54 protein-coding genes (2 of these 54 only partly in view) are annotated in these 55,545 nt (G+C 63.5%); 33 read left to right on the top strand and 21 right to left on the bottom strand.

The window, feature by feature from the left end; all coding sequences use genetic code 11:
* The 4 genes in view from ACCD07_RS02085 to ACCD07_RS02070 are tightly spaced (at most 32 nt apart) and all read left to right on the top strand, a layout consistent with a single transcriptional unit that may run on beyond the window.
* Positions 1–624, top strand: the 3' portion of a protein-coding gene (locus ACCD07_RS02085) for a response regulator (RefSeq protein ID WP_176654283.1). It extends 36 nt beyond the left edge of the window; only the last 624 of its 660 coding nucleotides appear in the window; its start codon lies off the left edge, out of view; it ends in the stop codon at positions 622–624.
* Positions 625–632: 8 nt separating this feature from the next.
* Positions 633–2,021: an ATP-binding protein gene (locus ACCD07_RS02080; protein ID WP_413446362.1), complete on the top strand. Its 1,389-nt coding sequence runs from the start codon at positions 633–635 to the stop codon at positions 2,019–2,021.
* A 32-nt stretch (positions 2,022–2,053) separates the two neighbouring features.
* Positions 2,054–3,196 (top strand): pantetheine-phosphate adenylyltransferase, encoded by a 1,143-nt coding sequence (gene coaD / locus ACCD07_RS02075; protein WP_176654285.1) that lies wholly within the window; start codon positions 2,054–2,056, stop codon positions 3,194–3,196.
* Positions 3,193–3,561, top strand: coding sequence for a hypothetical protein (locus ACCD07_RS02070; protein ID WP_413446361.1), 369 nt, complete (start codon positions 3,193–3,195; stop codon positions 3,559–3,561). The genes coaD and ACCD07_RS02070 overlap by 4 nt, the downstream gene beginning before the upstream one ends.
* Before the next feature lie 16 nt (positions 3,562–3,577).
* Here ACCD07_RS02070 and ACCD07_RS02065 read toward each other — a convergent pair whose 3' ends face one another.
* The 3 genes from ACCD07_RS02065 to ACCD07_RS02055 all read right to left on the bottom strand — a co-directional run bounded on the left by ACCD07_RS02065 (position 3,578) and on the right by ACCD07_RS02055 (position 4,758).
* Positions 3,578–4,087 carry a hemerythrin domain-containing protein gene (locus tag ACCD07_RS02065; protein ID WP_176654286.1) on the bottom strand — a complete coding sequence of 170 codons (510 nt, stop codon included), beginning with the start codon at positions 4,085–4,087 and terminating at the stop codon, positions 3,578–3,580.
* 90 nt (positions 4,088–4,177) lie between these two features.
* Positions 4,178–4,468: a type II toxin-antitoxin system RelE/ParE family toxin gene (locus tag ACCD07_RS02060; protein WP_353404009.1), complete on the bottom strand. Its 291-nt coding sequence runs from the start codon at positions 4,466–4,468 to the stop codon at positions 4,178–4,180.
* A gap of 5 nt (positions 4,469–4,473) precedes the next feature.
* A complete protein-coding gene (locus tag ACCD07_RS02055; protein WP_176654288.1) occupies positions 4,474–4,758 on the bottom strand; it encodes a CopG family transcriptional regulator in 285 nt (94 codons plus the stop codon).
* Between the two features lie 151 nt (positions 4,759–4,909).
* Between ACCD07_RS02055 and ACCD07_RS02050 the strand changes: the two genes are divergently transcribed.
* Positions 4,910–5,722 (top strand): NIPSNAP family protein, encoded by an 813-nt coding sequence (locus tag ACCD07_RS02050; RefSeq protein ID WP_413446360.1) that lies wholly within the window; start codon positions 4,910–4,912, stop codon positions 5,720–5,722.
* Positions 5,723–5,740: 18 nt separating this feature from the next.
* Here the strand turns inward: ACCD07_RS02050 and ACCD07_RS02045 are convergent, their stop codons facing one another.
* From ACCD07_RS02045 to ACCD07_RS02035, 3 genes are all read right to left on the bottom strand, one after another.
* Positions 5,741–6,196: a carboxymuconolactone decarboxylase family protein gene (locus ACCD07_RS02045; protein WP_176654290.1), complete on the bottom strand. Its 456-nt coding sequence runs from the start codon at positions 6,194–6,196 to the stop codon at positions 5,741–5,743.
* A gap of 96 nt (positions 6,197–6,292) precedes the next feature.
* Complete coding sequence (locus ACCD07_RS02040) at positions 6,293–7,036, bottom strand: tetratricopeptide repeat protein (protein ID WP_413446359.1); 744 nt, start codon at positions 7,034–7,036, stop codon at positions 6,293–6,295.
* 52 nt (positions 7,037–7,088) lie between these two features.
* Positions 7,089–9,185, bottom strand: coding sequence for a bifunctional 2',3'-cyclic-nucleotide 2'-phosphodiesterase/3'-nucleotidase (locus tag ACCD07_RS02035; RefSeq protein ID WP_413446358.1), 2,097 nt, complete (start codon positions 9,183–9,185; stop codon positions 7,089–7,091).
* 242 nt (positions 9,186–9,427) lie between these two features.
* Between ACCD07_RS02035 and ACCD07_RS02030 the strand changes: the two genes are divergently transcribed.
* The gene (locus ACCD07_RS02030) at positions 9,428–10,300 is read left to right on the top strand and encodes a hypothetical protein (protein WP_218087940.1); all 873 of its coding nucleotides are present in this window, start codon (positions 9,428–9,430) and stop codon (positions 10,298–10,300) included.
* Between the two features lie 19 nt (positions 10,301–10,319).
* On the top strand, positions 10,320–11,738 hold the full coding sequence (locus ACCD07_RS02025) for a DUF4785 domain-containing protein (protein ID WP_413446357.1): 1,419 nt from the start codon (positions 10,320–10,322) through the stop codon (positions 11,736–11,738).
* Positions 11,739–11,745: 7 nt separating this feature from the next.
* On the opposite strand, the gene ACCD07_RS02020 is transcribed toward ACCD07_RS02025, so the two are convergent.
* From ACCD07_RS02020 to ACCD07_RS02010, 3 genes are all read right to left on the bottom strand, one after another.
* Positions 11,746–13,527, bottom strand: a complete 1,782-nt coding sequence (locus tag ACCD07_RS02020) for a DUF3443 family protein (protein ID WP_413446356.1) — start codon at positions 13,525–13,527, stop codon at positions 11,746–11,748.
* A 10-nt stretch (positions 13,528–13,537) separates the two neighbouring features.
* Complete coding sequence (locus ACCD07_RS02015; protein WP_413446355.1) at positions 13,538–13,978, bottom strand: DUF2844 domain-containing protein; 441 nt, start codon at positions 13,976–13,978, stop codon at positions 13,538–13,540.
* Between the two features lie 147 nt (positions 13,979–14,125).
* On the bottom strand, positions 14,126–14,416 hold the full coding sequence (locus ACCD07_RS02010) for a hypothetical protein (RefSeq protein ID WP_413446354.1): 291 nt from the start codon (positions 14,414–14,416) through the stop codon (positions 14,126–14,128).
* 738 nt (positions 14,417–15,154) lie between these two features.
* Between ACCD07_RS02010 and ACCD07_RS02005 the strand changes: the two genes are divergently transcribed.
* Positions 15,155–16,195 carry an alpha/beta fold hydrolase gene (locus ACCD07_RS02005; RefSeq protein WP_413446353.1) on the top strand — a complete coding sequence of 347 codons (1,041 nt, stop codon included), beginning with the start codon at positions 15,155–15,157 and terminating at the stop codon, positions 16,193–16,195.
* A gap of 234 nt (positions 16,196–16,429) precedes the next feature.
* Here the strand turns inward: ACCD07_RS02005 and ACCD07_RS02000 are convergent, their stop codons facing one another.
* From ACCD07_RS02000 to ACCD07_RS01985, 4 genes are all read right to left on the bottom strand, one after another.
* Entirely contained in the window at positions 16,430–16,852 is a 423-nt protein-coding gene (locus ACCD07_RS02000) for an STY0301 family protein (protein WP_413446352.1), read from the bottom strand.
* Between the two features lie 4 nt (positions 16,853–16,856).
* A complete protein-coding gene (locus tag ACCD07_RS01995) occupies positions 16,857–17,243 on the bottom strand; it encodes a BPSL0067 family protein (protein ID WP_413446351.1) in 387 nt (128 codons plus the stop codon).
* A gap of 139 nt (positions 17,244–17,382) precedes the next feature.
* Positions 17,383–19,788 (bottom strand): TonB-dependent receptor plug domain-containing protein, encoded by a 2,406-nt coding sequence (locus ACCD07_RS01990; protein WP_413446350.1) that lies wholly within the window; start codon positions 19,786–19,788, stop codon positions 17,383–17,385.
* A 129-nt stretch (positions 19,789–19,917) separates the two neighbouring features.
* On the bottom strand, positions 19,918–20,718 hold the full coding sequence (locus tag ACCD07_RS01985; RefSeq protein WP_413446349.1) for a PhzF family phenazine biosynthesis protein: 801 nt from the start codon (positions 20,716–20,718) through the stop codon (positions 19,918–19,920).
* A 70-nt stretch (positions 20,719–20,788) separates the two neighbouring features.
* On the opposite strand from ACCD07_RS01985, the gene ACCD07_RS01980 reads away from it, so the two are divergent.
* Positions 20,789–23,962, top strand: coding sequence for an error-prone DNA polymerase (locus tag ACCD07_RS01980; protein WP_413446348.1), 3,174 nt, complete (start codon positions 20,789–20,791; stop codon positions 23,960–23,962).
* On the opposite strand, the gene ACCD07_RS01975 is transcribed toward ACCD07_RS01980, so the two are convergent.
* Complete coding sequence (locus ACCD07_RS01975) at positions 23,963–24,382, bottom strand: PRC-barrel domain-containing protein (protein ID WP_176654302.1); 420 nt, start codon at positions 24,380–24,382, stop codon at positions 23,963–23,965.
* A gap of 224 nt (positions 24,383–24,606) precedes the next feature.
* Here ACCD07_RS01975 and ACCD07_RS01970 point away from each other — a divergent pair, with 224 nt between their 5' ends.
* From ACCD07_RS01970 to ACCD07_RS01940, 7 genes are all read left to right on the top strand, one after another.
* Entirely contained in the window at positions 24,607–26,307 is a 1,701-nt protein-coding gene (locus tag ACCD07_RS01970; RefSeq protein ID WP_413446347.1) for a CTP synthase, read from the top strand.
* Positions 26,304–27,158, top strand: a complete 855-nt coding sequence (kdsA, locus tag ACCD07_RS01965; protein ID WP_176654304.1) for a 3-deoxy-8-phosphooctulonate synthase — start codon at positions 26,304–26,306, stop codon at positions 27,156–27,158. Before ACCD07_RS01970 ends, kdsA begins: the two co-directional genes overlap by 4 nt.
* Positions 27,159–27,291: 133 nt before the next feature.
* Positions 27,292–28,575 (top strand): phosphopyruvate hydratase, encoded by a 1,284-nt coding sequence (eno, locus tag ACCD07_RS01960; RefSeq protein WP_176654305.1) that lies wholly within the window; start codon positions 27,292–27,294, stop codon positions 28,573–28,575.
* Positions 28,576–28,618: 43 nt separating this feature from the next.
* On the top strand, positions 28,619–28,939 hold the full coding sequence (ftsB, locus tag ACCD07_RS01955) for a cell division protein FtsB (protein WP_176654306.1): 321 nt from the start codon (positions 28,619–28,621) through the stop codon (positions 28,937–28,939).
* Positions 28,940–28,946: 7 nt separating this feature from the next.
* The gene (locus tag ACCD07_RS01950) at positions 28,947–29,744 is read left to right on the top strand and encodes a hypothetical protein (protein WP_413446346.1); all 798 of its coding nucleotides are present in this window, start codon (positions 28,947–28,949) and stop codon (positions 29,742–29,744) included.
* 4 nt (positions 29,745–29,748) lie between these two features.
* Positions 29,749–30,129, top strand: a complete 381-nt coding sequence (locus tag ACCD07_RS01945; protein ID WP_176654307.1) for a VOC family protein — start codon at positions 29,749–29,751, stop codon at positions 30,127–30,129.
* A 61-nt stretch (positions 30,130–30,190) separates the two neighbouring features.
* The gene (locus tag ACCD07_RS01940; protein ID WP_413446345.1) at positions 30,191–31,114 is read left to right on the top strand and encodes a L,D-transpeptidase family protein; all 924 of its coding nucleotides are present in this window, start codon (positions 30,191–30,193) and stop codon (positions 31,112–31,114) included.
* A 7-nt stretch (positions 31,115–31,121) separates the two neighbouring features.
* Here ACCD07_RS01940 and ACCD07_RS01935 read toward each other — a convergent pair whose 3' ends face one another.
* Together ACCD07_RS01935 and ACCD07_RS01930 are read right to left on the bottom strand one after the other, a co-directional pair.
* Positions 31,122–32,774 carry a DUF5597 domain-containing protein gene (locus ACCD07_RS01935; protein WP_413446344.1) on the bottom strand — a complete coding sequence of 551 codons (1,653 nt, stop codon included), beginning with the start codon at positions 32,772–32,774 and terminating at the stop codon, positions 31,122–31,124.
* A 96-nt stretch (positions 32,775–32,870) separates the two neighbouring features.
* On the bottom strand, positions 32,871–35,957 hold the full coding sequence (locus ACCD07_RS01930; protein WP_413446343.1) for a TonB-dependent receptor: 3,087 nt from the start codon (positions 35,955–35,957) through the stop codon (positions 32,871–32,873).
* A 203-nt stretch (positions 35,958–36,160) separates the two neighbouring features.
* Between ACCD07_RS01930 and ACCD07_RS01925 the strand changes: the two genes are divergently transcribed.
* The 5 genes from ACCD07_RS01925 (at position 36,161) to ACCD07_RS01905 (ending at position 39,124) form a co-directional block, all read left to right on the top strand.
* Positions 36,161–36,544 (top strand): VOC family protein, encoded by a 384-nt coding sequence (locus tag ACCD07_RS01925; RefSeq protein WP_176654311.1) that lies wholly within the window; start codon positions 36,161–36,163, stop codon positions 36,542–36,544.
* Between the two features lie 13 nt (positions 36,545–36,557).
* On the top strand, positions 36,558–37,265 hold the full coding sequence (locus ACCD07_RS01920) for an aspartate/glutamate racemase family protein (protein ID WP_413446342.1): 708 nt from the start codon (positions 36,558–36,560) through the stop codon (positions 37,263–37,265).
* Positions 37,262–37,888 carry a glutathione S-transferase gene (locus ACCD07_RS01915; RefSeq protein ID WP_413446341.1) on the top strand — a complete coding sequence of 209 codons (627 nt, stop codon included), beginning with the start codon at positions 37,262–37,264 and terminating at the stop codon, positions 37,886–37,888. The genes ACCD07_RS01920 and ACCD07_RS01915 overlap by 4 nt, the downstream gene beginning before the upstream one ends.
* Positions 37,889–37,893: 5 nt before the next feature.
* On the top strand, positions 37,894–38,421 hold the full coding sequence (locus ACCD07_RS01910) for a gamma carbonic anhydrase family protein (protein WP_353404028.1): 528 nt from the start codon (positions 37,894–37,896) through the stop codon (positions 38,419–38,421).
* A gap of 112 nt (positions 38,422–38,533) precedes the next feature.
* Positions 38,534–39,124 carry a PEP-CTERM sorting domain-containing protein gene (locus tag ACCD07_RS01905; protein WP_413446340.1) on the top strand — a complete coding sequence of 197 codons (591 nt, stop codon included), beginning with the start codon at positions 38,534–38,536 and terminating at the stop codon, positions 39,122–39,124.
* Positions 39,125–39,196: 72 nt separating this feature from the next.
* On the opposite strand, the gene ACCD07_RS01900 is transcribed toward ACCD07_RS01905, so the two are convergent.
* Together ACCD07_RS01900 and ACCD07_RS01895 are read right to left on the bottom strand one after the other, a co-directional pair.
* Positions 39,197–40,372: a glycerophosphodiester phosphodiesterase gene (locus tag ACCD07_RS01900; protein ID WP_413446339.1), complete on the bottom strand. Its 1,176-nt coding sequence runs from the start codon at positions 40,370–40,372 to the stop codon at positions 39,197–39,199.
* Positions 40,372–42,768, bottom strand: a complete 2,397-nt coding sequence (locus ACCD07_RS01895; RefSeq protein ID WP_413446338.1) for a TonB-dependent receptor — start codon at positions 42,766–42,768, stop codon at positions 40,372–40,374. The genes ACCD07_RS01900 and ACCD07_RS01895 overlap by 1 nt, the downstream gene beginning before the upstream one ends.
* Positions 42,769–42,887: 119 nt before the next feature.
* On the opposite strand from ACCD07_RS01895, the gene ACCD07_RS01890 reads away from it, so the two are divergent.
* Together ACCD07_RS01890 and ACCD07_RS01885 are read left to right on the top strand one after the other, a co-directional pair.
* Positions 42,888–43,202 (top strand): hypothetical protein, encoded by a 315-nt coding sequence (locus ACCD07_RS01890; RefSeq protein ID WP_176654318.1) that lies wholly within the window; start codon positions 42,888–42,890, stop codon positions 43,200–43,202.
* 1 nt (position 43,203) lies between these two features.
* Positions 43,204–44,097, top strand: coding sequence for a cupin-like domain-containing protein (locus tag ACCD07_RS01885; protein ID WP_413446337.1), 894 nt, complete (start codon positions 43,204–43,206; stop codon positions 44,095–44,097).
* 7 nt (positions 44,098–44,104) lie between these two features.
* On the opposite strand, the gene hslO is transcribed toward ACCD07_RS01885, so the two are convergent.
* Both hslO and ACCD07_RS01875 read right to left on the bottom strand, forming a co-directional pair.
* Positions 44,105–45,070, bottom strand: coding sequence for an Hsp33 family molecular chaperone HslO (gene hslO / locus ACCD07_RS01880; protein WP_413446336.1), 966 nt, complete (start codon positions 45,068–45,070; stop codon positions 44,105–44,107).
* Positions 45,071–45,073: 3 nt separating this feature from the next.
* Positions 45,074–45,598, bottom strand: a complete 525-nt coding sequence (locus tag ACCD07_RS01875; RefSeq protein ID WP_353404033.1) for a gamma carbonic anhydrase family protein — start codon at positions 45,596–45,598, stop codon at positions 45,074–45,076.
* Positions 45,599–45,743: 145 nt separating this feature from the next.
* Between ACCD07_RS01875 and ACCD07_RS01870 the strand changes: the two genes are divergently transcribed.
* From ACCD07_RS01870 to bamC, 10 genes are all read left to right on the top strand, one after another.
* Positions 45,744–46,628: an alpha/beta fold hydrolase gene (locus tag ACCD07_RS01870; RefSeq protein WP_413446335.1), complete on the top strand. Its 885-nt coding sequence runs from the start codon at positions 45,744–45,746 to the stop codon at positions 46,626–46,628.
* Between the two features lie 255 nt (positions 46,629–46,883).
* Positions 46,884–47,924, top strand: coding sequence for a threonine/serine dehydratase (locus ACCD07_RS01865; RefSeq protein ID WP_413446334.1), 1,041 nt, complete (start codon positions 46,884–46,886; stop codon positions 47,922–47,924).
* A gap of 29 nt (positions 47,925–47,953) precedes the next feature.
* Positions 47,954–48,787 (top strand): 3',5'-nucleoside bisphosphate phosphatase, encoded by an 834-nt coding sequence (locus ACCD07_RS01860; protein ID WP_413446333.1) that lies wholly within the window; start codon positions 47,954–47,956, stop codon positions 48,785–48,787.
* 116 nt (positions 48,788–48,903) lie between these two features.
* Positions 48,904–49,788, top strand: a complete 885-nt coding sequence (gene htpX, locus ACCD07_RS01855; protein WP_413446332.1) for a protease HtpX — start codon at positions 48,904–48,906, stop codon at positions 49,786–49,788.
* Positions 49,789–49,834: 46 nt separating this feature from the next.
* Entirely contained in the window at positions 49,835–50,458 is a 624-nt protein-coding gene (locus tag ACCD07_RS01850; RefSeq protein ID WP_176654327.1) for an L-threonylcarbamoyladenylate synthase, read from the top strand.
* Between the two features lie 107 nt (positions 50,459–50,565).
* Positions 50,566–51,243 carry a site-2 protease family protein gene (locus ACCD07_RS01845; RefSeq protein WP_176654328.1) on the top strand — a complete coding sequence of 226 codons (678 nt, stop codon included), beginning with the start codon at positions 50,566–50,568 and terminating at the stop codon, positions 51,241–51,243.
* Between the two features lie 7 nt (positions 51,244–51,250).
* Positions 51,251–52,453, top strand: coding sequence for a tryptophan--tRNA ligase (locus tag ACCD07_RS01840; RefSeq protein WP_176654329.1), 1,203 nt, complete (start codon positions 51,251–51,253; stop codon positions 52,451–52,453).
* A gap of 8 nt (positions 52,454–52,461) precedes the next feature.
* On the top strand, positions 52,462–53,010 hold the full coding sequence (locus ACCD07_RS01835; RefSeq protein WP_353404037.1) for a class I SAM-dependent methyltransferase: 549 nt from the start codon (positions 52,462–52,464) through the stop codon (positions 53,008–53,010).
* An 84-nt stretch (positions 53,011–53,094) separates the two neighbouring features.
* Positions 53,095–53,970, top strand: coding sequence for a 4-hydroxy-tetrahydrodipicolinate synthase (dapA, locus tag ACCD07_RS01830; protein ID WP_413446331.1), 876 nt, complete (start codon positions 53,095–53,097; stop codon positions 53,968–53,970).
* A gap of 128 nt (positions 53,971–54,098) precedes the next feature.
* Positions 54,099–55,214, top strand: a complete 1,116-nt coding sequence (bamC, locus tag ACCD07_RS01825) for an outer membrane protein assembly factor BamC (RefSeq protein WP_353404039.1) — start codon at positions 54,099–54,101, stop codon at positions 55,212–55,214.
* 119 nt (positions 55,215–55,333) lie between these two features.
* On the opposite strand, the gene ACCD07_RS01820 is transcribed toward bamC, so the two are convergent.
* On the bottom strand, positions 55,334–55,545 hold the 3' portion of the coding sequence (locus ACCD07_RS01820; protein ID WP_176654333.1) for a hypothetical protein. It continues 28 nt past the right edge of the window; only the last 212 of its 240 coding nucleotides appear in the window; its start codon lies off the right edge, out of view; its stop codon occupies positions 55,334–55,336.

The following is a 55,545-nucleotide window of genomic DNA, read 5'->3' as shown; positions in this document are numbered from 1 at the left end:
GGCGAAGTGGTGCTCGACCTGTTGCGGGCAGAGCACTACGCCGTCGACTGGGTCAAGGACGGCGCGATGGCCGACACCGCGCTGCAGACCCAGACCTACGACCTGGTGCTGCTGGACCTGGGCCTGCCGCGCAAGGACGGCCTCGACGTGCTGCGCTCGATGCGCGCGCGCAAGGAGCTGACCCCGGTGCTGGTGGCCACGGCGCGCGACGCCAAGGAACAGCGCATCGCCGGCCTCGACGCCGGCGCCGACGACTACGTGCTCAAACCCTACGACCTCGACGAACTGCTGGCGCGCATCCGCGCCTTGCTGCGCCGTTCGGCCGGCCGCGCCGAGCCGATCTTCGAGCACGGCGGCGTGAGCGTCAATCCGCAAACCCGCGAAGTGATCGCCGACGGCAAGCAGGTCAACCTGTCGGCCCGCGAATGGGCGGTGCTGGAAGCGCTGATCGCGCGGCCCGGCATCGTGCTGTCGCGGCACCAGCTGGAGGAGAAGTTGTACAGCTGGAAGGATGAGGTCAACAGCAACGCGGTCGAAGTCTACATCCATGGCCTGCGCAAGAAGCTTGGCGCGGAACTGATCCAAAACGTGCGCGGCCTGGGCTACATGGTACCGAAACTATGAAGGTGAAGATGCCGTCGTTGCCGCGGGTTCCCGTGGTGACGCACTCGCTGCGCGGACGTTTGTTGTGGTTCCTGCTGGCCGCCATCACCATGGCCGCCATCGCCCAGGCGATGATCGCCTACCGCAGCGCGCTGAGCGACGCCGACCAGATCTTCGACTATCACATGCAGCAAATGGCGATGTCGCTGCGTTCCAGCGCCACGCTGACCAACAAGGCCGCCGACACCGCCGCCGACCCGGAGAACGACGACCTGGTGGTGCAGGTGTGGACGCCGGACGGCGCGCAAGTGTTCCGTTCGCTGTCGCGCGCGGCGCTGCCGCAGCGGGCGGTGCTGGGCTTCTCCAACGTCAAGGCCAACAACACCACCTACCGCATCTTCTCCGTTCAAACGAGTAACCAGACCGTGCAGGTGGCGCAGGACATGGCCGTGCGCCAGCGCATGGCCGGCACGCTGGCGCTGCGCACCGTCGGGCCGATCGCCGTCATGGCGCCGGTGCTGATGCTGGTGGTGTGGTGGGTGGTCAGCGGCTCGCTGGCGCCGGTGTCGCGCGTCAAGCGGCAGGTGGCGGCGCGCCAGGCCGACGATCTGTCGCCGGTGTCGGAAAACGATTTGCCCGACGAAGTGCTGCCGCTGGTGCACGAGCTGAACCTGCTGTTCGGCCGCGTGCGCACCGCGTTCGACGCCCAGCAGCACTTCGTGGCGGACGCCGCGCACGAGCTGCGCTCGCCGCTGGCCGCGCTGAAATTGCAGGTGCTGAGCCTGGAACGGGCGCAGGACGAGGCGGCGCGCAGCCTCGCCATCTCGCGCGTGACGGCCGGCATCGAGCGGGCGACGCGGCTGGTGGAACAATTGCTGGTGTTGGCGCGGCAGGAAGGCTCGGTCAACGACGTCAAGCTGGAACCGGTCAGCCTGAGCGACCTGGTCAAGCGCACGCTGGGCGACATGGCCGGGCTGGCGCAGGCGCGCCAGATCGACCTCGGCCTGCATCATGCCGACGACGCCACGGTGGACGGCCAGCCGGACGCGCTGATCATCCTGTTGCGCAACCTGGTCGACAACGCCATCAAGTACACGCCGTCCGGCGGCACCGTCGATATCGACCTGCGCCGTAGCGCCGGCGCCACAGGTGTAGCAAAAGCCAACGTGCCGGGCCGTGTCGTGCTCAGCGTCGAGGATTCCGGTCCCGGCATCCCGCCGGAGGAGCGCGAACGGGTGTTCAGCCGCTTCTACCGCGTGCCGGGAAGCCAGGCCGGCGGCAGTGGCCTGGGGCTGGCCATCATCAAGTCCATCGCCGAGCGCCATGGCGCCGTATTGACCCTGGACCAGTCCGAACGCCTCGGCGGGCTGAAGGTCAAAGTCGATTTTCCTGACACCGCAAGGGCCACTCCAGTCTAAAATGCCACTTTGACATGTCGTTGGAGTGGCGTATGAAGAAAATCGGCTTTTCGGGCACCCTGGACCCGATCACCAACGGGCATATGTGGGTGATCAACGAAGCCCGTTCGCTGGCGGAGGAGGTGGTGGTCTTCCTGTCTGAAAACCCCGCCAAGAAGCCCAAGTTCACGGCCGAGGAGCGCAAGAGCATCATCGCGCTCAGCTGCGCCGAGCAGGGCTGGGACAACGTATCGGTGGTCATCGTCAAGGGCGACTACACGGCGCGCGCGGCCAAGAAGCAGGGCGTGCACTGCCTGATACGCGGCATCCGCACCACCGCCGATTTCGATTACGAGAATCTGATCCAGCAAACCAACGTCGACGTGCTGCAGGGCGCCAAGACCATCTTCGTCATGCCGCCGCGCGACCTGGGTTCGGTCAGCTCCAGCTTCGTCAAGGCGCTGGAAGGGCCGATCGGCTGGAACTGGATCATGAAGAAGTTCGTTCCCGGGCCGGGCTATCACGCCTGGGTGCTGAGCTGGCTGCGCAAGGAATGGGAAACGCTGTGGGACTACGCCCACCTGGACGCTACCGCCATCGCCCATGCCGACCTGTGGTTCGTGCAGCTGACCGGCGCCACGGCGTACGGCGGCAAGGCGCGCTACTATCACAACCTCGACCACCTGGTGCACGGCCTGTGCGAGATCCGCGTATGGGCGGCCAACACGCGGCCCGATCCGGCCGACGTCGACATCGTCAAGCAGGCGTTCTGGTTCCATGACGCGGAGTATGGCCACAGCGGCGAGCCGGGCGCGATGAGCAACGAAGAGGCGAGCGCGCAACTGTGGCTGGGCAGCCAGCTGGCGCACGACATGAGCGACGCGGCGGAACTGATACGCGCCACCGACCACTTCCAGGAAGCGTCGATCCAGCACCGGCTGAAGGACATCATGCTGTGCGTGGACCTGGCGATCCTGGGGCAGGACGAGGAGGTCTATCAGAACTATGCGCAGGCGATCCGGCGCGAGTACAGCCATCTGCCGGACGCAAAATACCGGAGCCAGCGCAGCGGCGCGCTGGCGCACCTGTCGCGCAAGGCGGAGGCGGGGCTGTTGTATGTCGATCCGTATTTTGCCGACCAGTACAACGAACGCGCCATCGACAACATGCGGCGCGAGATAGAGAGCCTGGCATGAGCGCCAGTTTAAAGCGTGGCTTGCTGGCATTGTGCTGCTTTGCCGCGGCCACATCGGCTGATGCGGCCGAAACGCAGACGCTGGACACGCCATCGTTCACGATCACCATCGATGTGCGCTGCGAGGAAGGCAACGTCACCTGCGACGACGTGCGCTACGTAGGAACCAGCAAGAAGACCGGCAAGGCGATCCGCCTGACCGGCCGCACGCGTCACACCACATGCGCCGACGGCGTCACCCCATGCCGCTTCCTTGGCTATGAATTCAAGAACGGCGCCACCGTCTACTTTCTCAGCGACGGCGGCGAGTTGATCGTCGAACAGCGCGGCAAGCCGCTGCTGCGCGAACAGGGGGAATGGAAGTAAGTTGAAGGTTCCAGGTCTAGCTATTGGGTAGCGTGATCTCTTCCTTGCGCCGGGCTATGGCCTGACCCAGCGCCATCAGATCCAGCTTGGCCTTGCGGGCCTTGGGGAACATTTCGCTTTCTTCTTCCTGGACGTGATGTTCGATCTGTTCGGACAGCACCTTGATCTTGGCGTCGAACAGCTCATCGCCCTCTTCCATGGAGAGGATTTGCGCGATCAGGTCCTTGGCTGCCGCGTGTTCGACCACGGCCTCGTCGATGATGTCCTCGTTTTCCTTGTTCGCTTCGCGCACGGCGGGATAGAAGATTTCCTCTTCGGCGGTAGCGTGCTTGGTCAGCTCGGTGCAGATCTGCACGGCCAGTTTCTGCTTGCTGGCATGGGCCCGGTCGCCCAGCTCCTCGTATTGCTCGAACAGCGACTTGACGTGCTCGTGGTCCTCGGTCAGCAGGGTAATTGCGTCTTGCGGATCGGTTTCGGTGGGAATAGGTTTTGGGATTTTGTCTGACGAATGCGAAGTGGTTCTCATAATGGCTCCTTGGCTGGCGGTGAAGTGCAGGCTGCCAAACCAGTCTAGGGACGATCCCCGGCTCGGTCTGTGCGTTGCCCAACGCTGCCGCTAAGGGTAGCTGGCCTGCCGTTGACTTCGGATGGCGAGTACGAGTACAAGATCGCTACCGGGAACATAGCGATATTGTGCGACATAGCCACGGTGGTGCCTGCCAATGAGCAACTCTCTTGTGCCCGATGAAGCAGGGCGCCCGATCATGGGATTCTGTTCAAGTGTGGCCAGTGCGGTATGGATTTCTTGAATTTTTGCTGCTGCGGTCGCGATATCTATCGTCGCCAGACGATCAAAAATCTGGTCCAGGTGATCAGCGGCGTGGTGGCTCAGCTGAACGCGGACCATGACGGCTAGCGTTTGGATTTTTCGAAGATGAACTTGTCGCCATGGTCGCCGGCAACGCGGCGCTCGAAGTGGCGGCGAACCTCTTCCAGTGATATCGATTCGCCGGATTTCAGGTATTCCGCGTAGCTTGCCTCGGCTTCAGCATCTAAAGTGTCTTGAGTTCTGGTCTGCGCGATTTTTTCCGCGATCGCCAGCAGAAGAAAATCATCAGTCCCAAGCTTGCTTAGCTCGACCGCTTCAGCAAGCTGTTCAAGCAGCTCATCTGACAACTGAATCGAAATGGTAGGCATGGCGATCTCCCTGCGAGAATCTCCGATTTTAGCACCATGCCAGGTCAGCGCCGCTGTCAGGGACGAGACGCAGATCAAATGATGAATCAGGGCGGAAACTGTCCTGTATCGGTTTTATGCTGGCGGCTGATCAATTGGATGGGAGCCGTTCATGCATCGTTTGCTTTCCGCCGCCCTGGGCGGCTTGTCGTTGTTGGCGGTGCCGCAGGCGTCGGCTCAGGAACGTGTCTTCCCGGCGGTTGCGCATCTGGGCGAATTCCAGGTGATCGAGTTTCGGCGCTATACGATCACGCCGGGCGGCCAGCAGGACTTCGCCAGCTACTTCCAGAGTTACTTCCCCGAAGCGTTCGAGCAGTTGGGCGCGATTGCGTTTGGCCAGTTCACGGAACGCGGCAATCCGGCGTCGTTCACCTGGCTGCGCGGCTTCAAAAACCTGGAGGGCAGGGCCATCGCCAACTCGGCTTTCTACTACGGGCCGCTGTGGAAGGAGCACAAGGCCACGCTGAACGCGCTGATCGTCGACAGCGACAACGTGATGCTGATGCGGCCCTTGCGGGCGGTACCGGTGCTGCCTGCGGTCGATCCGGTCAAGGAGCGCAACGGCGCGCACGGCGTGGTGGTGGCGCAGATTTTCGCGCTGAAGAACGGCGCCGGCGCGGAAGCCTTTGCGCAGCGGGCGGAAAGCGCGTTCGCCAGCTATCGTGCGGCGGGAGCGCGGGAGGCCGGCATGCTGGCGACGCTGGATGTGCCAAACAACTTTCCACAACTGCCGGTGCGCACCGATGGAACCTATGTGGCCTGGATCGGGGTCGTGAAGGACAACGATGTGCTGGAGCGGCAGCTCAGGCCCGCCATCGGTCGCGCGGCCGCCGCGTTCGACAAAACCGGCATGCTGCGCTCGCCGCCCGAGCTGCTGATACTCGATCCGGCCAGCCGCTCGCGCTTGCGCTGGCTTAACGACTGACTCACGCGGAAGCCGGTATCAGGCCTTGTTGGCGGCGGCAGGTGGCATGCGGAAGGTGACGCCGAGGCGGTTGAAGGCGTTCATCAGGCCGATCGCATAGGTCAGGTCGGCCAGTTCCTTGTCGCTGAATTCTGCCGCCGCGGCGGCGTAGTCGGCATCGGGAACGCGGGTTTCCGCCACGCGCGTCACCGTTTCGGCCCAGGCCAGCGCGGCGCGTTCGCGGGCGCTGAAGACTGCCCCCGCGTCGTGCCAGACCGGCACCAGGACCAGCTTGTCGATGGCAACGCCGAGCTTGAGCAGGTCGCTGGTATGCAGGTCGATGCAATAGGCGCAGCCGTTGATTTGCGATACGCGCAGGTAGACCAGATCGATCAATTCGTGCGGCAGGCCGCATTTCTGGAGATAGACGTGCACTGCGCCGAAAGCCTTGTAACCTTCAGGGGAGGCTTTGGCGTAGTCGAGACGTTGGTTCATGATGAAATCCTTTTGATTGCTGGTTGGGGATTCCATCTTGAACCATCTTGGCCCACTCCAAAAGAGCCAAGAAATGGCTGGTTTAGTAGGCCATAATTAAAAGCGATTCCAGTTGTTGTGGCGGTGTTCGCTGGCTTCCTTGAGCAGGTGGCCGGCGCGGCGCTCGTCCTTGGGACTCAGGGCGTCGCCCAGTTGCACCGTCATCGCCAGCTCCTGGATCGCCGGCGGGTATTCGTGTTCGGCGGCCTCTTCCAGCAGGTGGCGCGCCTTGGCGGCGTCTTGCGCGACGCCGCGTCCTTCGTTGTAGATGTTGGATAGCAGGAACATCGCGTGGGCGTTGCCCAAGTCGCTGGCCGCGTTCAGCCAGTGCGCGGCTTGCGCGTCGTCGCGCTTGACGCCGTCGCCGTTCTTGTAAAGCAGGCCCAGTACCAGCGCCGCCTTGGCGTGCTTTTGCTTGGCGGCCAACTCGTACCAGGGCGCCGCGTCGCCCGGTGCGGCCGGCACGCCGACCACGCCGATGCGCAGCATTTCGCCCAGCTGGAACGCGGCTTCGGTGTCGCCGCCGCGCGCGGCGTCTTCGAACAGCTTCAGCGATTCGGCCCGCTGCCTGGGACGGGTTTGATACAACAGGCCCAGTTCGCGCTGCGCCACCGGCATGTTCTGCACCGACCACGACATCAGCTTGCGCTCGGCGCTGGCATCGGCCTGCTGCATCGCCTTCATGCCGACGACTTCAATCTGCGCCGACGTCGGCTTTTCGTGCTGGATCTGGCAGCCGAACAAAAACACGCTGGCCAGCACGGCGATCAGCGCAACCCCAGGATAATTTTTGATTTGCATGATGCTTGCCTCATGAAGAACGGGGCCGGCGAAACCGGCCCCGCGATTCCCTTTACTTGCTCAAATCCACCGTGTACTTGGCGAAGCCGCTGGCATCCAGCGCACCCTCGGCCGTGACGGCGGTGATGCCGCTGCTCTTGGCCAGCGCCAGGTGGCCGGGCGCCGAACGCAGGATCACCGGACCGGCCGTGGCCACCTTGACGAAGCTCCAGCTGCGCGCGCTGCCGTTGCTGGCCAGCGTGACCTTGCCGGTCGCCGCGCCCTGCGCCACCAGGTAGTTGCTGACGATGGTCTGGTTGGCGTCCGGCGACTTGATGATGGTTTTGCTGCCGTCTATGCCCGGCACCGCACCGCCGCCGCCCGCGCGGTAGTCGTTGGTGGCGACGATGAAGTCGTCGCCATCGGCCACAGCCTTGCCCAGATAGGTCAGGTTGACGATGCGGCTGCCCACCGGCTTGGTCACGTCGATCTGGTAGGTCAGCGCGTTGTTCTCGGCATAGAACACGTCATAGTTGTAGATCGTGCCGTATGAAGGAACCAGGTCCTGCTCTGCCGTCTTGGCCGGATCGATCTGGCCGAACTGCTTGGCAGCCGCTTCCAGCCATGCCTTCAGGTCGGAACCCTTGATCTTCACTGCCTGCAGGTTGTTGTTGCTGTACAGGTAGAGGTCGCCCGGGTTACGCACTTGCAAGCCTATCGGGGCCGCGGCGCTGGCGCCCGGCGCCACGTCGGTGAAGTCCGAAGGACCGTTGCGGCCGGCCTTGAACGGCGCGCTGCACGAGATCACCGGTATGTTCTTGTAGCTGGCGATGGTGGCGTCGGTGCTGCTGGCGATGAATTTCTTCACGTAGTCCAGCTGCGCCTGGTTGACCAGCTGGATCGCGCTGACGTCGCCCGCCAGCGAGAAGTAGGCCGACATTTCAAAGTCGGTCGTCACGCCCAGCGGTTGCTTGGCGTAGGCGATGGTGGCCGCGTGCTCGGTGGCGACGATGGGCGCGATGGCCGGATCGGCCGCCGCGTTGGTGGTGCCGTCCTTGTACTTGAAGCCGCGCGATTCCACCGTGGTCTTGTCCGATTGCACCACCCATTTGCCGGCGGTGTACGCCAAGGTCATCTTGATGATGCCCAGGCGGCGGCCCCAGCTCTGCGCCATCACGGTCGGCACGCCGTTGACGAAGCCGTTGACGGCGTCGATCTTGGCGCTGGCGGGGAAGGCCGCGAACGATGGATCCAGTGCCGCCGCGCCAGTCTCTTTGCCTTTCGGGAAGATCAGGTGCGAGTGGCCGACCAGCAGCGCGTCGATGCCGGTGGTGGTCAGGTGATAGCTGCCGTTTTCCATTTTCGGGCTGTAGGCGCTTGGGTCCAGGCCGCCGTGCGACAGCGCCACGACCAGGTCGGCGCCCTTGGTGCGCATCTCCGGCACGTATTGCTTGGCAGCTTCCTGCACGCCGGTCACGGCGACCTTGCCGGCCAGGTTCTTCTGGTCCCAGTCGAGGATCTGCGGCGGCACGAAGCTCATGATGCCGATGTTCATCTTGACGTCGACCTTGGTGCCGTCCGGCTTGGTGGCCGAGAAGGTGCGCGGCAGCAGCGTGTAGGGCTGCACGATGGGCTTGCCGCTGGCGACGCCGGTGACGTTGGTCAGCACCAGCGGGAAGGCCGGCGCGCCGCAGGTGCCGGCCGGCTTGGCGATGCCGGGAATGCCGAAGTCGGTATTGGTGATCTGGCTCAGCAACGGCAGGCCGTAGTTGAATTCGTGGTTGCCGAAGCCGCCGCCGTCGTACTTCATGGCGTTCATCACCTTGTGCACGGCCATGGTGTCGCTGCAGGCGATCGGCTTGGTCACGGCTTGCAAGTCACCCAGCAAGGTGCCCTGGATGACGTCGCCGTCGTCCAGCAGCAGGTTGTTTGGATTTTCCGCGCGGGCGGCGCTGACCAGTGTCGAGGTGCGCTCCAGGCCCAGGCTGGTGTCTTCCGACAGGGAATAGTAGTTATAGCTCATCACGTTGGCATGGATGTCGGTGGTTTCCATGAGCGCCAGGGTGACGGTCGTGCCTTCCGGGATCGCCGGAGGAGGAGTGTAGTCGCCGCCGCAACCCACCAGACCAGCCGCCGTCATGGCAGCCAACATCACCAGATTTGTTTTCATTGCTTCCCCAAAATTAAGAAAATTCAAGTTGGCGACTGTATCCAAGCTACATGACATAGTCGTGACAAAACGCAAACATCATGGCCTGGCGAGCCAAGGCGCGATTTAATAAGCCACTGTCGCGATTTAACAATACTGTCGTGCCGGCACCCCGCTAGTCTGGGCGGGCGCATCGGGGCCACGAACCACCGGTGCGCACAGAGATGCGTCATCCTTCGATCAACCACCCATGGAGACAAGGCATGAAACTACGCAATAGATGGACTGCGGCAGCGGCTCTGGCGGCGGCGCTTACCACAGCGCTGCCCGCAACTGCCGGCAATACCGGACTGGCCTTCGTACACGGCACCGGCCACCAGACCAACGCCGCCAACGATTACTGGACCTGGGACATGGTCAATTCGGTCCGACAGGGCTTGCCCAACCAAAATCTGTATGTGGTCATCAATTGCGACTTCGATCAATACATGTGGAGCCCCGCCGCCGTGGGCTGCCTTGCCGATCAGCTCTATCCGTTTATCGTCAACAACAACATCACCGACCTGGTCGTCGAGACTCACTCCAACGGCGGCAACGTATTGCGCTGGCTGATGTCGAATCCGACGTCGGACAGCCGCTATCCCACCATCATCAACGCGATCCGCTGGGCCAACGCGCTGGCGCCATCGTCGCTGGGCACGCCGCTGGCCGACGCCGCCATCAGCGGCAACGTGTTCGAGAGCGCGGTCGGCTGGCTGCTCGGCTACAAGAGCGATGCCGTGCGCATGCAGCAGACCAGCTGGATGGCCAGTTACAACTCCGCCTGGCTGTACGGCACGGCAGGCCGCCCGGCCTTGCCCAAACCGTTCTACAACGTGGTCGGCACCGACGTCGACAGCTCGCCTTTCGACAGCGACAGCTATTGCGGCGGCTACACGCTCAACGTCGGGCTGGAGGTGACGCAGGCCTGGCTCAACAGCTGCTCAGACGGCTTCCTCAACTGTACCAGCCAATCGGGCGCGGGCGCGCACTGGTTCAACGACAAGGATGTGACCAATGGCGCCGAGCCTTTGTCGCACAACCAGAGCCGCCGCCAGTGCTTCGGCCTGGACGTCATCTTGCGCAACGATGTTTGATCGCAGAGGAAACCACACCATGAAAATGACACTGTTGATGGCCGCCCTGCTGGCGGCCGCGCATGCCCATGCCGCGCCGCGCGAACTGCTGCCGGCCCAGGGCGTCGATTTGTCCGCCGTCGCCGTCGTCGCTCCCGGCACGTCGAGCTTGAAGAATGCCAACCTCACCGTGGCCGCCGGCGCTGGGGACGATGCCGTCGCGCCGCCATCGCTGGCCGGCGCCATGCCGAAAGTCTCGCGCGATCCTATCTCGCTGAGCTGGGCGACGCCAGGTGCGGCCGCCGCGCCTGCCGCCACGCCGTATGTCGCGCAGAGCAAGGAGTCGTACCGCAGCGTAACGGCAGACGAGCTGGCCGCCGGCGTCACGCTGAACACCACGGCGCCGCGTGCGCTGGTGCGATTGCAGGTGCTGAGCTCGGTCGGCCCGCGCGAGCAAGCTGCTATCCATCCGCTGGCGATGACGGTGATCGATCCGGCCGGCCGCTCGCTGGCCTCGGGCGACGGCATGGAAATGATCGTCAGCGCCGACAAGCTGGCCAAGGCCGACGTGCCGTTCGCGCCGGGCACCTCGGCGTTCCGCCTGCATCCGTCGCTGGGTGCCGGCAAGTTCAAGCTGAAGGTGGATGGCGCCAGCGGCAGCGACCGCTACCTGATCAACGTGGTCGAACCGGACAGCCCGTACACGCTGACCATGCAAACGGCCGCGCTGCATTATCTGCACGGGAACGAGCTGGTGCTGCAATCGGAATTGCAGGACGGTACTGGCAAGCCTTCTGCCGCCAAGCTTTCCAAGCTCGAGGGCTACGTGATCTCGCCGGCAGGTCGGCGCGTCCCGGTCAGCTTCAAGACGGACGTCACCGGTCGCATGCGCGCCAGCCTGGTGCTCGATGCCGACGAGGCGCCAGTGCCGGGATTGTGGGAGATACGCGCCGAGGCGTCAGGCAAGGTCAAGGACCAGGCCATCGAGCGCTCGGTGCGGCTGGCGTTCCCTGTCGCCATGCCGGTGGCGCGGCTGACGCGCGGCGTGGTGCTGGCGGATGGCGCCGGCGTCAATCTGGAGGTTGGCGTGGAGGCTGCGGCGGCGGGCCGCTATGAGGTGCGCGGCATGTTGTACGGCACCGTCAACGGCGTGCTGAAGCCCTTGGGCGTGGCCGATTCAGCGCAATGGCTGGAGGCGGGCGAGGGCAAGATCGCTCTGGGCTTCGCGCCGGAGCTGATCGCCGGCGCCTCCGGGCCGTTCGAACTGCGCGACCTGTTCCTGCTCGACCAGGGACGGCTGGGCGTGCTGCACCGCCAGCAGCGGGCCCTGGTGATCGGCGAGGATGAGGTGGTACGCGCCGGCGGCCGGGCAGCGGCCAGGGCGGCCATCGGCGTCAGTGTGGCACCTGCCGCAGCGCCGCGCGTCAAGCGTGCGCCGAACGCGGCGGCGCAGTCTTAGTTCCCGTTTAGTAAGCCCAGAGCGGGCCCGTCTTGCCGTTGACGGTGCCGCCTTCCATCACGACAAACACGCGGCGGCCGTAGAAGAAGGGCAGTCCCCAGTCGAAGTAGTTGCCGGCCGACGAGGTGGTGCTGCCCGCCGTGCCGCCGACCTGCGCCGCCGAGATGGCGGAGTCCAGCTGCACCATGTTCACCACGTTGAAATGGACGGTGCCGGTGGCGCTGCCATCGGCTGCGGCATTGGCCGCGCTCAGCGACAGCGTCGAGGCCGGGCAATAGAAGTCGCCGCCCGAGCAGGTGCGTATCGTGCTGTCGTTGAAGAAGTAGCCGTTCGAGCCGCTGTCGATGAAGCTGGCGCTGTAGGTCTTGCTCTTGTAGGTGGTGCTGAAATCGCCGCCGCTGTTGGTCTTGAACAGCGTCTCGCCGGCGATGGCGTTGTTGGTCTGCGTGTTGATGCCGAAGATCAGCGTGCCGCTGACCGACGTCAGGCCGCCCGTGCCCACGCTGGGCAATACCAGCAGTACGCCGTTGTTGTTCACCGCGAACGACGCCACAGGATTGCTGACCTGCGACGCCAGCGGCATGCTGCTGGTCGTGCAGCCGCTGCTGGCGCACGCATAATAAAAGCCGCTGACTGCCGAGCGCGCGCAGCTGTCGCCGCAATCCTGCTTGAACAGGCCGACGCCGAGGACGCCGTTGGCGCCCAGCGCCGACAGCGTGCCGATGTTGTTGCCGGCGCTGCTGCAGCTGGATGGCGTGCTCGCATAGCTGGCGCCGGTGTCGCCGATCACCTGGATCGAGATGGCGGATGCCGTTTCGTCCGCCATCTTCACGTCGGCCTGGCGCACCGCGCCCCAGGTGTAGCCGCTGATGAACTTGCCGCACTCGCCGGCGTCTGCGCCCGACGCTGTCTTGACGACCGGCAGCGCCAGCGCCGCGTCGAGCGGCGCCAGCAGGCGCAGGCCGTAGGAGCCGGTATCGAGCAGCACGTGGTCGATGGTCTGGCAGATCGTGGTGCCGGGGCGGCACACCGTCACGTTGACGTAGGGGATGTTGATCGAACCGTTGACGCCGGTCGGGCCGCTGTCGACGATGATGGCGGTGCTGTTGCTGAGCGGCGCTGTCACGCTCAAGGCCGTGCTGGCATCGGCGCTGCCGCCGCCGCCGCTGCACGACAGACTGTAGGTAAAGTTGCCCGCCGCGGTGGGCGTGATATTGACCGTGCCGGATGTGGCCTTGGCGCCGCTCCATGCGCCGCTGGCGGTGCAGCCGGTGGCGTTGGCGGACGACCAGCTCAGCACGGTCGTCTGCGCGGTCGTGATGCTGGCCGGCGCCAAGGTCAGGCTCACGGTGGGCGAGGGCGGCGGCGTGCTGACGACCACGCTGGCCGTGTTGCTGACGCCGCCGCAGGTGATGGTGTAGTTGACCGTGCCCGCCGCGCCGGCGGTCACCGTTTGGGTGCCGCTGGTCTCGACGATGCCGCTCCAGGCGCCCGAGGCGCTGCAGCTGGTGGCGGTCGGATTGCTGACGCTCCAGGACAGCGTGACGACCTGGCCGACGGTGGTGGCGGTCGGCGTGGCGCTGATGCTGACCACCGGCGTCGTCGTGGCGTTGGCCTGGACGGTGGACGAGCCGCTGCCGGCGCTGCTGCCGCTGCCGCCGCCGCAAGCGCTCAAGGCCAGCGCGAGCACGGCGCCGGCAAGGTAGACAAACCAGATCGAACTGGACGCGGACAGCAGGGCGGCACCGGCGCGATGCAGCAGCCGGTCGGTGGCAGGCAATCGTTTCATGCGCTGGTCCTTATTCGATGACGTTGGTGTCGAAGCCGGCCGGCAGCGCGCCGGGTATCCAGGCATGGCCGGCGAAGGCGCGCATGTGGCCGCTGGAGACGATCACCACGTCCGACTGGTTCACCGCCAGTTGCGAGTGGCCGGCCTTGGGGCGCTTGCCGGCGGAGCTGGTCATCACCGCGAACTTGTCGCCCAGCAGCGTGCGCAGGTCGGGCAAGGTCGGGCCGTTCCAACTGACGGCAAAGACGATGCCTTGCGTGTTGGTATATTCGCGAACGACCGTGCCGCTGTCGAGCGTGCTCTGGCTGACGGTATAGACGGCCGCCGTGTCGTTGCTGGCGGCCGCCAGGCTGCGCCCGCCCTGGCGCACTGGCGTGGTGCCGAAATCCGAAGGGGAACTGCCCAGCGCGGCGTATGCCAGCGCGCCCTGCAGCAACGAAAGAACCAACATGAGTAAGAGTGCCCGGCGCATAGTACGCTCCTGTGCCTAAGATGTAGGCAGTGTAAAACGGCAACGAGTTGGATAGCGTTAGGGAGATGTAAGCAAACGTAAGCTGTTTTGATTCGCCGCATCCGAGGCAATGACGGACTATTTATTTCAGGATGTTTCGACTCGTATTCCGTGCTGATTGATGCGACAGCACCATTTTGCTGCACGGCTCCATTCCCCGTTGATCTTGGGTATGTTCAATTCGGCAATTCCGTCGGCTAGTAAATATTCCTTGGTGCCGTCAGCGTAATGGTTAAATTCATAGACAAATACGGGCAAGCCTTCCGAGAGCAATATTTCATTCCCGTCAGAGTCGACGACAACATCGAATTTCGATAACAGTACAAGATCATCTTGAACCAACTCGTTGAAATCCACATGTATTCTGGGTCTGTCCATGAATTTTCGGCACCTGATATTGCAGTTGATAAAAAAATAAACTGGACTGGAGCTACCGGCCGCTGTCAGGCTCCGCCTTTAGGCCGCATCTCACGACCGGTAGGATCAAGCTCCAGTACGGATTCATGCAATCCAGTGATTTGCCGTCCAATTGGACGCCCATGGTCATCAATTTGGAAGAGCCCCCAACAAACATCTTGAAGCACACCATCGTGTTCACTTGGTCCATTTTCGAGCAAATAGCTTATTGAGAAAATCATTTGGGCTTGAAGGCAACGCGCTATGTCGGTTAAATCATTGTCGTTGACGCCCAACGCACGACACCTTGCCAGCGCTTGCCCTAGTCCCGCATACGGTGCGTGGGGCGTAGTTGAGCTTGTTCTGATTGCCTCCTCAATCCATGCACTGCTTCCCTCTGTCGGGACTGCACTCCATGCGGTTTTGAGAAACAAGAAACGAAGCAACTGAGGAATGCCTTCTTGTATCTGTGAACGAGCCCAAAGTTCCGGGGCCTTCGCCCCAAGTTCAGAGAACAATCTAGTAAGTTCAGTTTCTGATGTCGGAATCGGCATACGGGCTGGAAGGAGGGTTGCGGTCTTTGAAGGATACCATCGTGACTCCGCATGAAATGCGTGCATTCTCACAGAGTTGGAAAATCTCGACCGTGGCGGCCCAAGCCGCTGAAGTCATCAAAAGATTATGTAATACTGGGCTATTCGCATTCTTGCCGAGCTCGCCATGTCCGTTTTGTTGTCGCGTTTTTATCTGGCTGCCGCGCTTTTATTGTCGCCGGTTCTTGTCATTGCCGCGTCATGTATTGAACCGCCACCTGACGCGACCAATACATACGACGCCTTGCATACTTACGACAAGCTCCGGGGCGACTATCTTTTCATTCGCATCGCCAGCGCGGCACTGCCGCCAGATGTGAGGAAGGTCGCTGACCAGACATATGTTCAATACGAAGCGCGCTGCCTGAAGCTTGATCTGTATTTGCCAGCGACGGGGACGGGCCAGAGCGTGCCAGTGGTGGTATTGGTGCATGGCGGCGGCTGGCGCTCCGGTTTCCGTGCCGAGTTCGCACCGATGGCGGTGCGGCTGGCGCAGCGCGGCTATGCGGCGGTGACGGTCAGTTATCGCTTGTCGGGCGAGGCGCGCTATCCCGCCGCGATACACGACGTGCGCGCGGCGGTGCGCTGGGTGCGCAGCAATGCCGGGCAGTACGGGATTGATCCGCAGCGCATTGCTCTGGCTGGCGGCTCCGCAGGCGGACAGATCGCCAGCCTGGCCGGCGTGACCGGTCACCTCGACCAGTTCGATCCCGGTGCCGCCGGCAGTTCCATCTCCAGCGCGGTGCAGGCCATCATCAACATCGACGGGTTGTCCGACTTTACTTCCGAGGCCGCCCGCGCGACGGAGGACGATCCGAAAAAAAATCCGTCATCGGCCGGCGCCTGGTTCGGTGGACGTTATGCAGAGAAGACAGACTTGTGGCGCGAAGCGTCGCCGATCCAATACGTACGCGAAGGCATGCCGCCCATTCTCTTCATCGACAGCACACAACCGCGCTTCTCGGTGGGCCGTGATGAGATGCAGGGAAAAATGAGACAGGTGGCGGCAGCCACTCAGACAGTTATCTTGCCGGATACGCCGCACTCGTTCTGGCTGTTCGATCCATGGCTGCAGCCCACAGTCGATGCCACCGTTACCTTCCTGAAGCAGCAACTGCCTAGCGCTAGTTCTTGTGCTTATGCCATACCGATACCGCGCGGTCAGTAGCCATTACGACACCACACCATGTTCTATCCTGCCGAGCGTATCAAGCAGCAGTTCATATCCAACCTCGGTGTCAAGCAGGGCTACAGGTTACGTTGAGGTCTTCGCAAACCCAACATTACCTCAAGAATCACAATGGCAGCCCTCAAGCTGCTTTCCTAAACACCGATTCCGGCGAAGTCTTCATACACCCCTCTGTGGGGCACAGACGCGTAAAGATCGTTTCCCACGACTGCTCTAACGACAGCGGATTTTGATATCGTTCTGTCCCGCCTTCGCTCCCTTGCGATAGGTAAAGGTGCATATTTTTATGGAGTCTGGCATCCGTTGCGATAGCGTGAGTTCGTTGTGGGGGCCATATCCACATTCTAGCCATTTTCCATCCGGGAAATTGCGGTCAAGGTCATAGGTGTAAGACCATTCCTTCTTACCTGGTTTGCTGGCGTAGTCTGCCAAGTCTCCGTGCATCTCAGGAGGACCATCGATCGGCGCCGCTGAGTTCAAATACAAATCCGAGGCAATGTGAGTTTTCCAGCCCGGCACAGACGACGTCGAAATTGGAACGGATTCTGGGCAAGATAATGACACCGGCGTTGCCGCCGTGGAGGCAGCGGCAAGATTACCCAGGATGGTAGCTAGAACAATTGGAAGGGTTCGCATAGGGCTATTGGATAACGAAGAAAGCATCTGCATTGTCGCTTGGGAACTTGAAGTTTCCCTTCTTATCGATGCCTTGAGACCTGATGAATCGAGAGGAAATCTTGCCGCTCTTTTTAGTCTTCCATTGATCCAGCACGTAGATGCCTCCCGGCGCCTGCCGCAAGAACAGCGCTGCATGGTTGCCGTGAGCATGATTTGCGTAGCGACCTTTGATGAATGTGGCGATGGCGGTACCTTTCTTTAGCATCGCGTTGCCAACTACGGCTTCGCCCTGGCGCCACGCGGATGTGACCGGCGCCCCCGCATAAATCTGGACTAAGGCGACGCATTGATGCGAACCGACCATTTCGTGTTTTTCGAGTTCATCGACTTTTTCATAGGTGTAGGGCATGGAGCTCTCCTTGCGTGCGTGAGCAGAAAGCAAACAGCCTTCACTGTATTGCTGAGAAGCATTTGGTGATTTAAGCCGGCGCAAATATGGGCGAAAAAAAAACGGCACCCGAAGGTGCCGTTGAAGGAAGCGGTAAAACTTAGAACTTGACGTACAGGCGGCCGAAGTACGATGCGCCGTTCAAACCGAACTGCACGCTCTCATACTTGAAGCCGTTGTCGGTCTCGTCAGGGTTCTGCGAGGTCGGCTTGACGTTGAAGATGTTGTTGCCGCCGAACGTGAACTTCATGTTCTTGTTGATGGCGTAGGTGAAGCTCAGGTCGGCCGAGGTCTTGGCTTCGTAGTGCTGGTTAGGCACGCCGGCGGCCGTACCGCTGTAGGTGCCCAGGGTCTGCGGACCGAAGTGGATGATCTTCAGGTCGCTTTCCCACGGACCGGTCACGTAGTCGAAGCCCAGGGTCGCCTTCGAGCGTGGCGCGCCTTGCTCGATGTACAGGCGTTCCTTCTCCGACAGCAGCACGTCCTCGTAGCCCTTCAGCGAGGCCGGCGCGTGGATGCCGGTCACTTCGGTCTTGCTGACGTTCAGCGCGAGGAAGGTGGTCAGCTTGTTGGCGCCGAAGTTGGTCTTGTGCGACGCGGTCAGGTCCAGGCCCTTGGTCGTGGTGTCGACCGAGTTGACGAAGAATTGCGCCTGGCCCACGCCCAGGGTCGCCAGCCTGGCGGCCAGATCGGGGTAGTTGCTGGCGTCGAAGCGGCCCGACAGCACGATGCGGTCCTTGATCTTGATGTCGTACAGGTCGGCTGCGACGGAAACGGCCTGGCTCGGCGTCCAGGTGGTGCCCAGCGTGTAGCTGTTGGACTTTTCTTCCTTCAGCTTGGGAATGCCGGCCGCGTTGGTGACGGCGCTGCCGTTCGGCGCCAGCACGACGTCGGTCGGCACGCCACCGATGAAGTCGGTGAAGGTGGACGAGAAGTAGACCTGCTGCAGCGACGGCGCGCGGAAGCCGGTGCTGGCCGAACCGCGCAGCAGCACGGCGGGCGCCACGCGCCAGCTGCCGGCCAGCTTGCCGGTGGTGGTCGAACCGAAGTCGCTGTATTTTTCATAGCGCACCGCGCCTTGCGCCTTGATGGTCGGAGTCAGGTCCGCTTCCAGATCAAGGTAGGCGGCCAGGCTGTGGCGGTTGGCGTTGACCTGGTCGGCCGGCTGGAAGCCGGGGAAGCCCTGGCTACCGGCGTTGCCGCCGATGCCGACGCCGTCTGCGTCGCTGTACGAGCCGGGTTCGCCGGCGTAGATCTTGTAGTTCTCGTGGCGGTACTCGCCGCCGAAGGCGACGTTCAGGCCACCGGTGCCCAGCGCGCCTTCGAAGTAGCGGTTGAAGTCGAGGTTGGTGGTCAGCTGCTCGAACGAGAAGCCGCCCGCGTTGAAGTGGTCCGGGCTGACGCCTTTGCCGCCGGCCAGCAGGTCCTTGTTGGCGATCGATGCATTCAGCGTGTTGCTGATGTCATAGATCATCTTGTTGTAGCCGTAGGTCTGCGACAGGTCCATATTCCATTCGCCCACCTGGTTGCGGTGGCCGACGGTGGCGTAGTGGTCGTCGATGGTTGCGTTGATGAACGGCACAAAGCCGTTCGGGTACATGGCCGCCGAGTTGCGCGACGGGATGTCGTCGCTGTCGATGCCGCCGCGCGCCCAAGCGCCGGATGAGGCGTCGCGCGTTTGCGCGCCGGCCGTGAAGTACAGGCGGCCGCTGCCGGTGGTCGGCAGTTCGCCGTTCAGGTAGATGGTCTGGTTCTGGGTCTTGCTGTCGCCGATGGTGCGCGGGTTGTCCGCTTCGGCGCGGTTGGAGCGGCCGCGGTCCAGGTACTCGCCGGTGACGCCGAGCACGCCGCCGTTGCCGATCTCGAAGCCGCAGTAGGCCGAGGCCAGGTAGTTCTTGCCGTCGCGGCGCGAGTATTCGCTGAAGCCGGCGACCGCTTCGCAACCCTTGCTTTTCTTCAGGCCGATATCCATCACGCCGGCGATCGCGTCCGAGCCGTACTGGGCGGCGGCGCCGTCGCGCAGCACTTGCACGTCCTTGATGGCCAGCAGCGGAATGGCGTTCATGTCGGTGCCGGTGTTGCCGCGGTTGCGCGCGCCGAACAGGTTGACCAGCGCGGTGGTGTGGCGGCGCTTGCCGTTGACCAGCACCAGGGTCTGGTCGGAGCCGAGGCCGCGCAGCGCGGCGGAGTCGACCAGGTCGGCGCCGTCGGAGCCGGTCTGGCGGGTCGAGTTGAACGATGGCGAAATGTAGGTCAGCGTTTGCGCCAGGTCGAACTGGCCGCCTTGTTCGCTGGACTTGCTCATCGGGATGATATCGACCGGCACCACGGTGTCGGTGGACGAACTGGTCGCGCGGCGCGAGCCGATGATGCTGACCGATTGCATGCCGGTGTCCGGCTTGGCTTCCGGCGCCGATTGGGCGAAGGCGGATGGTGCGAAACTGAGGGCGGCGGCGCCGTACAGGCTGAGCAGAACGGCTTTACGTAGCGGTGAAGTGGCGAACAAGTATCTCTCCCATGAAAAATTTGATTCTATTCAAATCGTTCATGGAAACATGGGTTTTCCGACAATTTTGCGTGCAAACTTTATTTACTGTTGTTTTGCCGCGCCAAGTGGCTTTCGTTCTGCGTAGAACTACGTAGGACTGATTTTGTTCGGGACAAACTCGGTTGCACCACCTATTAAAATAGTTTCATGGTTGAGCTGCGTGCGGATCAAACAAGGCTGGTTCATGTTCGCACCCTGGTACAGATCGAGGCTGCGCCGGAGGTGGACGGTGAGGGCGCCGGCCGCCACGCCGGTTGCGCTGTCTTCCATCGCCGGGGCGAGGTGGTTGAAGTTGCGGCCTTCGACGGCACCATCCGGACGCAGGCACCAGGCGTAGCAGCCGCTGACGCCTTGCTGCTTGCCCCATTCCTGGATGCGCGCAAGGTCGGGCCGCAGAGCTTGCAGGATAGCGCTGTCGGCGACTTGCAGCAGCAGCTTGGGGCTGCCGACCGAGGCGATGACCGGCGGCGATGCCAGCCGCAGGCCGGGCGCGGCCAGCAGCAGCGCTGGCAGGTTGTGCGGGATGTCCACGGCCGGCGGCGCTTGCGGCGTCAATTCGATGAAGACGCTGCCGGCCTGCAAGGTCAGCGTCAGCGGCTGGCCGCGCATCGCGGTGCGGACCTGCAGCGACGGCTGTTCCGCCGACAGCAGCACCCGCGCCGCGGCCAGCGTGGCGTGCAGGCACAGCGGGCTGCGGGTGTGCGGATAGAAGTAGTCAAGGAGGACGTTGCCGGCCGCGTCGTGGTCGATGAACACGCACGCCGCCTTGTTGCGCTCCCGGGCCAGTTGCTGGCGCTGGTCGGCGCCGGTGTGGTCGTCCTGGATAACCAGGGCGGCGTTGCCGCCGCCAGGGGCGATGCCGAAGCAGTTCAATTCTTGAATAATCATCCGGCTAGTATAACGGCCCAGGAGGGAAAAATAGGGTGTAGAATACTGTATATAAACACAGTATCAAGCCATGGCCACCTCGAACACATCGCCAGCGCAGGGATTGCCCGCTTATGCCGAGCTGTTCTGCCTGTCCAATTTCTCCTTCCTGCAAGGCGCATCCCACGCCGAGGAGTTGGTCGCGCGCGCCATGCAGCTCGATTACGCCGGGCTGGCCATCACCGATGAATGCTCGCTGGCGGGCGTAGTACGTGCTCACGCCGCCGCGAAAGAGGCAAAGTTTCCGCTGTTGATAGGCAGCCATTTTCATCTGAAGAATCCTGACGGCAGCCCGGCGTTGTCGTTGGTCGCGCTGGCCAGGAACCGTGAAGGCTACGGCAATTTGTGCGAGCTGATCACCATCGCCCGCAACCGCGTCGCCAAGGGCAGCTATCTGCTGACGCCGGCCGATCTGGCCGCGCCGCCGTCGGCGTTTGCGCATCTGAAGGGATTGCCGGATTGCCTGCTGATTTTGCTGCCGCATTATCCGGCGCACCAGCCGGACGATGTCGATCGCCTGCATGCGCAGGCGGCGTGGATGGAAGCGACGTTTCCCGGCCGCGCGTGGATGGGCTTGAGCCTGTTGCAGCGCGCCTTCGACGAGGCGCATCGGATCAGCATCGATGAAGTGGCGCTGCAACATGGCATGCGGGTGGTGGCGCTCGGGCATGTCTGCATGCATGTGCGCTCGCGCAAGCCGCTGCACGATACCTTGACCGCCGTGCGTCTCGGCAAGGCGGTGGGCGAGTGCGGCTATGCCTTGTCGCAGAACGCGGAGCAGCATCTGCGGCCGCGCTTGCGGCTGGCGAATCTGTATCCGCCGCAAGCGCTGGCGGAGACGCTGAACATCATGGAGCTATGCACGTTCAGCCTTGAAGAATTGCGCTACGAGTATCCGCACGAACTGGTGCCTCCCGGCCATACGCCGGCCAGCTATTTGCGGCAGGAAGTGTATGCCGGTGCGCAACGGCGCTTCCCTGCCGGCGTATCGGACAAGGTGCGAGGGCAGATCGAGAAGGAGCTGGCGCTGATTGCGGACCTGAAGTACGAGCCGTACTTTCTGACGGTGTACGACATCGTCCGTTTCGCGCGATCGAAAGAGATCCTGTGCCAGGGCAGGGGATCGGCGGCCAACTCGGTGGTCTGTTACTGCCTCGGCGTGACCGAGGTCGATCCGGAACGCAGCAACATGCTGACAGGGCGCTTTATTTCCAAGGAGCGCAACGAGCCGCCGGACATCGACGTCGACTTCGAGCACCAGCGGCGCGAGGAGGTGATCCAGTACATCTATCAAAAGTACGGTGCCGATCGTGCCGCGCTGGCCGCCGTCGTCATCAGCTACCGGCCCAAGAGCGCGCTGCGCGACAGCGGCAAGGCGCTGGGCGTGGACCTTGCCATCGTCGAGAAGGTGGCCAAGGCGCATCACTGGTTCGACAGCAAGCATGATCTGCTGGGGCGGCTGGCCGAGTGCGGGCTGGATCCGGCATCGCAGCTGGCGCAGCAGTGGGCTTCGCTGGCGATGACGCTGCTGGGATTCCCGCGCCATTTATCGCAGCATCCGGGCGGCTTTGTCATTTCGCACGAAAAGCTGTCGCGGCTGGTGCCGATCGAGGCGGCCACGATGGAGGGGCGTTGCGTCATCCAGTGGGACAAGGATGATCTGGAGGAGCTGGGCCTGATGAAGGTGGACGTGCTGGCGCTGGGCATGTTGTCGGCGCTGCGGCGCTGCCTGGCGTTGGTCGCGACGCAGCGCGGCACGCCGTTCGGCATGCAGGACATTCCGAAGGAGGACAAGGCCACCTACGCCATGATGTGGGAAGCCGATACCATCGGTGTGTTCCAGATCGAATCGCGCGCCCAGATGAGCATGCTGCCGCGCCTGCGGCCTAAGGAGTTCTACGATCTGGTGATCGAAGTTGCGCTGGTGCGGCCGGGACCGATACAGGGCGGCATGGTGCATCCGTATCTGCAGCGGCGCATGGAGCGGGAAGCGATCCACTACCCGCCACGGCTGAAAGAGGCCTTGGGCCGCACGCTCGGCGTGCCGATCTTCCAGGAGCAGGTGATGCAGATCGCCGTCATCGCGGCTGGCTTCAGCGAAGGCGAGGCCGATCAACTGCGACGCGCGATGGCCGCGTGGAAGCGCAAGGGCGGCGTCGACAAATACCAGCAGAAGATTATGGACGGCATGAGGGAGCGCGGCTACGAGGAATCGTTCGCGGCTGCGATCTGCGAGCAGATCAAAGGATTCGGCGAATATGGCTTCCCCGAATCGCACGCCGCCAGTTTCGCGCTGCTGACTTATGCCAGTTCCTGGCTCAAATGCCACGAGCCGGCCGCCTTCCTGTGCGCGCTGCTCAACAGCCAGCCGATGGGTTTCTACAGCCCGTCGCAACTGGTGCAGGACGCCAGACGCCACGGCGTGCAGGTGCGCGAGATCGACGTCACCATCAGCGGCTGGGACTCATCGCTGGAAGAGCCGGCGGGCAAGCGCGGCCAGCCTGCGGTGCGGCTGGGCCTGTCGATGCTGAAGGGGATGCGGGCCGAAGCGGCCGAGCGGATCGAGCAGGCCCGCGCGCAGCGGCCGTTCGCCAGCGTGGCCGATATGGCGCGGCGTGCCGACCTGGAGCGGCATGACCTGCAGGTGCTGGCCGGCGGCAATGCGTTGAAGGATTTGGCCGGCAACCGGCGCCAGGCCTTGTGGCAGGCGGTCGGCGCCACGCCGGACAAGGACCTGCTGCGGCCGACCACGCCGGACGAGGAAATCCCGGTGCTGAAGCCGCCGTCGGAAGGGGAGGAAATCCTCGGCGACTACCGCTCGCACGGCCTGACGCTGGGGCGCCATCCGCTGGCGCTGCTGCGGCCCAGGCTGCTGGAGCACCGTTTCCTGCCGGCCGCCACGCTCAACACCTACACCAACGGCATGCTGGCGCGGGCCTGCGGCATGGTCACGGTGCGGCAACGTCCCGGCACGGCCAAGGGCGTGATCTTCATCACCCTCGAAGATGAGACCGGCAACGTCAACGTCATCATCTGGCCAGCGCTGGTCGAGCGGCAGCGGCGCGAAGTGCTGAGCGCGCCGCTGCTGGGGGTGTATGGGGTCTGGCAACAGGAGGGCGTGGTGCGCCACCTGGTTGCCAAGCGGCTGGTCGACATGTCCCACCTGCTGGGACGCCTGCCGACCATCAGCCGCGACTTCTGCTAGTTAGCGGAGGTCGGCGCTGCGCGCGCTGTTGGTGCCGTAGTAGGTATGGATCTGGCTGGCCCAGGTCTGGTTGGCCATGTTCGGCCAGTGGTCGCTGTCGAAGCCGGGGGCGCTATCGATGCGGTCCTTGTCGATATTGAGCGTGAAGCGCTTGTTGATGGTGTCCAGGGTCATCGCTTCCCAGGGCACGGCGAACAGCTTCTCGCCGAGCGTGAACACGCCGCCGTGCGACATCACCGCATAGGCGATCTGACCGGTGCGCATGTCGAGCATGATTTCCTTGATCTCGCCCAGGTGCTCGTTTTTCAGGTTGTGGACATGGTTGCCGATCAGCGTGTCGGCGCCCATCAGTTCCGGACCGGGGCCTTTGTGGCCGTTGTCGACATACATGCCAAATGGATCGAGTTCTTCGTAGTTCATGATGAGCCTCCTTTTATTCAATGAGTTGTCATTTTGTTCTTGTTGGAGTATCCGGTCTGTACGGTGAGGCACGGTCGCGGCGGATTGATAAACGGTCTCGTTTGCTGTTTAACCATCTGGATTTTCCCGTCCAGTTGCGGATTTTTCCGGGCAGGAAGGTGGAGAATTGCACGTTTTAGGGTATAATTTCAATTTCCCGCACGTGCCGTTCGGCACTATCTGCAATGACCAAATTTGTCTTCGTCACTGGCGGCGTCGTGTCTTCCCTTGGTAAAGGGATTGCCGCCGCCTCTCTCGCCGCGATCCTCGAATCGCGCGGCCTCAAAGTCACCATGCTCAAGCTCGACCCGTACATCAACGTCGATCCTGGCACGATGAGCCCTATGCAACACGGTGAAGTCTTCGTCACCGACGACGGGGCCGAAACCGACCTCGACCTCGGTCACTACGAGCGCTTCATTTCCACCCGCATGAAAAAGGTGAACAACTTCACCACCGGGCAGATTTATGAATCGGTGATCCGCAAGGAACGCCGCGGCGAGTACCTGGGCAAGACCGTGCAGGTGATTCCGCACATCACCAATGAAATCCAGGACTACATCCGTCGCGGCGCCGAAGGCTACGACGTGGCCCTGTGCGAAATCGGAGGCACCGTCGGCGATATCGAATCGCTGCCCTTCCTCGAAGCCGCGCGTCAGCTGAGCCTGCGCGCCGGCCGCAAGAACACCGCCTTCGTGCACCTGACCCTGGTGCCGTACATCGCCTCCGCCGGCGAGCTGAAGACCAAGCCTACCCAGCATTCGGTACAGAAACTGCGCGAAATCGGCATCTCGCCCAACGCGCTGCTGTGCCGCGCCGACCGCGCCATCCCGGAAGACGAACGCGCCAAGATCTCCTTGTTCTCGAACATCGAAGAGCAGGCCGTCATTTCCGTGTGGGACGTCGATACCATCTATAAGGTGCCGCAGATGCTGCACGACCAGGGCCTGGACGCGATCATCTGCGAAGCGCTGGACCTGAACCCGGCGCCGGCCGACCTGTCGGTGTGGAGCCGTTTGATCTACACGCTGGAACATCCGAAGACCGAAGTGTCGATCGGCATGGTCGGCAAGTACGTGGAACTGACCGAGTCGTACAAGTCGCTGACCGAAGCGCTGCGCCACGCCGGCATTCACAACGAATCGAAGGTCAACATCGAGTACATCGACTCGGAAGAGATCGAAACCACCGGTTGCGCCTCGCTGGCCAAGTACGACGCCATCCTGGTGCCGGGCGGCTTCGGCAAGCGCGGCGTCGAAGGCAAGATCATGGCGGCGCAGTTCGCCCGTGAAAACAAGATCCCTTACCTGGGCATCTGCCTCGGCATGCAGGTGGCGCTGATCGAATACGCCCGCCACAAGGCCGGCCTGACCACCGCCAACTCGACCGAGTTCGACCTGGAAACCTCGCAGCCCGTGGTCGCCCTGATCGACGAATGGCAGGGCCAGGACGGCAAGGTCGAGAAGCGCGACGAGAACTCCGACCTGGGCGGCACCATGCGCCTGGGCGCGCAGACCTGCGCCGTCAAGCCGGGCACCCTGGCCTCGGAAATCTACGGCGGCGTGGTGACCGAGCGTCACCGCCACCGCTACGAAGCCAACAACCACTACCTGCCGCGCGTCGAAGCGGCCGGCCTGGTGGTGGCGGCCCGTACGCCGACCGAAGACCTGTGCGAAATCATGGAACTGCCGCGTACCGGCGAAAACGCCCACCCTTGGTACATGGGCGTACAGTACCACCCGGAATTCAAATCGACCCCGCGTGACGGCCACCCGCTGTTCACGTCCTACATCAAGGCAGCACTGGCCCACAAGGCCGCCGGCGGTAATCGCCCGCACGCTGTCGCCGCGGGTGAAGCACCTGCACTGCAAGGAGATGCAGCATGAAACTGTGCGGATTCGACGTAGGCCTGGATAAACCGTTCTTCCTCATCGCCGGCACCTGCGTGATCGAATCGCGCCAGATGGCGTTCGACACCGCCGGTGCGCTGAAGGAAATGACGGCGGCGCTGGGCATCCCGTTCATCTACAAGTCCTCGTTCGACAAGGCCAATCGTTCCTCCGGTACCTCGTACCGCGGTCCGGGCCGCGACAAGGGCCTGGAGATCCTCGGCGACGTCAAGCGCGAGCTGGGCGTGCCGGTGCTGACCGACGTGCACTCGATCGACGAAATCGCCGAAGTCTCGGCGGTGGTCGACGTGCTGCAAACGCCGGCCTTCCTCTGCCGCCAGACCGACTTCATCGTCGCCTGCGCTGAGTCCGGCCTGCCGGTCAACATCAAGAAGGGCCAGTTCCTCGCTCCCGGCGACATGAAGAACGTCATCGACAAAGCCCGTCTGGCCGCCCGCGCCAAGGGCTTGAACGAAGACAACTTCATGGCCTGCGAGCGCGGCGCCTCCTTCGGCTACAACAACCTGGTGTCGGACATGCGTTCGCTGGCCATCATGCGCGAATCGAACTGCCCGGTGGTGTTCGATGCGACCCACTCGGTACAACTGCCAGGCGGCAACGGTACCTCGTCCGGTGGCATGCGCGAGATGGTGCCCGTGCTGTCGCGCGCGGCGGTGGCCGTTGGCGTGGCCGGCGTGTTCATGGAAACGCATCCGAACCCTGCAGAAGCCCTGTCGGACGGCCCGAACGCCGTGCCGCTGGGTCGCATGAAGGAGTTGCTGTCCACGCTGATCGAGCTGGACCGCATCACCAAAAAAGCTGGCTTCCTGGAAAACAGCTTCAACTAACGCAGCATACCTGGCGTACGAGTTTTCGTATGATCGGCCCTCTTGCGCCGGGTACAATTAATTCCCGTTATTTTGTCCGCAACGCGCATCAGAACGCGTAGCGACTTCGCATCGCCTAACTTTGGAGAATGACATGAGTGCTATTGTTGACATCATCGGCCGTGAAATCCTGGACTCGCGCGGCAACCCTACCGTCGAATGCGACGTGCTGCTGGAGTCCGGCGTCATGGGCCGCGCCGCCGTACCGTCGGGCGCATCGACCGGTTCGCGCGAAGCCATCGAGCTGCGCGACGGCGATCCGAAGCGTTACTTCGGCAAGGGCGTGCTGCAAGCCTGCGAAAACATCAACACCGAAATCTCGGAAGCGATCATGGGCCTGGACGCCAATGAGCAAGCCTTCCTGGACCGCACCCTGATCGATCTGGACGGCACCGAAAACAAAGGCCGCCTGGGCGCCAACGCCATGCTGGCCGTGTCGATGGCTGTCGCCAAGGCCGCCGCCGAGGAAGCCGGCCTGCCGCTGTACCGCTACTTCGGCGGTTCGGGCGCGATGCAACTGCCGGTGCCGATGATGAACGTCATCAACGGCGGCGCGCACGCCGACAACAACCTGGACATCCAGGAATTCATGATCATTCCAGTGGGCGCGCCGTCGTTCAAGGAAGCGGTCCGCTACGGCGCCGAAGTGTTCCACACGCTGAAAAAGATCCTGCACAAGAAGGGCCTGAACACCAACGTGGGCGACGAGGGCGGTTTCGCGCCATCGCTGGCCAACCATGAAGAAGCGATCAAGCTGATCATCCAGGCCATCGAAGAAGCCGGCTACGAGCCAGGCACCCAGATCGCCATCGGCCTGGACTGCGCTGCTTCCGAGTTCTACAAGAACGGCAAGTATGAACTGGAAGGCGAAGGCCTGAGCCTGACCGCCACCGAGTTCACCAACCTGCTGGCGACCTGGTGCGACAAGTACCCGATCATCTCGATCGAAGACGCGATGCACGAAGGCGACTGGGATGGCTGGGCGATCCTGACCAAGGAACTGGGCAAGAAGGTGCAGCTGGTCGGCGACGACCTGTACGTCACCAACACCAAGATCCTGAAAGAAGGCATCCAGAAGGGCATCGCCAACTCGATCCTGATCAAGATCAACCAGATCGGCACCCTGACCGAGACCTTCGCCGCCATCGAAATGGCCAAGCGCGCCGGCTACACCGCCGTCATCTCGCACCGTTCGGGCGAAACCGAAGACTCGACCATCGCCGATATCGCGGTTGGCCTGAACGCCCTGCAGATCAAGACCGGCTCGATGTCGCGTTCGGATCGCATGGCGAAATACAACCAGCTGCTGCGTATCGAAGAAGATCTGGGCGACATCGCTTCCTACCCGGGCCGCGACGCGTTCTATAATCTGAAGTAATTAAGCAAGCGCGGCCGGATCTGATCCGGCCGCTTTCAAATCCATGCGCTTGATCACCCTCGCACTGGCAACGCTGTTGTTGCTGATCCAGTACCCGCTCTGGCTGGGGAAGGGGGGATGGCTGCGCGTGGCTGATTTCGAGTCCCAGGTCAACACGGCCCACAAGAAAAACGCGGAACTGATCGCCCGCAACGCCAAGCTCGATTCCGAAGTGCGCGACCTCAAGGACGGCACCGGCGCGGTCGAGGAGCGTGCTCGCTACGAGCTCAGCATGATCAAGCAAAACGAAATCTTCATCCAGATCGTCGGCAAGGGCCAAGCCACTCCGCCGCCGCCTGTCGCTCCGAAACCTCCCGGGCAGTAATCCCACCATGGCGAAACGTGCTGGCATATTGCTGATGTTGGCCCTGATTGCACCGCTGTCGCAGGCGGCGGGCAACTGCATTCCGCTGCGCTTCGGCTATATGGACCAGGACCGGCCGCCGTACTGGATGGGCGACGGCGACAAGGTGCCGGAACCGCCCGGCGCGGCGGTCGACCTGGTGCGCGACGCGGTGATGGGCTCCGGCTTCAACTGCCTGCCGACCTTGGTGCGGCTGCCGGTGGCGCGGCTGAAGGTGGCGCTGGAAGCGGGCGACATCGACATGTCGACCCTGGGCGAGCAGCCCAGCTATCCGCCCGAGATCGCGCTGCCGCGCGACAAGGACGGCAACGTCGACCGCAACCGCGCGCTGCACAACACGGTGGTGGTGCTGGTGCGTGCCAGGGACAAGCTGCCGGCCAGCACCAATCCGATGGAATATTTCCGTGGCAAGCCGCTCGGCGCGACGCAGGGTAACGCCTACACCGCACGCCTGCGCGAGTCCGGGCTGACCATCGACGACGGCGCCCGCGACCTCGACCGCAATATCGAAAAGCTCAAGCTGGGCCGGGTGGACGGCGTGCTGGCCAGCCTGGTCAAGCCGGAGCACCTGACGGCGACGTTGAAGCGGTATAAAGGCGCCATCGTGCAGCTGCCGCAACCTCTGATCAATACGCGGCTGTGGCTGGCTTTCAACGCCGGCTATTACCGCGCCCACCACGACCAGGTCGAAGCGCTGTGGACTTGGCTGGACACCAACCGTGGCCGCCTCGGCTACGTCATGCAAAAATACCGCAAACAGGACTAACTCCATGAAATCGATCAGCGCCATCAGCTTGTTTGTTGAAGACCTGCCTGCCGCCAAGGCATTCTATCTGGACGTGTTCGACGTCAAGATGGTCTACGAGGATGCGGTATCGGCGGTGATGCAGTTCGAGAACGTGCTCATCAATCTGCTGCACGTGGACAGCGCACCGGTGATTATTGCGCCCGCTGTCGTGGCGCCGCGCGATGCAGGATCGCGCTTCCAGATCAGCATCTGGGTGCCGGATGTGGACGCGGTCTGCGCGCAATTGCAGCAGCGCGGCGTGCAATTGCTGCAGGGCCCTGTGGATCGCCCATGGGGCATGCGTACCGCCAATTTCGTCGATCCCGCCGGCCATAGCTGGGAAGTCGGACAGCAGATCTCCTGAGCGCGGGCCGCCGACGAATTGCGGATAGAATGCGCTTCTTTTGTCGTTATCCGAGTTTGGTTTGAGAGTTCTATTCTTTGCATGCACGCTGGCGCTGGCCGGCGCCGCCAACGCGGCCGTGATCGGCCCGCATTCCAGGGGCGATGAAGTCTTGCGGGCGCAAGTGCTGCTCGATCGCGCGCACTTTTCTTCCGGCGAAATGGACGCCGCCTACGGCAGCAATATGCGCCAGGCCATACGGGGCTTCCAGAAACTGCATCAGCTGCCGGTGACCGGCGTGGTCGACGCCGCCACGTGGACCGAGCTGGAGCGCGATCAGGCGCCGGTGCTCGACGTCTACACCGTCACCGCGCAGGATGTGGCCGGGCCTTACACGCCGGTGCCAGCCGGCATGATGGCCAAGGCCAAACTGCCGGCGCTGGGCTATGCCAACCTGGCCGAAGCGCTCGGCGAACGCTTCCACATCAATCCCGACCTGCTGCGCCGCCTCAATCCCGGCAAGGTGCTGGCCCGCGCCGGCACGCAGCTGGTGGTGCCCAATGTGGCCGCCGCCAAGCCGCTGCCGAAGGCGGCGTCCATCCTGGTCGATGCGAAGGAAGGCACGCTGACGCTGCTTGATGCGGGCGGCATGCCGTTCGCGCAATTCCCCGCCAGCACCGGCAGCAAGCATGATCCCTTGCCCGAAGGCCGCTGGCAGGTGCGCGGCGTCGCCGTCAATCCGGAATACCGCTACAACCCCAAGCTGTTCTGGGACGCCCAGGCCGGCGACAGCAAGGCCAGGCTGGCGGCCGGGCCGAACAACCCGGTCGGTGTCGCGTGGATAGAACTGAGCAAGGAACACTACGGCATCCACGGCACGCCCGAGCCGGGCAAGATCGGCAAGACCCAGTCGCACGGCTGCATCCGCCTCACCAACTGGGACGTGATGGCCGTGGTCCGCTCGATCTCGCGCGGCGCGGTGGTGTTGCTGCAGCAGAGCGCCTAGCGTCGCACTACCTGTAACGGTACAGCTTGACCCTTTGCATGCTGAAGTCGTCGGCCGGCAGGCGCACGTGGCGGCCCTGGTGGCTTTCGTCGCCGTTGAGCCAGCGGCCTTCCTTCCACACACCGTTGTCGTAGCCGCCCTCGGTCAGTTTCTCGATGCCGGCCACGCTGCCGTCGCCGTTGGCGTTGCTGAAGGTGACGGTCATGCCCTTGCCGGCGACCAGGAATTCATCGTCGGCCAGCCGTATCACCAGGCCGCCGCGGGTTTCGGCTTCGGCGCTGTCGGTCTTGCCCCACTGGTTGACGAAGCTGACCTCCAGCGCATAGCCGCCCATCGTCGTCTTCACCGGCAGCAGGTCGACCACGCCGTCGTACGATACCGGCGCCTTGAAACCGCGCATATTGCCGCTGCCCTGGTATTGGTTGATCAGCGGAGTCAGCTGGCGCAGCACGCGGTAGGCCTGCGGCAGCGACTCGGTCTTGCCATCCTTGATGTCCTCGATGCCGAACGGCGAGAAGCCGAACGCGTCCAGCTCGCCCATCATGAAGAAGGCGTTGGCGCCGTTGTTGGGCCGGCCCGCATAGTTGGCTTCCGGGATGAACAGCGGATTGTCGGGACGCTTGAACAGCCTGGCCCAGTCGGCGAAGTTGGGGAAGTAGGTGTCGATGGCGATCAGGTCGACGGCCGGCGCGCCGGCCTTCCAGATGTCGAACAAGTGCGGCAACGGGCCGGCGCTGGGATATTCGCCCGGCTTCTTGCCCGGCCGGTTCAGCGCCACGTTCACGTACGCCGGCAGCGCATAGGCGGCCTTGCCGGCCGCCGTCATGCTGTCGACAAAGGCGGCGTAATACCAGGCCTGGAAGATTTCCTGCGCGGCGATGCTGTCGCCGAACACTTCGGTCCAGCTGCCCGCCGTGCGCTTGCCGTGTTCCGCCCACAGCGCGCGCAGCGCCGGATGCAGGCTGTCCTGGTGCGCGGCCAGGTAGGCGGTCAGCGCCGCCGGCACCTGACCGGCGAAGGCGGCGTCGGCCTGCGGACTGTAGTCGCGCACGTCCGGCAGCATGCCGATTTCATTTTCCACCTGCACCATCACCACCGTGTGCTGCGGGTCGGCCTGCTTCAGGTGGGCCAGCATGGCATGGTAGGCCGCCGTGTCCGCCGCCAGCGTGCGGGCGTCGAACGGCGACAGCAAATCCTGCGGCACGCCGGCGCGGCTGCGCGCGCGCGGGAAGCGCTGCTGGTCGTGCTTGACCCAGGCCGGCACGTAGGTGGACATCGAATTCTTCCACGCGCCAAACCACAGCAGCACCACGTGCATCTGGTGCGCGCGCGCCTGCTTGAGCATGCCGTCCAGCACGGTGAAATCGAAGCGGCCTTCCACCGGCTCGATCTGGTCCCACTCGACCGGCGCGATCACCGTGTTCAGCTCGGCCGTCTTCAACGCCGGCCACAGCTTGTCCAGGTAAGCCAGGCTGGAGGCCGACGAGTTGTGCAGCTCGCCGCCCAGCATCAGCAGCGGCTGGCCGTCGACGATCAGTTGCGTGGCCGTGCCCTGCTTGCGCAGATGGGGGATCGTCGATGCCGCCTGGGCGGCAGCGGCGCCGCAGGCCAGCAGCAGAGCGCCGGCGCAGAGGCCGTGACGGCCTGTCCAAAATTTCATGGTTGTCCTCGTCTGTAAAAAAAATCCACCGCCACTGGAGGGCGGCGATGGATAAGATCCGCCTGAACAGGAACAGGCGGCCTCGGAGCGAGCTGTTTAGAACTTGGCGCGCAAGCCAAGCGAGTAGGTACGGCCTGGCGAGTATTGCGTGAAGTTGGCGTTGCCGAACTGGAAGTAGCCGCGACGCGAGTCGTTGTTCAGGTTGACGATGTCAAAGCTGAGCGTCGGCCAGTTATCCTTGTCGAACACTTCCGCCAGGTCGAGGCTCGACGAGAAGTCCAGCTGCTTGTAGTTGTCCGAGAACAGCGCCGCGTTGGTGATGCCGTTCTGGTTGGCCGTTGCAGTCTGGCTGCCCTTCGAGAAGGTGTGCGACAGGCGCGCCATGTAGCCGTGGTTCTCGTAGTAGACCGAGAAGTTGTTGGTGCGCTTCGGCACGCCCAGTGCGATGAAGCCGTTCAAGCCGTCGCCGCTGGCGCGCTGGGTGATGAAGGTGGCCGTCTCGTTGAAGCCCACGCCGCGGAACGGCAGGATCTTGTCGAGCGGCTGGACCCAGCCCAGTTCCAGGCCGCGGATGCGCAGGTCGCCGTCGGCATTGCGGGCGCGGGTCAGCACCACGGTGGCCTTGTCAGGACCGCCGCGCGAATCGATGGCGGTCTGCTGGTTCGGCGTCAGCGTGTTGTAGTTGATGCCGTAGGCGGCCAGCGCGCTGAATGGAGCGGTGACGTTTTCGTTGACGGTGAAGCCATCCACCTTCTTCTGGAACACGGTCAGGCTGACGTAGCCTTCGCGGCCGGTGTACCAGTCCAGGCCCAGGTCGATGTTATCCGACAGGTAGGGCTTGAGCGCCGGATTGCCCACCGAGCCGACGTCCGCCGACACGCCGGAGAAGTTCACGCCAGGACGCAGCGCGTTCGGGTCGGCGCGGGTCAGGCTGCGCGACAGGGCGGCGCGGGCCACCACGTCGCTGCGCAGGTTGAGCGCCACGGTGCCCGACGGCAGCGTGTTGTTGTACGTGGTTTCCTGGTACACCCACTGGTCGATGTTCGGGTATTTGCTGCCGTTCAGCGTCAGGTTGGCGTTGCGTGGATCGGTGATCGAGTTGAGCGAACCGACCGACTGCTTGGTGCGCACGTAACGTACACCGCCGTTGTAGCGCAGAGGGAAGCCGGACAGGTCATACTTGCCGTTGGCCTCCATGTACAGGCCGGTGGTCTTCTCGCCGATAAAGCCCGCCGCCGCGCCGGTCGACGAGGCGCCGCTCGATGGCGCATTGTCGTAATACTTCTGGTACTGCGCATCCTTGGCGAAGCGATCCCAGTCGACGATCGGACGGCCGTACGGGCCCGGCACGATGTAGCTGGCCAGCGCGCTTTGCGGAATCAGCGAACCGCCATAGGTCAGCGGCGTGGTGGCGCCGGCGGTGTAGCCGGTGCCGTAGCCAGGGTACAGCGCGGCGGCGCTGGCGCCCGGGGTGGAGGCGCCGTTGCATGGCGGCGCGCCGTTCGGTCCCTGCAGGAACACGCTAGGATTGTTGCCGCACACCGCGGCCTGCCACGCGGCCGAGTTGTCGGTGGCGTTGATGCGGCGGGTGATGTCATCGTAGGCGAGGCCGCCCTTGATGTTGAACTTGTCGTCACCCCAGGTCAGGTCGCCGTGGAAGCCCTTGGTCTCGGTCTTGCGGAACTCGTTCTGGATGTTGACGCGGCCCGTGTTCCACACATAGTTGGCCGGGTTGTTCAGATCCACATTGGAAACCACGGACGGAATGCCGCCGGTGTTGGTGTAGGTGACCGTGTTGCCGCTGTTCGGCGCGGTGATCGGATAGACGGTCGGCGCCTCGTGGGTGAAGTTGCTGCGCGTGTAGTTGACCTGCGCGTCCAGCTTCAGCGTAGGCGTGATCTTCCATTCCATGCCCGGGTTCAGGCCCAGCATGCTGACCTGGTCGTGACGGTAGCCGTGCTCGAAGAAGTTCTGGGTGTTGGCGAAGGTGCCGCCGGCGACGGTGCAACCATCGCTGCAGTCGCTCTTGTCGACCGTCATGTTCAGCGGGATCATGCCGCCGTTGCGGACCGACCAGTCGTAGTCCATGCGCGTCATCTTGTCGTCGCGCTTGCTGTACATGGTGTCGACGTAGAAGTGCAGGTTTTCGGACGGACGGTATTCGGCGCTGAAGATGGCCGAGCCCTTGTCCTTGGTGCCGAAGTAGTCCATGGTGCGGCCCAGGCGCGGCAGGATCGCGTTGTCGATCTGCTGGATGGTCAGGCCGGGATTGTGCGCCAGCAGGAAGGCCTGGTCGATCACTGTGCCCGGCACCAGGCCGTTACCCGCGCCGGCCGGCACGGTGGCCGGGATGGTCCAGTTGCCGCCGCCGGTGTTGTTGCGGTTGGCGGCCGGGTTCTGTGCGGCCGACAGGTTGGCGTTGGTGTAGCCGACGGTTTCCCAGCCGGTGGTGTGGATCTGCTGGCGCGACAGGGCGATGCCGCCCAGGATGCCCCAGTTGCCGAAGGTCTGGCTGGCCATGAAGGAACCGCGGCCGCCGGTCTTGTCGGCGATCTGCTGCTTGGTGGCGGTGACGCTGCCGACCATGTAGCGGCCTTCCTTGTCGAACGGCCGCGCGCTGCGCAGGTTGACCACGCCGGCGGCGCCGCCTTCGATCATCTCGGCGGTCGGGCTCTTGCTGACGGTGAGCTTGGTGAACAGGTCGGTCGGCAGCAGGTCGAGGTCGACCTCGCGGTTGGTGTTGGCGCCGTCGATCGGGCCGGACGAGGCCACGGCGATCGGCGCGCCGTTCAGCAGGATCTTGGTGAAGCTGGAACCCAGGCCGCGGATCTGGATGGTCGAGCCTTCGCCGGTGATGTCGCGCGACACGCCCACGCCGGGAATGCGGCTCAGCGATTCAGCGATGTTCTTGTCGGGGAATTTGCCGAAGTCTTCGGCGTTGATCGAATCCTGGAAGCCGACCGCTTCCTTCTTGTCCTTGGCCGAGGACAGCAGGCTGTTGCGGTAGCCGCTGATCTGGATGGTCTGGATCGCGGGCGCATCGGCGGCGGGGGCCGGCGTTGCGGGAGCGGCGGGCGTGCCGTCCTGTGCATAAACCTGGGAAATCAGACTGGCCATGGCCGTCAGGGCGAAGGCGAATTGCCGGCGCGAACGGCGGCCTGGTGCTGGGTAGCTGCTTGACATTGATGTCTCCTCTTTGTAAGTCGTAATTTATTGCTTTTATATGGTAGCGCAACCATTTTGAGATCAATAAAAGTGGATGTCAACAAAAATCAGCAAAAAAAGCTATACGCTACCATTTGTTGCAATTGAGTCATTTTTCATCGCATACGATATCCCCGCCTTTTGCCACTGGCCTGTTTTACAATGCTGTCAAGGAGGCACTTATGACCATACATCTGGATCATCTGTTGGTGCCGTCGCGCGACAAGGTGGCGGCGGCGAAGATGCTGGCGGAGTTGCTGGATGTGCCGTGGTCCGCCACCGGCATCGGTCCGTTCGCGCCGGTGTTCGTCAGCGATGGCTTCACCATCGATTTCGACACCTGGCCCGAACCGATACCGCTGGCGCATTACTGCTTCCGCGTCACGCAGCAGGAGTTCGACGCCATCCTCGGCCGCATCCGGGCCGCCGGCATTCCCTACCGCAGCTCGGTGCACAGTCCGGTAGACTACAAGGTCGATACCTATCACGGCGGCAGCATCGTCTACTGGAACGAGCCGGACGGCCACCAGTGGGAAATGCTAACGGTAAGCTATGCACGACAATGAAACGGAGCAACGGTTGAAAACAATAGGGCTGATAGGCGGCATGAGCTGGGAATCGACGGTGCCTTACTACCGTCAGGTTAACGAGACAATCAAGGAGCATCTGGGCGGACTGCATTCGGCCAAGGTGGTGCTGTACAGCGTGGACTTCCATGAAGTCGAGCGGCTGCAGCACGCCGGCGACTGGGACGCGGCCGGCGCGCTGCTGGCCGGCGCGGCGCGCTCGCTGCAGGCGGCCGGCGCCGATTTCCTGGTGCTGTGCACGAACACCATGCACAAGGTGGCGCACGCCATTGAAGGCGCGGTGAACATTCCGCTGTTCCATATCGCCGACCCGACCGCGGAAGAAATCAAGCGCGCGGGCTACACCCGGATCGGCTTGCTGGGCACGCGCTTCACGATGGAGCAGGCGTTCTACAAGGACCGCCTGCGCGAGCGCCACGGGCTGGACGTGATCGTGCCGGGGCAGGAAGACCGCGACATCGTCCACCGCATCATTTACGAAGAACTGTGCCTGGGCCGCATCGTCGACGGCTCGCGCGACGAATACCGCCGCATCATCGCCGGACTGGTCGAGCAGGGCGCGCAGGCCATCATCCTCGGCTGCACCGAGATCTCGCTGCTGGTCGCGCAGCAGGACGCGGCCGTGCCGCTGTTCGACACCACCGCCATTCACGCGCGCAAGGCCGCCGAATGGGCGCTGACTTCCATGGAGAAAAAATGAAACTGATAGGCATGCTCGATTCCCCTTACGTGCGCCGCGTGGCGGTGACCTTGCAGCTGATGGGCGTGCGCTTCGAGCACCAGTCGCTGTCGGTGTTCAGCACCTTCGAGCAGTTCCGCGCGATCAATCCGGTGGTCAAGGCGCCGACCGTGGTGGCCGACGACGGCACCGTGCTGATGGACTCCACGCTGATCGTGCAATATGCGGAAGCGCTGGCCATGCCGTCCAGCCGCCTGACGCCGACCATGCCGGCCGAACTGTTGCGCTCCCTCCGCGTGCTCGGGCTGGCGCTGGCCGCCTGCGACAAGGGCGTGCAGCTGGTGTACGAGCGCATGGTGCGGCCGTCCGAGAAGCTGCACCAGCCGTGGGTGGACCGCGTGACGGTGCAGATGCTGGCGGCGTTCGACGCGCTGGAAGCCGAGCTGCGCGCCCATCCGCTGTCCGTGGCCGACATGGACCACGCCGGCGTGATGACGGCGGTCACCTGGCACTTCATGCAGCAGATGTTGCCTGAGGTGGTGGCCGCCGCCAGCTATCCGCTGCAGGCCGAGTTCTCGCGCCAGGCCGAAGCGCTGCCAGCCTTCCGCGCCGCGCCGCATGGCGACAGCACTTATCAAGGTTAAAAACAATGCCCCTGACTTCTTACCTGAACACCAGCCCCGTCCTCGGCGACAACATTTTCCTGCACGCCTCCGCGCAAGTCATCGGCGATGTGCGCATCGGCCGCGACAGCTCGATCTGGTGCAACACCGTGCTGCGCGGCGACGTCAACAGCATCGTCATCGGCGAGTGCAGCAACGTGCAGGACTTCGCCATGGGGCACGTGTCGCACAAGAACGCCGCCAAGCCCGACGGCTCGCCGCTGATCATCGGCGACTATGTCACCATCGGCCATTCGGCATTGCTGCACGGCTGCACCATCGGCAACGAATGCCTGGTCGGCATGGGTTCCATCATCATGGACGACGTGGTGATCCAGGACCGCGTGATGGTCGGCGCCGGCAGCCTGGTCTCGCCGGGCAAGGTGCTGGAGAGCGGCTATCTGTACGTCGGCCGCCCGGCGCTGCGGGTGAGGGCGCTGACCGCCGAGGAGATCGCCTATCTGAAATACTCGGCCGAGCATTACGTCCGTATCAAGAACAACTACCTGGCATAGCCGGCATCCGGCAGGTCCCATTGTTTCATAATAAATCTATTGTAAATTTTTCTATGTTTGCATATTATGTGGTTAATTTGTTATTTCAAATAATTAACTCACAGGGATAATCATGAAAAAAATTCGTGGCGCGGTTGTCGCGCTGTTCGTCTCATTGCTGTGTTCCGCTGCCGCCGGCGCGGCCACGATTTCCATCGATTTTGAGCATCTGCCAGGGGCAGATGGCGTTCTCGGTACGGCGGACGATGTTCCGACTGACAATACTTTTATGACTTCCTTGGATGAAAAATTTGCCGCAGTCGGTGTGCATTTTTCCCAGGGATCGCTGCTCCAGGACAGCTTTTACGACGGCAATCCACTCAATCATTTCGTCAGCTCGACCAATCCGATCGCTACGTTCTCGGTGCCGGTGTTCGGCATTTCGATGGACAGCAGGTCGTACTGGACCGCGACGCTGACCGCGTTTGACAGCCACGGGAATGTCCTCGCGACGAATGTACTGTCGAGCTCCAGCGGCACGGTGAGCGTTACCAGCGCTGTGCCGATCTACAGTTTCTCGATCTTGCCACCGCAGCAGCAGCAGATCCTCAACCTGGATAACCTGGTGCTGACGACCGCGCCGGTGCCGGAACCGGAACAGTTCATGATGATGCTGGCCGGCCTGGCGCTGGTGGCGGGGTATGCCCGGCGCCGTTCGCGCTGATCGCCGCAGTAAAAAAAGCCCGGTTCAGTTTCGAACCGGGCTTTTTTGTTTGTACCGCCGGTACCGCCAGGGTCAGCCGTTCAAGGCGGCGCGGCCGAGGGCGGGGTCGTCGGTGAAGAAGCCGTCCAGGCCGGTGGCGATGTAGCGCTTGATTTCGGCGATGGAGCCGGCCTCGTTGCGCGCGGCGTCGCCGGCGTTGTTGCGGAAGTCCGCCGCCAGGAAGTGGTTTTCCGGACGGAAGGTCCACGGCTCCACGCGCAGGCCGGCCTTGTGCGCATCGTCCACCAGCGAGCTTGGCTGGTCTAGGCTGCCGTCTTTTTTCAGCGGAATCAGCGCACGCGTCGGCGGGGCGATCACGTCGGCGTACTGGGCGACTTCGCGCAGGCCTGCGGGCGTGCACATCTGCGCGAAGGTCAGCGTGCCGCCGGACGCGGCGACATCCATCGGACGCACGTTCTCGCCGATGACCAGCTGCATCAGGCGCAGGTTGGCGCGGCGGCCCAGCTTGCCGCGCAGGTATTTCAGGTTGGCGATCTCGAACGACTGGATCTCGACCGGATTGCGCCGCGTGTAGTCGTGCGCCGCGAGGATGGACAGGAAGCGGTCCTCCAGCGGCAGGCCGACGCTGGCGAAATAGGTCGAGTGCTTCAGCTCCGGCACCAGGCCGATGATGCGGCCGCGCGCCGCCGCTTCCGCCGCCGTGAAGTCGATGATTTCTTCAAACGTCAGCACCTGGAACATGCCGTTGTACTGCGCGCTGCCGGGACGGTATTGCGGCAGCCGCTCGACCGCGCGCAGCGTCTTCAGTTCGGCCAGCGTGAAGTCGTCGACGAACCAGCCTTCGTGCGTTTCGCCGTCGATGGTCTTGCGCGCCTTGCGGCTGGCAAACTCGGGATGGGCGGCCACGTCGGTCGTTTCGCTGAGGAAGGCTTCATGGCGCGCGACCAGCACGCCGTCCTTGGTGCTGCACAGGTCCGGCTCGATGTAGTCGGCGCCGTCGGCGATGGCCTTGGCGTACGAGCCCAGCGTGTGTTCGGGACGCAGCGCGCTGGCGCCGCGGTGGCCGAACACCAGCGGCGTCTTCGAACCTGCGCCCACCGGCGCGATGCCCGGCATGCCGGACAGGTCCGGCGTCGACGATGCCGCCAGCACCGAGGCTGGCATGATCAGCGACGCGCCGGCGGCCACCGCCGCCGTTTGAATGAAGCCGCGCCGCGACAGGCGCTTCGGTAAATAAAGATTGTTCATCAGAAGTCCGCCATCAAAGTCAGGAAGCCCTGACGTGGTGCAATCGGGAATGTATTGTAAGTCCCGCTGGCCGCGCCGACCACCACATTCAAACTGCCTTCGCGATTGGCCAGGTTGCTGACGTTCAAGCGATAGCGCGCGTTCTTCACCCAGCCGCCGTTGAGGAAGGGCAGCTTGCCCGATACGCCCAGGCTCATCAGGAAGTAGCTCGGCACGTCCAGGTCGTTGGTATAGGTGGCGTAGCGCTTGCCGACGTAGTCGCCGATCAGCTGGAACTCGGTGTCGGCGACGCTCAGCGTGGCGACGAACTTGTTCATCCATTCCGGGCTGCCCGGCACGGCCTTGCCGGCCGTGGCCACGATGTCCTTGCCGTTGCTGTAGTTGTCCGAGTAGGTCGAGCGGTTGAACGACAGCGCGTCATAGAACGAGAACATGCGGCCGAAGTGCAGCGTGCCGGAGATGTCGATGCCGTCGGTCTTGACGCTGCCGACGTTGGCCAGCACCGGATTGCCGCCGATGATGGACGAGATCACCGGGGTCGGGCTGATCGTCAACAGGCGGTCCTTGAAGTCGACGTGGTAGAGGTTGACCTGGCCGTCGACTGCGCTCAGCGCACCCAAGTCCAGCTGGTGGCTGGTGCGCATGCCCAGCTCGTAGGTGATCGAGGTTTCAGGCTTGGCGGTGGTCTTGAACAGGTCGAACGCCGACTGGCTCGCCAGGCTCCACGGCGAGGCGCCACCACCGCCGTAGGTGACGAACTGGCGCATGTTCTTTTGCACGTTGACGAACATCTGGTCCTGCGGCGTGATGTCCCAGCGCGCGCCCAGCTGCGGCAGGAACCATTTCTTGGTGATGATCTCGCCCACCGGCAGCGCCAGCGAACCGTTGGCGATCGCGCCCTTGGCCGGCTGCACCGGGAACTGGCCGTCGGCGAACTGCAGGCTCGACTTGAAGCCGGCCTGCAGCGCCAGGTCGTCGCGCATGCGCCATTCGTCCTGCAGGTGGATCTGGGCCACCTTGTTGTCGATCTGGCTGCCGTATTGCGTGATCAGCGGATTGGCCGGACGGTCGTATGGCGAGCTCGGGTTGTTCACGTCCAGCGCATACCAGCGGCGATACGCCGACGAGCGGTTGTGCTCCAGCCACAGGCCGCCCTGCAGCTTGTGATTGCCGAATTCGGTGTTCACGGTGGACAGCCAGCCGTTGCGGTTGATCGCGTACTCGGTGGTGCGGGTGGCGTAGCCGGAGTTGCCGAACACCTGCTTCAGGTTCTGGCCCGGGAAGTACACCGCGAACAGCGCCGGCAGGCCGGCCACGCCGATGGGACCTGCCACCACGCCGACGCCGTCGTCGTTGTGGTAGTAGACCTGGTTGGACCAGGTGGTCGCTTCGCCGATGTTCATGTCGAACTTGGCGTAGGTCAGGTAGTCGGTGCGCTGGGCGTCGCTGTAGTAGTTGCGGTAGTTGTTGCCCTCGGCCGCAGGCGTGCCGCCGGTGGCCGACAGGTAGGACAGCGCCTGCTGGAAGTTCGGGTACAGGAACGGACGGGTGTATGGCTGGTACTTCTCGGTGGCCGAGTGCACCGTGCTGTCTTCGTTCGGTTCGATCTTGTCCGAGTAATCGACGAACAGCGTCAGCTTGCCCAGGCTGCTCTGGTTGACGTACTTGGCGTTGACCTGGTCGCCGCCCTGGCGGCCGTTGAAGTCCCAGGCCTTTTGCTCGTGGTGCACGCCGGAGATGTAGGCGCTGTTGCCGTTGCCGAAGTTGCCGGTATCGTAGCGCACGAAGGTGCGCGAGGTGTTGTAGCTGCCGACGGTCTGCTGCACGGCCAGGTTGCGGCCTTGTAGCGGATCGCTGGAGAAGGTCTCGATGGTGCCGCCGAGGTTGCTGGTCGAGGCGGTCGACAGGTCGCCGGCGCCCGACGACAGGATCACGCTGCCGACGTTTTCGCTGATGACGGCGCGCTGCGGCGACAGGCCGTTGTAGTTGCCGTATTGCTGGTCGCCCAGCGGCACGCCGTCCATGGTGTAGCCCAGCTGCTGGCCGCTGAAGCCGTGCACGAACAGCGACAGGTTTTGCTCGTTGTTGCCCCAAGGGTCGGCGGTCTGGAAGCTGACGCCTGGTAAGGTTTCCAGCGCTTTCAAGGGATTAATGCCCGGCAGGATTTTCTGCATGTCGCTCTTGGTCATGGCGACCGACGAACGGGTCTTGCGGGTGGCGATTTCAACGGTGGCGACCGGCGCGGCTGCCGCCGCCGCTTCCGCTTCCGTGGCGTAGTCGGCCGCCGGGGCCGGCGCGGCTGCCATGTCGGCGACGGCGGCGGCAACGTTGGCGGCCATGGCCAGCATAGGGAAGCTCAGCGCGGCGAAGCACACCGCGGATAATTTCTTGTTCATGTTTTGCCTTGAGGAGCAGTTTGAGGGAATAGCAACGTCGCGAATGATAGGGACCGAGTGTTACCGGATCATGACGCTGGTGCGCTACACTGCTGGCTGGAAATTAAGGAGACGACACGATGCGCAGACTTTTGATGCTGGCGATGGCGCTGCAACTGGCCGGTTGCTACACGGTGAATCAATCGGCCCTGGGGAACTTCGTCACGCAGACGGTGCAACCCGGCATGCCGCTGGACCAGGCGCTGGTGCGCATGCGCGCCGAGGGATTCTTCTGCAATACCAGTAGCGCCGGCACGGTGACGATCTGCACTCGCAACCAGGACCGTTTCCTGCGCGGCTCGTGCCTGGAGCGCGTCGACATGGTGCGCAGCGCGACCTCTACACAAACCGTCGGCGCCATCGATGTGATGGAAACCCGCTGCGCAAAAATTTGATATGACAACAGAAAGAAATTCGTTACGCTTGCCGCCCCGCAGGGCGGTGTTGAAATCGCCCGAGGACGCCGAGGCCAAGAAACGGGCGCAGGAGCAAAGAGATGCGGAGGTGCGCGGCGTCGCCTCCATTCACGACATGCGGGAAGCGATCAAGCACGCCGCGCGCGCCTTGCCGGCGATTGCGGAAGTGCCGCTTTTGGGCGTGCTCAGCGCGGCGGCCTTCCGCGCGCGCGCCGCGCAAGGCCTGCCGTTCCTGACGACCGGGCTGGTCAAGCGCTGGCCGCTGTCGGCCCAGCCGCCGGAGATCCTGCGCGAACGCTACAGCCATGTGCCGGTGCGGGCGCGGGTGGGCGACTATATCAACACCGCCTTCGCGGCCGACCGCGCGATGCAGGATATGTCCATGGGGGAGTATCTGGATGTGGTCGACTCGGGCGTGCACGCACTGCCGCCGTACCTGGGCAACCTGGAACTGCGCGAGTTGAACAGCCTGTGCCACTGGCCCACGTATTTCGACAAGATGGGACCGCCGCGTTTCTGGGTAGGCCCGGCCGGCACGGTGACGCCGCTGCACTGCGACTACGACGACAACATCTTCGCGCAGATATGGGGCACCAAGCGCATCTTCCTGTCGCCGCCGCATCACGACGAATTCCTCTACCCGAGGGAGGCGAACGCCATCCTGTTCGGATCGCCGTTCGACCCCGAGGCGCCGGATTTCGACCAGTTCCCGCTGGCGCGCCAGGCGACGATGATCGAGGTCATCGTCAACCCGGGCGATATGCTGTATGTGCCCGCCGGCTGGTACCACCAGGTGCGCGCGCTGACGTTTTCGCTGTCGTCCAACCGCTGGGCCAGGGCCGTGCCGTTCGCGCTGAGGGCGCCCGGAGCTTGATGCCAGCTTAGTGCTTGGCTTCGCTGGCCGGGATCAGCGCTTCCACCGGCGCGTCGGTGGCGAACAGCTGGGCGCAGTCGACTTTGTCGTAGTCGTAGTGCTGGCCGCAGAAGTCGCAGTTGACGCCGACGTGGCCTTGCTCTTCCAGCACGCTGTCCACTTCGGCGCGGCCCAGCATCTTCAGCATGTTGCCGACCTTTTCGCGGGTGCAGGTGCAGTGGAAGGACGGATGCAGCGGATCGAACACGCGTATCGTCTCTTCCCAGAACAGGCGCTGCATCAGCACGTCGATGGTGGTCGACAGCAATTCCTCCTGCTTCAAGGTCGAGCCGAGGATGACGGCGCGGTTCCAGGTTTCCAGCGCCTCGTCCTCGGTCAGCGGGGCGGTCTCGACGGCGGTCTTGCCGCCGTTGTAGGGCAGCTTTTGCAGCAGCAGGCCGCGCGAGACGTTGTCGTCCGCCGCCAGCCACAGCTTGGTGTCCAGCTGTTCCGAGCGCAGCATGTAGTTCTCGATGACGGTGCCGACGTCGTCGCCGTCCAGCGGCACGATGCCCTGGTAGGGTTGCTGGCCGGGCATCTTGTCGGCCGGGTCGAGCGTGATGATGAAGCGGCCCTTGCCGTGCGCGTTCAGCAGCGTCGGCAGCCTGGCGTCGTCGGCGATCGCGGCGTCCGGATCGATCTTGGCGGTGGCGCGCAGGTGCAGGTCGGCGTCGCATTCGACCACCAGCAGCCGCACCGGACCGTCGCCGTGGATCTGCATGATGATGGAGCCGTTGAATTTCAGGTTGGCCGACAGCAGCGCGGCGGCGGCCACCATCTCGCCCAGCAGTTTTTTCACCGGGGCAGGATAGGCGTGGCGCGACAGCACCTCGCGCCAGGTGGCGGAGATGTCGATGAACTCGCCGCGCACGGCGGCGTTGTCGAAGATGAATTTCTGCAGGGTATCCTGGCCGATGATGGGGGTAATGCTCATTTCTTATCCGATCTTTTTGAGTTGCGTCTTGAACAGTTGGCCGCGCTGCACGTAGCCGTCGGCGATGACCAGCAGGCGCGCGGCGTCTTCATCGGTCAGCGTGCGCACGGCCTTGGCCGGCGAGCCGATGATCAGCGAGTTGTCCGGGAATTCCTTGCCTTCGGTGACCAGCGCGCCGGCGCCGACCAGGCAGCCCTTGCCGATCTTCGCGCCGTTCAGGATCACCGCCTGGATGCCGATCAGCGCGCCATCGCCGATGCTGCAGCCGTGCAGCATGGCCTGGTGGCCGATGGTCACGTTCTTGCCCACGGTCAGCGGGTAGCCCATGTCCGTGTGCATTACCGTGCCTTCCTGTACATTGCTGTTTTCACCGATGGTGATGCGTTCGTTGTCGCCGCGCAGCGTCGCACCGAACCATACCGTGGTGTTGGCGCGCAGGCTGACCTTGCCGACAACGTTGGCGGAGTCGGCAACAAACGACGATGCATCTATCTCGGGCGCGTGTTCGCCCAGTTGATATATAGACATTGGAAACCTTAGGTTGAGTGCTGATGAGCGGCGGGATGGCGCTATTTTACGCTTGCGTGGCTAGCGAACGGTCGTGCTATTATTTTGCCTTATCGCTGGCAAGCAACCGATATTGCGCCGGCCTGCGCATTTTCAAGGACCAAACATGAGCTACACGCCTTCCCGTTCCGAATTCCTGGCCATCCGCGGCCTGCGCTGCCATGTGCGTCATTGGGGGCGCGAGGGCGCGCCCAAGATCTTCATGCTGCACGGCTGGATGGACGTGGGCGCCTCGTTCCAGTTCGTCGTCGACGCGCTGCGCGGCGACTGGCATGTGATCGCGCCGGACTGGCGCGGCTTCGGGCTGTCCGAGCGCAGCGGCGCCGACACTTACTGGTTCCCCGACTACCTGGCCGACCTGGACGCGATCCTGCGCCACTACTCGCCGGAGCAAGCGGTCAATCTGCTGGGGCACAGCATGGGCGGCAACGCGGTCGCGCTGTATGCCGGCGCGCGGCCGGAGCGCATCCGCAAGCTGATCAACCTGGAAGGGGCCGGCTTGCGCGCCAGCAAGCCGGATCAGGCGCCCGGTCGTTTCGCCAAGTGGATGGACGGTTTGCTGGAACAGCCGGAACTGCGCAGCTATCCGAGCCAGGCGGCCGTTGCCGCGCGGCTGCAAAAGACCAATCCGCGCCTGGGCGACGAGCGCGCCGCCTTCCTCGCGCAGCACTGGTCGGCGCAGAACGACGCCGGTGAATGGGAAATCCTGGGCGATCCGGTGCACAAGCAGACCGGACCGCTGCCGTATCACGTCGAGGATGTGATGGCTTGCTGGAAGGCGATCGCGGCGCCGGTGCTGTGGGTGGAGGCTGAGCAGACCAATATGTGGACCTGGATGGGCGACGAGCAGGGCGGGCGCGCCGAGTTGACGCGCCGGCTGGCGCATTTGCGCGACGTGCGCCGCGAGGTGCTGGCCGACGCCGGCCACATGCTGCACCACGACCAGCCTGAGCAGCTGGCGCACCTGATCGAGGATTTCCTCGCGGGCTGACAGGAAGGACTTGCCAAGACTTTGCTTATTTGGCATGATTGATCCCATGACTTCCCATCCGACCATGACAACCCGCCGCCACGTCGCCCACGACGCTGGTGTTGCCGCGTTTGCCGGTCGGAGCCTGCCTTTCCGCGCCGTCTCCATTATTCGAATTATTCAGGGTCGCTGAGCTGCGGCTGCGCCGGTGCTCGGCGCCCCCAGCCTCCACGCGGCTCAGCCCGCATTCCCTCGAATATTTTATGGAGCAGCATCATGACCCTATCGTATCCCTCGCTGGCCGAAATCCGCGCCACCGCCCACCGCCTGCAAGGCAAGATCCTCGAGACGCCCGTGTGGCGCTGGCAGACCGGCGTCATCGAGCAGCAGTTTGCCGCAGGCGAGGTGTGGCTCAAGCTGGAATTGTTCCAGAAGACCGGCACCTTCAAGCTGCGCGGCGCCCTCAATTGCGTCGAAGCGCTGGACGCCGAGGAGCTGCGTCGCGGCATCGTCGCCGTCAGCGCCGGCAACCACGCGATCGCCGCCGCCTACGCCGCCCGGCTGGCGGGGTGTAGCGCCAAGGTCGTCATGCCGCGCCACGCCAGTCCGGCCCGCATCGCGGCCTGTCGCGAACTGGGCGCCGAGGTGCTGCTGATGCCGGACGTGCACCAGGCGTTTGCGCGCGGCCGCGAGATCGAACGCGACGAGGCGCGCACCATGCTGCATCCCTACGACGGCCCGCGCACCGCCCAAGGCACCGGCACGATAGGACTGGAGCTGATGGCCCAGGTGCCGCAGCTGGACGCGGTGGTGGTACCGGTGGGCGGCGGCGGCATGTGCGCGGGCATCGCCGCCGCCGTCAAACAGATCAATCCGGCCTGCGCGGTGTACGGCGTCGAGCCGTTCGGCGCGGACGCGCTGTATCGCAGCTTCGCCTCGGGCGTGCCGGAAACGCTGAAACGGGTCGATACCGTGGCCGACAGCCTCGGCGCGCCGTACGCGATGGCCTACAGCTTCGGCGTGTGCCGCCGCTTCGTCAACGAAGTGGTGCGGGTGACGGACGACGAGATCTGCCTGGCGATGCTGCATCTGTTCCGCGACGCCAAGCTGGTGGCCGAGCCGGCCGCCGCCGTGGCGACGGCCGCCCTGCTCGGGCCGCTGCGCGAGCGGCTGGCGGGCAAGCGCGTGGCGCTGCTGGTGTGCGGCTCGAACATCGATCCGTTGCGCTTTGCCGAGCTGCTGGCGCGCGGCGCGCGGGTGCGCGGCGACGGCCTTGATGCAGCCGTGGATGGATTTTGCGCAGGCAGCGTACAATGAGGCCTTCATTGCTGTAATCATTGAGCCATATGTTGAAAGTCGATCTGCACTGCCACTCCAACGTTTCCGACGGCGTCCTCGCGCCGGCCGCGGTCGCGCAGCATGCGCGCAAGGCCGGCGTGGACGTCTGGGCGTTGACCGACCACGACGAAGTGGGCGGCATTGCCGCCGCCCGCGCCGCCGCGGAGGAGCAGGGCATGCGCTTCGTGACCGGGGTCGAGATCTCGATCACCTGGGCCAACGAGACGGTGCACATCGTCGGCTTGCAGATCGACGAAAACAATGCCGGCCTGGTCGGCGGCCTGGCCCGCACCCGCTCCGGCCGCGACAACCGCGGCCACGAGATCGCCGCACAGCTGGCCAAGGTCGGCATCGACGGCGCCTACGAGGGCGCGCTGAAATATGTCGGCAATCCCGACCTGATGTCGCGCACGCACTTCGCGCGCTACCTGGTGGAAATTGGCGCTTGCGCCAATATTCCCGAAGTGTTCAAGAAATACCTGTCCGAAGGCAAGCCTGGCTATGTGCCGCATTGCTGGGCGTCGCTGGCCGATTCCGTCAACTGGATACGCGGCGCCGGCGGCATCGCCGTGATCGCCCATCCGGGCCGCTACAAATTCAGCCCGACCGCGCAGGGCGCGCTGTTCGACGAGTTCAAGCAACTGGGCGGCACGGCGATCGAAGTGGTCACCGGCAGCCATACGCCGGACCAGTATGCCGAGTACGCGCAGCTGGCCAACAGCTACGGCTTCCTGGCCTCGCGCGGCACCGACTTCCATGCGCCGGGCGAGTCGCGGGTGGACTTCGCGTTGCTGCCGCCGCTGCCGGCCAACGTCAAACCTGTGTGGCACGACTGGTTCTGACACGGTAAATTGCTGTATCGATTACCGTCCGCAAGTAATATCTTGTATCTTGATTTTGTGTTCCCGTGGTCATACCTTATGATTTGGGCAATTTGTCCGCACCCGGAGAACCAACAATGAAACGCATCATCCTGTTTATCGCCACCAACCTCGCTGTGATGCTGGTGTTGTCGATCGTCCTGTCGCTGCTGGGCATCGGCCGTCCCGGCTCGGGCAGCACACTGCAGCTGGGCAGCCTGCTGGCGTTCTCGCTGGTGGTCGGTTTTACCGGTGCGATCTTTTCGCTGCTGATCAGCAAGCCTATGGCCAAGTGGTCGACCGGCGCGCGCGTGATCGCGTCGCCGTCGTCGTCGACCGAGTTGTGGCTGGTCAATACCGTCAAGGCGCTGTCCGAGCGCGCCGGCATCGCCATGCCGGAAGTGGCCGTGTACGACGGCGAGCCGAACGCCTTCGCCACCGGCGCCTTCAAGAACTCCGCGCTGGTCGCCGTCTCGACCGGCCTGCTGCAAAACATGAACCGCGACGAAGTGGAGGCCGTGCTGGGCCACGAGGTCGCCCACATCGCCAACGGCGACATGGTGACCATGACGCTGATCCAGGGCGTGATGAATACCTTCGTCGTGTTCCTGGCGCGCGTGGTCGGCTTCTTTGTCGACAATGTGCTGCTGAAGAATAACGACAGCGAGCGCCGCGGTCCCGGCATCGGCTACATGGTGACGGTGTTTGTCTGCGAAATCGTCTTCGGCGTGGCCGCGTCGCTGATCGTGGCCTGGTTCTCGCGCCAGCGCGAATTCCGCGCCGACGCCGGTTCCGCCAAGCTGCTGGGCAGCTCGGTGCCGATGCAGCACGCGCTGGCGCGCCTGAACGGCATGGAGCCGGGCGCCTTGCCGCAATCGATCGCGGCCTCGGGCATCACCAGCGGCGGCGGCTGGGGTGCGCTGTTTTCCACCCACCCGCCGTTCGAGCAGCGTATTGCCGCCTTGCGTAGCGTACAATCCTGATCATTAATAACAGCGGCGAGGGCAGCAGCGGCCCCGCCAGCAATATATGAGTCAATTTTTTCAGGTCCATCCCGTCAATCCGCAGTCGCGCCTGATCAAGCAGGCGGCGCAGATCGTGCATGACGGCGGCATCGTCGCCGTGCCGACGGACTCCTGCTACGCGCTGGTCTGCCACCTGGACGACAAGAGCGCGGTTGAACGGCTGCGGCGGATACGCGGCATCGACGAAAAACACCACCTGACCCTGCTGTGCCGCGACCTCAGCGAGATCGGCGTCTACGCGCGGGTCGACAATCGCCAGTTTCGCCTGCTCAAGGCGGCCACGCCGGGCCCGTTCACTTTTATCCTCGAAGCGACCAAGTGCGTGCCGCGCCGGCTCAGCCACCCGTCGCGCAAGACCATCGGCCTGCGGGTGCCGGAAGACGCCATCGTGCATGCCTTGCTGGAAGAGCTGCAGCAGCCGCTGCTGGGCACGACCCTGATCATGCCGGGCGAGGAAGACGCGCTGAACGACGCCGACGCCATCTGCGAGCGGCTGGGCAAGCAGATCGAGCTGATCATCGACGGCGGCGCCTGCAGCATGGAGCCGACCACGGTGATCGACCTCAGCGGTGCCGGCGCCGAACTGGTGCGGCAGGGCAGGGGCGACGCCGCCATGTTCGGTCTGTAAGCCAGGCCTAAGACCGGGCTGTCAATGTCGGTCTGGCAATCGGGCAAGTGCGCCGGCCCTTGACGGCGTAGCAAGAGCACTTTGTGGCCTCTGGTAAAATCCCCTTCATGAACGACACCGACAGCATTATCCAGACCATCACGGTCTATGTGATCCCTGTTCTTTTTGCAATTTCCCTGCATGAAGCCGCACACGGATACGTCGCCCGCTATTTCGGCGACCCCACCGCAGCCAACGAAGGCCGCCTGAGCCTCAATCCGCTGCGCCACATCGACCCCTTCGGCACGGTGATCCTGCCGTTGATCCTGAGCCTGCTGCATCTGCCGGCGCTGGGCTACGCCAAGCCGGTGCCGGTCGATTACGGCCGCCTGCGCAATCCGAAGAAGCAGATGGCGCTGGTGGCCGCAGCAGGTCCGGCGGCCAACTTCCTCATGGGCCTGGCCTGGATGGCCCTGTGGGTGGTGCTGACCTATGCGCTGGGCGTGCCGCAGGATGATTTCTTCATCGAAATGTCCAAGGCCGGCATCGGCGTCAATTCGGCCATGTGCGTGTTCAACCTGATTCCATTGCCGCCGCTGGACGGCGGCCGCATCGTCACCGGCATCCTGCCGATGGCGCTGGCGCGCAAGTACGCGCAGATCGAACGCTACGGCGCGGTCGTGTTCATCGGCCTGATCCTGATGATGCAGTTCGGCATGTTGACCGGCTTCCTGATCGGCGGCATGCATATTCTGCAGAGCATCTTCCACGTGCTGCTGTTCCCCCTTATTTTCATTTTTAGCTGAGCCGACTATGTATCCCGATCGTGTTGTATCCGGCATGCGTCCGACTGGTTCCATGCACCTGGGTCATTACCACGGTGCCTTGAAGAACTGGATCAAGATGCAGTCCGAGCTGCCGTGCCTGTTCTTCGTGGCCGACTGGCACGCGCTGACCACGCATTACGACGACCCCAGCGTGATCGAGCGCAGCACCTGGGAAATGTTGATCGACTGGCTGGCCGCCGGCATCGATCCGTCGCAGTCGACCCTGTTCATCCAGTCGCGCGTGCCCGAGCATGCCGAGCTGCACCTGCTGCTGTCGATGGCCACGCCGCTGGGTTGGCTGGAGCGCGTGCCGACCTACAAGGACCAGATCGAGAACCTGGCCAGCAAGGACCTGGCCACCTACGGCTTCCTCGGCTACCCGCTGCTGCAGGCGGCCGACGTGCTGATCTACCGCGCCAGCCAGGTGCCGGTGGGCGACGACCAGGTACCGCATATCGAGATGATGCGCGAAATTGCGCGGCGGTTTAATCACTTGTACGGCAAGGAAAAAGGCTTCGAGGAAAAGGCGCAGGAAGCGGTCAAGAAGCTGGGCAGCAAGCGCGCCAAGCTCTACAACGAACTGCGCACCGAATACCAGCAGGACGGCAAGGAAGAGGCGCTGGAGCAGGCCAAGGCCATGCTGGACGACGCCCAGAGCCTGTCGATGGGCGACCGCGAGCGCCTGTTCGGCTATCTGGAAGGCAGCCGCAAGCTGATCCTGGTCGAGCCGCAGGCCCGCCTGACCGTCGCGTCGCGCCTGCCGGGCCTCGATGGCCGCAAGATGTCCAAGAGCTACGGCAACGCCATCGCGCTGCGCGAGGACAAGGAATCCGTCAGCAAGAAGGTCAAGACCATGCCGACCGACCCGGCCCGCGTGCGCCGCACCGATGCCGGCGACCCGGCCCGTTGCCCGGTCTGGCAGTTCCATCAGGTGTATTCCGACAACGCCACCCAGGAATGGGTGGTAAAAGGATGTAAATCCGCCGGCATCGGCTGCATCGAATGCAAGCAGCCGGTGATCGACGCCATCATCAAGGAACAGGAGCCGATGCACGAGCGCGCCCAGCAGTATCTGGACGATCCGTCGCTGGTGCGCGCCATCGTTGCCGACGGCAATGACGCGGCCCGCAAGCTGGCGCTGGAGACCATGCGCGACGTGCGCGAAGCCATGGGCCTGGCATACACATGAGCGGCGGCATGAGTGACACCGTCTCCCCCTGGGTGCGACGCTACGCCCCGCTGATCCCGGGCGGCGAGGTGCTGGACCTGGCGTGCGGCAGCGGCCGTCATTCGCGCCACCTGGCCGCGCTGGGCCATGCCGTGGTCGCGGTCGACCGCGACAACGAGGCGCTGGCCGCCGCGGCCGGGCCGGAAATCACCACCACCGAAATTGATCTGGAGCAGGAGGGCGCCGCCTGGCCATTCGGGCCTGAGCGATTTGCCGGCATCGTGGTCACAAACTATCTGCATCGTCCGCTAATTGCGGACATGCTGGCCAGCCTGGCGCCGAACGGCGTGCTGCTGTACGAAACCTTCGCCGACGGCAACGCGCAGTTCGGCAAACCGTCGAATCCGGCATTTTTGCTGCAGCCCGGCGAACTGCTGGAATGGGCGCGCACCCACGGTCTGCGGGTGGTGGCCTTCGAGGATGGCGTCACCGACATGCCAAAAGCTGCCATGGTGCAACGTCTATGCGCCGTGAAGCCCGATTTTCCCCGCGTGGCGGCCCTTTTGCCGCCATTTTGATGGCCGATATGTCATCCGGAATGCACCATATCCGCAGCCTATCGTCTACAATCGTTGTTTTAATACTTTATGCAGTGGTTTCCTATGATTAAGGGCAGCATAGTAGCAATCGTCACCCCGATGAACGCAGACGGTAGTCTGGACTTCGAGGGCTTGAACCAGCTGATCGACTGGCACATCGCCGAAGGTACGGACAGCATCGTCATCGCCGGCACCACCGGCGAATCGGCCACCGTGAGCGTGGAAGAGCACTGCGCGCTGATCAAGGCGACCGTTGCCCACGCCAAGGGCCGCATCCCGATCATCGCCGGCGCCGGCGCCAACTCGACCGCCGAGGCGATCAAGCTGACCCGTTTCGCCAAGGAAGCGGGCGCGGACGCCACGCTGCAAGTGGTTCCTTACTACAACCGTCCTACCCAGGAAGGCATGTACCAGCACTTCAAGGCCATCGCCGAGGCGGTGGACCTGCCGGTGATCCTGTACAACGTACCGGGCCGTACCGTTGCCGACATGAGCAACGAGACCATCCTGCGCCTGGCCGCGATCCCCAACATCATCGGCGTCAAGGATGCGACCGGCAACATCGGCCGCGGCTACGACCTGCTGCGCCTGGCGCCCAAGTCGTTCGCCGTGTATTCGGGCGACGATCCGACCGCGATGGCATTGATGCTGGGCGGCGGCGCGGGCAACATCTCCGTCACCGCCAACGTCGCCCCGCGCGACATGGCCGACATGTGCCGCGCGGCGATCGCCGGCGATATCGCCAAGGCGGTGGAATTGAATAACAAGATGTTCCCGCTGCACCAGAAACTGTTCATCGAGCCGAATCCGGTGCCGGTCAAATGGGCGCTGGCGGAAATGGGCAAAATGCCGGCCGGCATACGCCTGCCGCTGGTGCCGCTGGCGGCCGAATGCCACGAAGCGGTACGCGCGGCCCTGCGAGAAGCCGGCGTACTGTAAAACCTTAGCAACAAGCCCCGACTTCGGTTCGGTTCATTCCTGATTTGCGCTTCTTAAACAGTAACGACATGACTATTCGCAAGACAGCTTCTATTTCCTCGCAACGCGCCCTGGTAGTTGGCGCATTGATGGCCAGTTTGACCGGTTGCGGCATGATCGGCTCGGTAGTCGGTAACGACAAGGTGGACTACAAGTCCGCCAAGAAGGCCAGCACGCTGGACGTGCCGCCGGATCTGACGCAGTTGCAGAAAGATAACCGCTATTCGCTGCCGGACTCGAACAACGGTGTCGCCACCGCTTCCGGCTACAACGCTTCCAAGGGCATCGCCACCGGTCCCGCCGCCATCATGCCAGGCACGCCAGCAGCAGGCACGGTCGCACCGACCTCGCTGAGCGACATCAAGGTCGAGCGCGACGGCAACCAGCGCTGGCTGGTCATCAAGCAGACGCCCGAGCAACTGTGGCCGCAGCTGAAGCAGTTCTGGGAAGATTCGGGTTTCGTGCTGGCGCAGGACAATCCGACCGCCGGCACCATGGAAACCGAGTGGAATGAAAACCGCGCGAAGATCCCGCAAGACTTCATCCGCAACACCATCGGCAAGGTCTTCGATTCCGTCTATTCGAGCGGCGAGCGCGACAAGTTCCGCACCCGCATCGAGCGTCGCGGCGACGGCGCCAGCGAGATCTACATCAGCCATCGCGGCGCGCAGGAAGTCGTCACCGGCGCCCAGAAGGAAAGCACCGTCTGGACCCCGCGTCCCAACGATCCGGGCCTGGAGGCCGAGTTCCTGGCGCGCCTGATGACCAAGCTGGGCAACGGCGCGGAAGTGGCGCAAGCCAAGACCGCCGTCGAATCGGCCATCGTGCAGCCGCAGCACGCGTCGCTGGTCGGCTCGGGCGCCGAGCGCGCCGTGCAGGTCGACGAAGGCTTCGACCGCGCCTGGCGCCGTGTCGGCCTGGCGCTGGACCGCGCCGGCTTCACCGTGGAAGACCGCGACCGCACCCAGGGTACTTACTTCGTTCGCTATGTCGACGACGTGACCGAGACCAAGGGCTTCTTCAGCAAGCTGTTCAGCTGGGGCTCGTCGTCGGAAGCCGATAAGGAAGCGCAGCGCTATCGCATCTCGGTGAAAGCCGGTGCGGGCAATAGCAGCACCGTGACCGTATTGAGCAATGCCGGCAAACAGGAAGCGACGCCGGTCAGCGATAAGATCCTGACCCTGCTGCACGAGCAATTGAAGTAATCGTAGAAGTATAAAAAAAACCGGCTTTAAGCCGGTTTTTTTATGCCTGTATTTAATCGCAGACAAATCTCCAGGCGAAAAAAAACCGGCCCGAAGGCCGGCTTTTTTCCGCTAGCTGATTACTTCGAAGCAGCTGGAGCAGCAGCAGCCGAAGCGGCTGGAGCAGCGGCAGCGTCCGAAGCAGCAGGAGCAGCAGCGGCAGGAGCAGCAGCGTCAGCAGCTGGTGCTGGTGCTGGAGCAGCAGCTGGAGCAGCTTCTGGAGCAGCTACTGGAGCTGGAGCAGCAGGAGCTTCTTCTTTTTTGGAGCAAGCAGCCAGAGCAACAGCCAGCA

This window comes from Duganella sp. Dugasp56, from assembly GCF_047304105.1.
Lineage (GTDB): Bacteria > Pseudomonadota > Gammaproteobacteria > Burkholderiales > Burkholderiaceae_D > Rugamonas > Rugamonas hordei.
This window is presented reverse-complemented; position numbering and strand designations above follow the sequence as displayed.

What these genes read in the sequence shown, in the direction of transcription:
- ACCD07_RS02070 (WP_413446361.1), top strand. Translation starts at nt 3,193, where the DNA reads ATGAGCGCCAGTTTAAAGCGTGGCTTGCTGGCATTGTGCTGCTTTGCC.
- ACCD07_RS02055 (WP_176654288.1), bottom strand. Translation starts at nt 4,758, where the DNA reads ATGCCTACCATTTCGATTCAGTTGTCAGATGAGCTGCTTGAACAGCTT.
- ACCD07_RS01905 (WP_413446340.1), top strand. Translation starts at nt 38,534, where the DNA reads ATGAAAAAAATTCGTGGCGCGGTTGTCGCGCTGTTCGTCTCATTGCTG.
- kdsA (WP_176654304.1), top strand. Translation starts at nt 26,304, where the DNA reads ATGAAACTGTGCGGATTCGACGTAGGCCTGGATAAACCGTTCTTCCTC.
- ACCD07_RS02005 (WP_413446353.1), top strand. Translation starts at nt 15,155, where the DNA reads ATGTCCGTTTTGTTGTCGCGTTTTTATCTGGCTGCCGCGCTTTTATTG.
- coaD (WP_176654285.1), top strand. Translation starts at nt 2,054, where the DNA reads ATGAAGAAAATCGGCTTTTCGGGCACCCTGGACCCGATCACCAACGGG.
- ACCD07_RS01870 (WP_413446335.1), top strand. Translation starts at nt 45,744, where the DNA reads ATGAGCTACACGCCTTCCCGTTCCGAATTCCTGGCCATCCGCGGCCTG.
- ACCD07_RS02050 (WP_413446360.1), top strand. Translation starts at nt 4,910, where the DNA reads ATGCATCGTTTGCTTTCCGCCGCCCTGGGCGGCTTGTCGTTGTTGGCG.
- eno (WP_176654305.1), top strand. Translation starts at nt 27,292, where the DNA reads ATGAGTGCTATTGTTGACATCATCGGCCGTGAAATCCTGGACTCGCGC.
- ACCD07_RS01950 (WP_413446346.1), top strand. Translation starts at nt 28,947, where the DNA reads ATGGCGAAACGTGCTGGCATATTGCTGATGTTGGCCCTGATTGCACCG.
- ACCD07_RS01915 (WP_413446341.1), top strand. Translation starts at nt 37,262, where the DNA reads ATGAAACTGATAGGCATGCTCGATTCCCCTTACGTGCGCCGCGTGGCG.
- ACCD07_RS02010 (WP_413446354.1), bottom strand. Translation starts at nt 14,416, where the DNA reads ATGGACAGACCCAGAATACATGTGGATTTCAACGAGTTGGTTCAAGAT.
- ACCD07_RS02080 (WP_413446362.1), top strand. Translation starts at nt 633, where the DNA reads ATGCCGTCGTTGCCGCGGGTTCCCGTGGTGACGCACTCGCTGCGCGGA.
- ACCD07_RS02000 (WP_413446352.1), bottom strand. Translation starts at nt 16,852, where the DNA reads ATGCGAACCCTTCCAATTGTTCTAGCTACCATCCTGGGTAATCTTGCC.
- ACCD07_RS02030 (WP_218087940.1), top strand. Translation starts at nt 9,428, where the DNA reads ATGAAACTACGCAATAGATGGACTGCGGCAGCGGCTCTGGCGGCGGCG.
- ACCD07_RS02025 (WP_413446357.1), top strand. Translation starts at nt 10,320, where the DNA reads ATGAAAATGACACTGTTGATGGCCGCCCTGCTGGCGGCCGCGCATGCC.
- ACCD07_RS01840 (WP_176654329.1), top strand. Translation starts at nt 51,251, where the DNA reads ATGTATCCCGATCGTGTTGTATCCGGCATGCGTCCGACTGGTTCCATG.
- ACCD07_RS01900 (WP_413446339.1), bottom strand. Translation starts at nt 40,372, where the DNA reads ATGAACAATCTTTATTTACCGAAGCGCCTGTCGCGGCGCGGCTTCATT.
- ACCD07_RS01835 (WP_353404037.1), top strand. Translation starts at nt 52,462, where the DNA reads ATGAGTGACACCGTCTCCCCCTGGGTGCGACGCTACGCCCCGCTGATC.
- htpX (WP_413446332.1), top strand. Translation starts at nt 48,904, where the DNA reads ATGAAACGCATCATCCTGTTTATCGCCACCAACCTCGCTGTGATGCTG.
- ftsB (WP_176654306.1), top strand. Translation starts at nt 28,619, where the DNA reads ATGCGCTTGATCACCCTCGCACTGGCAACGCTGTTGTTGCTGATCCAG.
- ACCD07_RS02020 (WP_413446356.1), bottom strand. Translation starts at nt 13,527, where the DNA reads ATGAAACGATTGCCTGCCACCGACCGGCTGCTGCATCGCGCCGGTGCC.
- ACCD07_RS02045 (WP_176654290.1), bottom strand. Translation starts at nt 6,196, where the DNA reads ATGAACCAACGTCTCGACTACGCCAAAGCCTCCCCTGAAGGTTACAAG.
- ACCD07_RS01930 (WP_413446343.1), bottom strand. Translation starts at nt 35,957, where the DNA reads ATGTCAAGCAGCTACCCAGCACCAGGCCGCCGTTCGCGCCGGCAATTC.
- ACCD07_RS01890 (WP_176654318.1), top strand. Translation starts at nt 42,888, where the DNA reads ATGCGCAGACTTTTGATGCTGGCGATGGCGCTGCAACTGGCCGGTTGC.
- dapA (WP_413446331.1), top strand. Translation starts at nt 53,095, where the DNA reads ATGATTAAGGGCAGCATAGTAGCAATCGTCACCCCGATGAACGCAGAC.
- ACCD07_RS02015 (WP_413446355.1), bottom strand. Translation starts at nt 13,978, where the DNA reads ATGTTGGTTCTTTCGTTGCTGCAGGGCGCGCTGGCATACGCCGCGCTG.
- ACCD07_RS02035 (WP_413446358.1), bottom strand. Translation starts at nt 9,185, where the DNA reads ATGAAAACAAATCTGGTGATGTTGGCTGCCATGACGGCGGCTGGTCTG.
- ACCD07_RS01875 (WP_353404033.1), bottom strand. Translation starts at nt 45,598, where the DNA reads ATGTCTATATATCAACTGGGCGAACACGCGCCCGAGATAGATGCATCG.
- ACCD07_RS01970 (WP_413446347.1), top strand. Translation starts at nt 24,607, where the DNA reads ATGACCAAATTTGTCTTCGTCACTGGCGGCGTCGTGTCTTCCCTTGGT.
- ACCD07_RS01975 (WP_176654302.1), bottom strand. Translation starts at nt 24,382, where the DNA reads ATGAACTACGAAGAACTCGATCCATTTGGCATGTATGTCGACAACGGC.
- ACCD07_RS01860 (WP_413446333.1), top strand. Translation starts at nt 47,954, where the DNA reads ATGTTGAAAGTCGATCTGCACTGCCACTCCAACGTTTCCGACGGCGTC.
- ACCD07_RS01895 (WP_413446338.1), bottom strand. Translation starts at nt 42,768, where the DNA reads ATGAACAAGAAATTATCCGCGGTGTGCTTCGCCGCGCTGAGCTTCCCT.
- ACCD07_RS02065 (WP_176654286.1), bottom strand. Translation starts at nt 4,087, where the DNA reads ATGAGAACCACTTCGCATTCGTCAGACAAAATCCCAAAACCTATTCCC.
- ACCD07_RS01945 (WP_176654307.1), top strand. Translation starts at nt 29,749, where the DNA reads ATGAAATCGATCAGCGCCATCAGCTTGTTTGTTGAAGACCTGCCTGCC.
- ACCD07_RS01980 (WP_413446348.1), top strand. Translation starts at nt 20,789, where the DNA reads ATGGCCACCTCGAACACATCGCCAGCGCAGGGATTGCCCGCTTATGCC.
- ACCD07_RS01865 (WP_413446334.1), top strand. Translation starts at nt 46,884, where the DNA reads ATGACCCTATCGTATCCCTCGCTGGCCGAAATCCGCGCCACCGCCCAC.
- hslO (WP_413446336.1), bottom strand. Translation starts at nt 45,070, where the DNA reads ATGAGCATTACCCCCATCATCGGCCAGGATACCCTGCAGAAATTCATC.
- ACCD07_RS02060 (WP_353404009.1), bottom strand. Translation starts at nt 4,468, where the DNA reads ATGGTCCGCGTTCAGCTGAGCCACCACGCCGCTGATCACCTGGACCAG.
- ACCD07_RS01850 (WP_176654327.1), top strand. Translation starts at nt 49,835, where the DNA reads ATGAGTCAATTTTTTCAGGTCCATCCCGTCAATCCGCAGTCGCGCCTG.
- ACCD07_RS01985 (WP_413446349.1), bottom strand. Translation starts at nt 20,718, where the DNA reads ATGATTATTCAAGAATTGAACTGCTTCGGCATCGCCCCTGGCGGCGGC.
- ACCD07_RS01925 (WP_176654311.1), top strand. Translation starts at nt 36,161, where the DNA reads ATGACCATACATCTGGATCATCTGTTGGTGCCGTCGCGCGACAAGGTG.
- ACCD07_RS01845 (WP_176654328.1), top strand. Translation starts at nt 50,566, where the DNA reads ATGAACGACACCGACAGCATTATCCAGACCATCACGGTCTATGTGATC.
- ACCD07_RS02040 (WP_413446359.1), bottom strand. Translation starts at nt 7,036, where the DNA reads ATGCAAATCAAAAATTATCCTGGGGTTGCGCTGATCGCCGTGCTGGCC.
- ACCD07_RS01910 (WP_353404028.1), top strand. Translation starts at nt 37,894, where the DNA reads ATGCCCCTGACTTCTTACCTGAACACCAGCCCCGTCCTCGGCGACAAC.
- ACCD07_RS01935 (WP_413446344.1), bottom strand. Translation starts at nt 32,774, where the DNA reads ATGAAATTTTGGACAGGCCGTCACGGCCTCTGCGCCGGCGCTCTGCTG.
- bamC (WP_353404039.1), top strand. Translation starts at nt 54,099, where the DNA reads ATGGCCAGTTTGACCGGTTGCGGCATGATCGGCTCGGTAGTCGGTAAC.
- ACCD07_RS01995 (WP_413446351.1), bottom strand. Translation starts at nt 17,243, where the DNA reads ATGCCCTACACCTATGAAAAAGTCGATGAACTCGAAAAACACGAAATG.
- ACCD07_RS01885 (WP_413446337.1), top strand. Translation starts at nt 43,204, where the DNA reads ATGACAACAGAAAGAAATTCGTTACGCTTGCCGCCCCGCAGGGCGGTG.